This is a genomic window from Glutamicibacter sp. AGC46 (assembly GCF_053543715.1).
Genome location: NZ_JBLVOJ010000024.1, coordinates 495,210 through 552,880 on the forward strand (window position 1 = coordinate 495,210; position 57,671 = coordinate 552,880).

Annotated in this window: 48 protein-coding genes, 1 pseudogene and 2 riboswitches (1 of these 51 only partly in view); of the genes and pseudogenes, 21 read left to right on the forward strand and 28 right to left on the reverse strand. The window is 59.0% G+C overall.

The window, feature by feature from the left end; genetic code table 11:
* Window positions 1-35 precede the first annotated feature (35 nt).
* From ACNPM8_RS14285 to ACNPM8_RS14305, 5 genes are all read right to left on the reverse strand, one after another.
* Window positions 36-548, reverse strand: a complete 513-nt coding sequence (locus ACNPM8_RS14285) for a 2'-5' RNA ligase family protein (RefSeq protein WP_448940048.1) — start codon at window positions 546-548, stop codon at window positions 36-38.
* On the reverse strand, window positions 548-1,564 hold the full coding sequence (gene trpS / locus ACNPM8_RS14290; RefSeq protein WP_448940049.1) for a tryptophan--tRNA ligase: 1,017 nt from the start codon (window positions 1,562-1,564) through the stop codon (window positions 548-550). Before trpS ends, ACNPM8_RS14285 begins: the two co-directional genes overlap by 1 nt.
* Before the next feature lie 8 nt (window positions 1,565-1,572).
* Complete coding sequence (locus tag ACNPM8_RS14295; RefSeq protein ID WP_448940050.1) at window positions 1,573-2,412, reverse strand: exodeoxyribonuclease III; 840 nt, start codon at window positions 2,410-2,412, stop codon at window positions 1,573-1,575.
* A gap of 102 nt (window positions 2,413-2,514) precedes the next feature.
* On the reverse strand, window positions 2,515-3,012 hold the full coding sequence (locus ACNPM8_RS14300; RefSeq protein ID WP_105657417.1) for a hypothetical protein: 498 nt from the start codon (window positions 3,010-3,012) through the stop codon (window positions 2,515-2,517).
* Window positions 3,013-3,081: 69 nt separating this feature from the next.
* Window positions 3,082-3,864: a GAP family protein gene (locus tag ACNPM8_RS14305; protein WP_400291290.1), complete on the reverse strand. Its 783-nt coding sequence runs from the start codon at window positions 3,862-3,864 to the stop codon at window positions 3,082-3,084.
* Window positions 3,865-3,973: 109 nt separating this feature from the next.
* Between ACNPM8_RS14305 and ACNPM8_RS14310 the strand changes: the two genes are divergently transcribed.
* On the forward strand, window positions 3,974-5,137 hold the full coding sequence (locus ACNPM8_RS14310) for a sensor histidine kinase (RefSeq protein WP_448940051.1): 1,164 nt from the start codon (window positions 3,974-3,976) through the stop codon (window positions 5,135-5,137).
* Window positions 5,134-5,796, forward strand: coding sequence for a response regulator (locus ACNPM8_RS14315; RefSeq protein WP_448940052.1), 663 nt, complete (start codon window positions 5,134-5,136; stop codon window positions 5,794-5,796). The genes ACNPM8_RS14310 and ACNPM8_RS14315 overlap by 4 nt, the downstream gene beginning before the upstream one ends.
* Here ACNPM8_RS14315 and ACNPM8_RS14320 read toward each other — a convergent pair.
* Together ACNPM8_RS14320 and ACNPM8_RS14325 are read right to left on the reverse strand one after the other, a co-directional pair.
* Window positions 5,744-6,100 carry a VOC family protein gene (locus ACNPM8_RS14320; protein WP_105657413.1) on the reverse strand — a complete coding sequence of 119 codons (357 nt, stop codon included), beginning with the start codon at window positions 6,098-6,100 and terminating at the stop codon, window positions 5,744-5,746. The genes ACNPM8_RS14315 and ACNPM8_RS14320 overlap by 53 nt on opposite strands.
* A gap of 32 nt (window positions 6,101-6,132) precedes the next feature.
* On the reverse strand, window positions 6,133-7,032 hold the full coding sequence (locus tag ACNPM8_RS14325) for a LysR family transcriptional regulator (RefSeq protein WP_105657412.1): 900 nt from the start codon (window positions 7,030-7,032) through the stop codon (window positions 6,133-6,135).
* A 127-nt stretch (window positions 7,033-7,159) separates the two neighbouring features.
* On the opposite strand from ACNPM8_RS14325, the gene ACNPM8_RS14330 reads away from it, so the two are divergent.
* On the forward strand, window positions 7,160-8,545 hold the full coding sequence (locus ACNPM8_RS14330; protein ID WP_105657411.1) for an MFS transporter: 1,386 nt from the start codon (window positions 7,160-7,162) through the stop codon (window positions 8,543-8,545).
* Between the two features lie 446 nt (window positions 8,546-8,991).
* Here the strand turns inward: ACNPM8_RS14330 and ACNPM8_RS14335 are convergent, their stop codons facing one another.
* Window positions 8,992-9,903 carry a LysR substrate-binding domain-containing protein gene (locus tag ACNPM8_RS14335; RefSeq protein WP_181149028.1) on the reverse strand — a complete coding sequence of 304 codons (912 nt, stop codon included), beginning with the start codon at window positions 9,901-9,903 and terminating at the stop codon, window positions 8,992-8,994.
* Between the two features lie 105 nt (window positions 9,904-10,008).
* On the opposite strand from ACNPM8_RS14335, the gene ACNPM8_RS14340 reads away from it, so the two are divergent.
* From ACNPM8_RS14340 to ACNPM8_RS14355, 4 genes are read left to right on the forward strand one after another with little or no spacing between them, the layout of a single operon-like run.
* On the forward strand, window positions 10,009-11,274 hold the full coding sequence (locus tag ACNPM8_RS14340; protein ID WP_105657409.1) for a cytochrome P450: 1,266 nt from the start codon (window positions 10,009-10,011) through the stop codon (window positions 11,272-11,274).
* Between the two features lie 15 nt (window positions 11,275-11,289).
* Complete coding sequence (locus ACNPM8_RS14345; RefSeq protein ID WP_332728565.1) at window positions 11,290-11,613, forward strand: 2Fe-2S iron-sulfur cluster-binding protein; 324 nt, start codon at window positions 11,290-11,292, stop codon at window positions 11,611-11,613.
* 1 nt (window position 11,614) lies between these two features.
* A complete protein-coding gene (locus tag ACNPM8_RS14350; RefSeq protein WP_448940053.1) occupies window positions 11,615-12,835 on the forward strand; it encodes an NAD(P)/FAD-dependent oxidoreductase in 1,221 nt (406 codons plus the stop codon).
* A gap of 32 nt (window positions 12,836-12,867) precedes the next feature.
* Window positions 12,868-14,259 (forward strand): MFS transporter, encoded by a 1,392-nt coding sequence (locus tag ACNPM8_RS14355; RefSeq protein WP_448940054.1) that lies wholly within the window; start codon window positions 12,868-12,870, stop codon window positions 14,257-14,259.
* A 204-nt stretch (window positions 14,260-14,463) separates the two neighbouring features.
* Here ACNPM8_RS14355 and ACNPM8_RS14360 read toward each other — a convergent pair whose 3' ends face one another.
* Complete coding sequence (locus ACNPM8_RS14360; RefSeq protein WP_448940055.1) at window positions 14,464-16,086, reverse strand: AAA family ATPase; 1,623 nt, start codon at window positions 16,084-16,086, stop codon at window positions 14,464-14,466.
* Between the two features lie 266 nt (window positions 16,087-16,352).
* Window positions 16,353-17,219 (reverse strand): bifunctional methylenetetrahydrofolate dehydrogenase/methenyltetrahydrofolate cyclohydrolase, encoded by an 867-nt coding sequence (locus ACNPM8_RS14365; protein ID WP_448940056.1) that lies wholly within the window; start codon window positions 17,217-17,219, stop codon window positions 16,353-16,355.
* A 40-nt stretch (window positions 17,220-17,259) separates the two neighbouring features.
* Window positions 17,260-17,336, reverse strand: a riboswitch (ZMP/ZTP riboswitch).
* Window positions 17,337-17,389: 53 nt separating this feature from the next.
* Here ACNPM8_RS14365 and ACNPM8_RS14370 point away from each other — a divergent pair.
* The 3 genes from ACNPM8_RS14370 to ACNPM8_RS14380 are packed head-to-tail and all read left to right on the forward strand — an operon-like array spanning window position 17,390 to window position 19,879.
* Window positions 17,390-18,433, forward strand: coding sequence for a flavin-containing monooxygenase (locus ACNPM8_RS14370; protein WP_448940057.1), 1,044 nt, complete (start codon window positions 17,390-17,392; stop codon window positions 18,431-18,433).
* A gap of 47 nt (window positions 18,434-18,480) precedes the next feature.
* Window positions 18,481-19,323, forward strand: a complete 843-nt coding sequence (gene purU / locus ACNPM8_RS14375; RefSeq protein ID WP_448940058.1) for a formyltetrahydrofolate deformylase — start codon at window positions 18,481-18,483, stop codon at window positions 19,321-19,323.
* Between the two features lie 37 nt (window positions 19,324-19,360).
* A complete protein-coding gene (locus tag ACNPM8_RS14380; RefSeq protein ID WP_448940059.1) occupies window positions 19,361-19,879 on the forward strand; it encodes a gamma carbonic anhydrase family protein in 519 nt (172 codons plus the stop codon).
* 64 nt (window positions 19,880-19,943) lie between these two features.
* Here the strand turns inward: ACNPM8_RS14380 and ACNPM8_RS14385 are convergent, their stop codons facing one another.
* The 5 genes from ACNPM8_RS14385 to ACNPM8_RS14405 all read right to left on the reverse strand — a co-directional run bounded on the left by ACNPM8_RS14385 (window position 19,944) and on the right by ACNPM8_RS14405 (window position 26,499).
* Window positions 19,944-21,653 (reverse strand): DUF222 domain-containing protein, encoded by a 1,710-nt coding sequence (locus tag ACNPM8_RS14385; protein ID WP_448940060.1) that lies wholly within the window; start codon window positions 21,651-21,653, stop codon window positions 19,944-19,946.
* A 62-nt stretch (window positions 21,654-21,715) separates the two neighbouring features.
* Window positions 21,716-22,585: a GyrI-like domain-containing protein gene (locus tag ACNPM8_RS14390; protein ID WP_434692044.1), complete on the reverse strand. Its 870-nt coding sequence runs from the start codon at window positions 22,583-22,585 to the stop codon at window positions 21,716-21,718.
* A gap of 71 nt (window positions 22,586-22,656) precedes the next feature.
* On the reverse strand, window positions 22,657-23,877 hold the full coding sequence (locus tag ACNPM8_RS14395; protein WP_448940061.1) for a cystathionine gamma-synthase: 1,221 nt from the start codon (window positions 23,875-23,877) through the stop codon (window positions 22,657-22,659).
* Window positions 23,874-25,187 (reverse strand): aminotransferase class I/II-fold pyridoxal phosphate-dependent enzyme, encoded by a 1,314-nt coding sequence (locus ACNPM8_RS14400; protein ID WP_448940062.1) that lies wholly within the window; start codon window positions 25,185-25,187, stop codon window positions 23,874-23,876. The genes ACNPM8_RS14395 and ACNPM8_RS14400 overlap by 4 nt, the downstream gene beginning before the upstream one ends.
* Before the next feature lie 60 nt (window positions 25,188-25,247).
* Window positions 25,248-25,338, reverse strand: a riboswitch (SAM riboswitch).
* 219 nt (window positions 25,339-25,557) lie between these two features.
* Window positions 25,558-26,499, reverse strand: coding sequence for a LysR family transcriptional regulator (locus ACNPM8_RS14405; RefSeq protein WP_448940063.1), 942 nt, complete (start codon window positions 26,497-26,499; stop codon window positions 25,558-25,560).
* Between the two features lie 121 nt (window positions 26,500-26,620).
* Between ACNPM8_RS14405 and ACNPM8_RS14410 the strand changes: the two genes are divergently transcribed.
* The 3 genes and pseudogenes from ACNPM8_RS14410 (at window position 26,621) to ACNPM8_RS14420 (ending at window position 29,212) form a co-directional block, all read left to right on the forward strand.
* Window positions 26,621-27,613 (forward strand): putative oxygenase MesX, encoded by a 993-nt coding sequence (locus ACNPM8_RS14410; protein WP_448940064.1) that lies wholly within the window; start codon window positions 26,621-26,623, stop codon window positions 27,611-27,613.
* A gap of 31 nt (window positions 27,614-27,644) precedes the next feature.
* Window positions 27,645-28,685, forward strand: a complete 1,041-nt coding sequence (locus ACNPM8_RS14415) for a methionine synthase (protein WP_448940065.1) — start codon at window positions 27,645-27,647, stop codon at window positions 28,683-28,685.
* Window positions 28,666-29,212, forward strand: a pseudogene (locus ACNPM8_RS14420) (flavin reductase family protein). The gene ACNPM8_RS14415 and the pseudogene ACNPM8_RS14420 overlap by 20 nt, the downstream one beginning before the upstream one ends.
* An 89-nt stretch (window positions 29,213-29,301) precedes the next feature.
* Here the strand turns inward: ACNPM8_RS14420 and ACNPM8_RS14425 are convergent.
* A complete protein-coding gene (locus ACNPM8_RS14425; RefSeq protein ID WP_448940066.1) occupies window positions 29,302-30,570 on the reverse strand; it encodes a hypothetical protein in 1,269 nt (422 codons plus the stop codon).
* Between the two features lie 1,161 nt (window positions 30,571-31,731).
* Here ACNPM8_RS14425 and ACNPM8_RS14430 point away from each other — a divergent pair.
* Window positions 31,732-32,481: a hypothetical protein gene (locus ACNPM8_RS14430; protein WP_448940067.1), complete on the forward strand. Its 750-nt coding sequence runs from the start codon at window positions 31,732-31,734 to the stop codon at window positions 32,479-32,481.
* 257 nt (window positions 32,482-32,738) lie between these two features.
* On the opposite strand, the gene ACNPM8_RS14435 is transcribed toward ACNPM8_RS14430, so the two are convergent.
* Both ACNPM8_RS14435 and ACNPM8_RS14440 read right to left on the reverse strand, forming a co-directional pair.
* Window positions 32,739-33,773: an IS3 family transposase gene (locus ACNPM8_RS14435; protein ID WP_448940112.1), complete on the reverse strand. Its 1,035-nt coding sequence runs from the start codon at window positions 33,771-33,773 to the stop codon at window positions 32,739-32,741.
* Window positions 33,728-34,039, reverse strand: coding sequence for a transposase (locus tag ACNPM8_RS14440; protein ID WP_170947696.1), 312 nt, complete (start codon window positions 34,037-34,039; stop codon window positions 33,728-33,730). The genes ACNPM8_RS14435 and ACNPM8_RS14440 overlap by 46 nt, the downstream gene beginning before the upstream one ends.
* 99 nt (window positions 34,040-34,138) lie before the next feature.
* Here ACNPM8_RS14440 and ACNPM8_RS14445 point away from each other — a divergent pair, with 99 nt between their 5' ends.
* The 4 genes from ACNPM8_RS14445 (at window position 34,139) to ACNPM8_RS14460 (ending at window position 38,548) form a co-directional block, all read left to right on the forward strand.
* Window positions 34,139-34,285: a hypothetical protein gene (locus ACNPM8_RS14445; RefSeq protein ID WP_448940068.1), complete on the forward strand. Its 147-nt coding sequence runs from the start codon at window positions 34,139-34,141 to the stop codon at window positions 34,283-34,285.
* Between the two features lie 1,291 nt (window positions 34,286-35,576).
* Window positions 35,577-36,077: a hypothetical protein gene (locus ACNPM8_RS14450; protein WP_448940069.1), complete on the forward strand. Its 501-nt coding sequence runs from the start codon at window positions 35,577-35,579 to the stop codon at window positions 36,075-36,077.
* A 373-nt stretch (window positions 36,078-36,450) separates the two neighbouring features.
* Window positions 36,451-37,896 (forward strand): integrase core domain-containing protein, encoded by a 1,446-nt coding sequence (locus tag ACNPM8_RS14455; protein ID WP_448940070.1) that lies wholly within the window; start codon window positions 36,451-36,453, stop codon window positions 37,894-37,896.
* Between the two features lie 79 nt (window positions 37,897-37,975).
* Entirely contained in the window at window positions 37,976-38,548 is a 573-nt protein-coding gene (locus tag ACNPM8_RS14460) for a recombinase family protein (protein ID WP_448940113.1), read from the forward strand.
* A 570-nt stretch (window positions 38,549-39,118) separates the two neighbouring features.
* On the opposite strand, the gene ACNPM8_RS14465 is transcribed toward ACNPM8_RS14460, so the two are convergent.
* Both ACNPM8_RS14465 and ACNPM8_RS14470 read right to left on the reverse strand, forming a co-directional pair.
* On the reverse strand, window positions 39,119-40,786 hold the full coding sequence (locus ACNPM8_RS14465) for a UvrD-helicase domain-containing protein (protein ID WP_448940071.1): 1,668 nt from the start codon (window positions 40,784-40,786) through the stop codon (window positions 39,119-39,121).
* Window positions 40,783-42,423, reverse strand: coding sequence for an ATP-dependent nuclease (locus ACNPM8_RS14470; RefSeq protein WP_448940072.1), 1,641 nt, complete (start codon window positions 42,421-42,423; stop codon window positions 40,783-40,785). Before ACNPM8_RS14470 ends, ACNPM8_RS14465 begins: the two co-directional genes overlap by 4 nt.
* Before the next feature lie 321 nt (window positions 42,424-42,744).
* Here ACNPM8_RS14470 and ACNPM8_RS14475 point away from each other — a divergent pair, with 321 nt between their 5' ends.
* Window positions 42,745-43,329, forward strand: coding sequence for a recombinase family protein (locus ACNPM8_RS14475; protein WP_448940073.1), 585 nt, complete (start codon window positions 42,745-42,747; stop codon window positions 43,327-43,329).
* A gap of 104 nt (window positions 43,330-43,433) precedes the next feature.
* Here the strand turns inward: ACNPM8_RS14475 and ACNPM8_RS14480 are convergent, their stop codons facing one another.
* From ACNPM8_RS14480 to ACNPM8_RS14505, 6 genes are all read right to left on the reverse strand, one after another.
* The gene (locus ACNPM8_RS14480; protein ID WP_448940074.1) at window positions 43,434-44,363 is read right to left on the reverse strand and encodes a DUF5655 domain-containing protein; all 930 of its coding nucleotides are present in this window, start codon (window positions 44,361-44,363) and stop codon (window positions 43,434-43,436) included.
* Between the two features lie 79 nt (window positions 44,364-44,442).
* Window positions 44,443-47,280 (reverse strand): class I SAM-dependent DNA methyltransferase, encoded by a 2,838-nt coding sequence (locus tag ACNPM8_RS14485; protein WP_448940075.1) that lies wholly within the window; start codon window positions 47,278-47,280, stop codon window positions 44,443-44,445.
* A 2-nt stretch (window positions 47,281-47,282) separates the two neighbouring features.
* Window positions 47,283-50,582: a helicase-related protein gene (locus tag ACNPM8_RS14490; RefSeq protein ID WP_448940076.1), complete on the reverse strand. Its 3,300-nt coding sequence runs from the start codon at window positions 50,580-50,582 to the stop codon at window positions 47,283-47,285.
* Window positions 50,583-50,668: 86 nt separating this feature from the next.
* Window positions 50,669-51,403 (reverse strand): hypothetical protein, encoded by a 735-nt coding sequence (locus tag ACNPM8_RS14495; protein WP_448940077.1) that lies wholly within the window; start codon window positions 51,401-51,403, stop codon window positions 50,669-50,671.
* A 121-nt stretch (window positions 51,404-51,524) separates the two neighbouring features.
* Window positions 51,525-52,607 carry a DUF3320 domain-containing protein gene (locus ACNPM8_RS14500; RefSeq protein ID WP_448940078.1) on the reverse strand — a complete coding sequence of 361 codons (1,083 nt, stop codon included), beginning with the start codon at window positions 52,605-52,607 and terminating at the stop codon, window positions 51,525-51,527.
* Window positions 52,608-52,857: 250 nt separating this feature from the next.
* Window positions 52,858-53,844: a hypothetical protein gene (locus ACNPM8_RS14505; RefSeq protein ID WP_448940079.1), complete on the reverse strand. Its 987-nt coding sequence runs from the start codon at window positions 53,842-53,844 to the stop codon at window positions 52,858-52,860.
* 687 nt (window positions 53,845-54,531) lie between these two features.
* Between ACNPM8_RS14505 and ACNPM8_RS14510 the strand changes: the two genes are divergently transcribed.
* Both ACNPM8_RS14510 and ACNPM8_RS14515 read left to right on the forward strand, forming a co-directional pair.
* Complete coding sequence (locus ACNPM8_RS14510) at window positions 54,532-55,098, forward strand: YdeI/OmpD-associated family protein (protein WP_448940080.1); 567 nt, start codon at window positions 54,532-54,534, stop codon at window positions 55,096-55,098.
* Window positions 55,099-55,259: 161 nt separating this feature from the next.
* Complete coding sequence (locus tag ACNPM8_RS14515) at window positions 55,260-56,003, forward strand: SDR family NAD(P)-dependent oxidoreductase (protein WP_448940081.1); 744 nt, start codon at window positions 55,260-55,262, stop codon at window positions 56,001-56,003.
* A 434-nt stretch (window positions 56,004-56,437) separates the two neighbouring features.
* Here ACNPM8_RS14515 and hxlA read toward each other — a convergent pair whose 3' ends face one another.
* Window positions 56,438-57,061 (reverse strand): 3-hexulose-6-phosphate synthase, encoded by a 624-nt coding sequence (gene hxlA / locus ACNPM8_RS14520; RefSeq protein WP_448940082.1) that lies wholly within the window; start codon window positions 57,059-57,061, stop codon window positions 56,438-56,440.
* A gap of 57 nt (window positions 57,062-57,118) precedes the next feature.
* Window positions 57,119-57,671, reverse strand: the 3' portion of a protein-coding gene (gene hxlB, locus ACNPM8_RS14525) for a 6-phospho-3-hexuloisomerase (protein WP_448940083.1). Its footprint extends 44 nt past the window's final position; only the last 553 of its 597 coding nucleotides appear in the window; its start codon lies beyond the right edge, outside the window — the gene reads right to left on this strand; it ends in the stop codon at window positions 57,119-57,121.

Here is a 57,671-nt window from a genome sequence, read left to right on the forward strand (position 1 = left end):
GAGGGGGGCGTTTTCTGCAGGGCGAACCAGGCAAGCTAGGAACCCAGCGGGATCTGCTCGCTGAAGTTCCAATCCCCGCCACGGGTATCGAACAAATGGATATGATCCGCTGCGAAGGACAGGTGCGTCTCGCCCAATGCTGCCTGCGCGGCGTCCAGTTGCCGCGCAGGCACGTTCTGCGCGATGGTCAGGTGCGGATGGTAGGCGAAAGCTGATTCGTGCCTCAGTGCGTCGCCGAGCAGCGCACGGTGCAGCTGCCAGCATTCCTGAGCGCCGCGTTCCAGCGGCAGGAAAACCACGTCACTGGCTGGCCGGAAGGTTCGAGCCGGACCCAGCTGGATGCTGAAGGGCTCCACCGTGGCTGCCACCCGGCGCACCTGGGCCGCCGCCTTCTCCCAGGAATTCAGGTACGATCCGGACACCAGGGTGATATGCGGGGCAATTGGCCCGGTGGCCTCTCCCCCGTATTCCTGGCGCCACGCGCGCAGGGTCTCCCGGTGCGGCTGCGGCACCGGGATCACTACGCCCAGGGTGTACTCGAAAGCCATCAGATTCCCAGCGGTGGCAGGAAGCCGACCTTCTGGTAGACATCGGCAACGGTCTTCGACGCGACGACGCGCGCCTTGGCCGCACCGGCAAGCAGCAGGCGATCCAGCTCCGCCGGATCATCGAGCAGCTCCAGGGTACGGGTGCGGATGGGAGCCAGCTGCTCCACCACGGCGTCGGCCACAGCCACCTTCAGGTGCCCGTACATCTTGCCTTCGAACTCGTTGACCAGTTCTGGCACATGCTTGCCGGTCACGGCGGCCAGGATATCGAGCAGGTTCGAAACGCCCGGCTTCTCGGCCTTGTCGTAGGCCACGACGGACCCGGCATCGGTCACCGCGGACTTGATGCGCTTGGCGATCAGCTTCGGCTCATCCAGGACGTTGATCAGGCCCGCAGGGGACTCGGCGGACTTGGACATCTTCGAGGTCGGGTTCTGCAGGTCGTAGATGCGTGCGCCCTCCTTCGGGATGAAGGCCTCCGGAACGGTGAAGGTCTGCCCGAAGCGGTGGTTGAAGCGCTTGGCCAGGTCGCGGGCCAGCTCCACGTGCTGGCGCTGGTCATCGCCCACTGGAACACCTTCCGGCTGGTAGAGCAGGATGTCCGCGGCCATCAGGACCGGGTAGGTGAACAGCCCGACGCTGGCGGCATCCGCGCCGCCCTTGGAGGACTTGTCCTTGAACTGGGTCATGCGGCTGGCTTCGCCGAAACCGGTGATGCAGTTCAGCACCCAGGCCAGCTGCGCATGCTCGGGGACCTGCGACTGGACGAACAGGGTGGACTTGTCCAGGTCGATGCCGCCGGCGATGAACTGCGCAGCGGTCTTTCGGGTACGCGCGCGCAGCTCCGCCGGATCCTGCGAGACGGTGATCGCGTGCATATCCGGGATGAAGAAGAATGCTTCGTGGTCATCCTGGGTCTTGACCCAATTGACCAGCGCGCCCAGGTAGTTGCCCAGGTGCAGCGAATCGCCCGATGGCTGCATTCCTGAAAGTACGCGGGGACGGGTTGTTTCCATGGTTTTCCTTAGAACTGGTAGTCGACGACCAGCGGTGCATGGTCGGAGAAGCGCAAATCGTAGGCCGAGGCACGGTCTACGTGGGACTTAATGGCCTTGGCGGCTAGCGCCGGAGTGGCCATGTGGTAGTCGATGCGCCAACCGGCGTCGTTGTCGAAGGCCTGTCCGCGGAAGGACCACCAGGTGTACGGTCCCTGCACGTCGCCGGCCAGCTCGCGCGCCACATCCTTGTAGCCGATCTGAGGGCCGAAGAAGCCGTCGAAGTAGGCGATTTCCTCGTCCATGACGCCGGCGCGCTTGTTATGGTTCGGCTTCCAGTTCTTGATGTCCTTCTGCGTGTGCACGACGTTCAAATCGCCCACCACCAGGACGTGGTCCTTCTCGTTCTTCAGCTCTACCAGGCGCACGTTCATGCGCTGCAGGAAGCGGTACTTGTCCTCCTGCTTCTGGGTGCCCAGCTCTCCGGAGTGGACGTAGGCCGAGACGACGGTGAAGACCTCGCCGTTGACTTCGAAGTCCGCTTCGACCCAGCGGCCGGATTCGGCGAAGTAGTCCTCGCCGATGTGCTCTCGCACGGCTACCGGCTCGGTCCGCGAGAGGACGGCGACGCCTGCGCGGCCCTTGTCCTTGGCTTCGGCATGCAGAATATGCCAACCCTCCCCAATCAGGTCGCGCAGGATCTTGTCCGGTGCGCGTACTTCCTGCAGGCACAGGATGTCCACGTCACGGGCGGCGATCCAGTCCGCCATATTGCGCTTGTAGGCCGCGCGAATGCCGTTGACGTTGACCGACGCGACGCGCAGTGCGCCGGCGTCCTTGTTGAGAATTTCCACACTGGTAGGTATCACTGTTCCACCTTACAAAATTATGTGTTCCATTACGCGCTGATCTGGCCTGCGCCGGAACATGCGCAACGAAAAAGGGCAACGCTTGCGCGTTGCCCGGATCGGTTAGTCGATGATTTCGCCGTCCATCGGCTTGGCCGGCTTGATCATGTCCCGCGCATTCGCCGCGGTCATCTGGATTGTCTCCAGCGCCCGGTCGATCATGCCCTCGTAATCCTCGCCCCGGCTCTGGCGCTGTTCGGCGATCACGCGCGCCTGGACCTGGACGATCTTGAACGAGTGATCGAGCTTCATGTCGCGCTGGCTGGTAGCTTCGTCAACCACCACGGTGCCTGGCTGGGCGCGCGGGGTAGCCGCCGCGGTGGCTTCGCGCAGCGAGTTGTTGATCTTGTCCGCGCCTCGCTTGAGGCCGAACATCATGAATGCGGCCAGCAGCAGCCAACCGGCGGAGATGACGACAACGAACCAGCCGACGATCTCATTGGAGTTGGCAGCGAATACCACTGCCACCAGAAGGACGATGACCATGACGGACATTGCCAAAGTTGATGCGTTCAGGGTGACTTTCCTGCCCTGCTTCGCGCTGCTGCCTAGAGGTTCCATGCCGTCAATTCTCGCATCATTACCCCGCTTCAAGCCAATTGGAACCGTGCCCTTTCGCCCACAGCGTGGCTAGCCGAGCAAGCTGTGCAGATCCTGCCCGGAAAGGCATGCGCGAATCAGCAGGTATCCGCCGATGCCCACCACCCAGCCAAGGGTTTCCTGGGCGTAGGCCGAGGCTTTGGCCCCCATCTTCTGCATCCAGGCTTCGATGCGCGGGCCGGCGACCGCACGGGCGCCAACCAGCACCAACGCCGGGACGATCATCACCAAGCAGTAGCCGATCAGCGCAAGCAGCTGCAAACCGGTGCCCCAGCCGGCGCCCTGCATGACGCCTACGGCGGCCAGGTAGGGAAGCATCGTGGGAAGTTCCAGCAGGCCGGCGAACAGGGCCAGGGCAATCAGCCCGGTGCGGGTATCCAGCGCAGTTCCCAAACGGCTGCGCAAGCGCCGCGGCACCTGGCCGGTTGCGTCCGCCGGGCTCGGTGCCGGTCCTTCAAGTGCCGCGCCGCTATGCGCGATGGCTTTCTTCCGTGCGCTGGCTTCCTTCTGCGCATCGGTGCGGTAGGTGAGCGCCCAGATGATCATCAGCGCCCCGACCGCCATTCCGGCCAGCCGGAAGAACCGGTGCTGGAAGATGCCGGGATCGATGAGCAGCAACCCGCTGCGCAGCAGCACCCCGACGATCCAGTAGAATCCGGCGATCACCAGCAGGTAGGCCAAGACCTTGGCAATGGCTTCGCGGCGCCCCCGCAGCAGCAGCCACAGCGGAATGACCAGGGTGCCGATGCTGGTCGAGTCGATTAGCGCCAGGATGAGAAGGGATAGTTCGGGATTGCTCGTCATGATGTCCATGGTTTCCACTGTTCCGCGGCCTGCCGATTCGCGGTATCGGCCAGTGGGCTGCGCTTTCTCCTCCTTAAGGGGGATACCGGCGGGCAGCCAGTTCGGGGATGCTGGAAGCATGAACTTCATTCGGCGGATGGGCAGCGGAGACAAGGAACCCGAGGTCGTCGGCACCTATCTGGTGCTCACCGCCATCTTGCATCTTTCGGGACTGGCCAATCCCCCATGGTTCGCGATCCGCGGGTACGAATGGATCGTCCTGCTGCTCATCGGCCTGGCCGCCGTGCTGGTCCGTCGGCGTTTTCTCGTAGTCAGCTCCCTGGCCATGCTGTTCGCCGGCGCCGGCTTGCTGGCCGTGGGAAGCCTAGGCGGGTACTTCCTGGTCTTCGAATGCGTCTTCGGGTTGTTCCTGCTCGGGTCGGTGCGCACGCGGACGGTGGCGCTGGCGCTGCTGTGCCTGGCGGCCATCTCGCTGGCCATCGCCACATGGCTGGTCACCGGGAATCCGCAGGAGGTGGTGCTGGCCCTGCTCATGGCCGGCTTCATCCTCTTCACCCCGATGCTCTGGGCGGAGAATGTGCGCACCGCCAAGGAGCTGGCCAAGGCCGAAGCCCAGCGGGCAGAGGCTGTGCAGGCGGCGGCCGATGCCCGCGAGGACCAGCTGGTCGCCGAGCACGACTTTTCCCGCGTCCAGGAGCGCACTGCGCTGGCCCGCGAGATGCATGACGTGCTCTCGGCCAGGTTCTCGTCAATCGCGCTGCTCTCCGGCGCCCTGCTTCCGGCCGCACCCCAGGAGGTGCGGGCTCCGTTGCAGAGCATCCGCGATGAGTCGGTGTCCGGCTTGGAGGACATGGCCGCGATGGTGCGGATGCTGCATGCCGGGGGCCCTGCGCTGCAGGCGCGGATCGAGGATCTGCCGGAGCTGGTGGCCGGATTCGGCAGCCCGGTGCGCTGGGAGTACCGGGTCGCGCATCCGCAGCGCTTCAGCCCTGCGGTGCATACCGCCGCGCACCGCACGGTCTGCGAGCTGCTGGTCAACCACGCCAAGCATGCGCCGGGCACTACCCTGGAACTGAGCGTGATCCAGGACCGTGGCTTGGCGATCACGGCGAGCAATGGCCTGCGGCCCGACGCCAGCCGCGGCCCGGGGGCGGGCACCGGGCTGGAGAATATCCGCACCCGCGTCGCCGCGCTCGATGGGCGGTTCGGGATACGCACCGGCCCGGATTTCGAGGTGCGTGTGGAATTCCCCGGACCAATTGAAGCAATGGAGAAGCCGTGAAAGTCCTGATCGTCGATGACCATGCGACCGTGCGCATGGGGATCCGGCTGGTGCTGCAGGCCGCGGAAGACCTGGAAGTCGTGGGCGAAGCGGCCGACGGGCGATCGGCCATTTCCATGGCCCGTGCCCTGTCCCCCGACGTCATCCTGATGGACCTGCGCATGCCGGTGCTCGATGGCATCGAGGCCACCAAGGCGCTGCACGGCAGCAGCCGCGTCGTGGTGCTCACGACTTTCGACGACGACCAGTACCTTTTTGGCGCACTGCAGGCCGGGGCGCACGGGTTCCTGCTCAAGAGCGCCGAACCGCAGGCGATCATCATGGGCGTGGGGGCCGCGGCCCGCGGCGAATCGGTGCTGGATCCGCAGGTGACCTCGCGGATCCTGGCCCGGGCGCTGGCGCCGGAACCCGGCACCGCGAAACTGCCCGATGGCTTGACCGGCAGGGAACGCGAGGTGCTCGACGGGTTGGCCGAAGGGCTGAGCAACCCGCAATTGGCGCAGCGGCTGGGCATCGGGCAGAGCACCGTGAAGACGCATGTCTCCCAGGTGCTGGCCAAGCTCGGGGTCTCGACCCGGCTGCAGGCGGCGAAGATCGCCTACGCGGCTACCAGCTCACCAGGCAGAACGGGTGGTCTTGCGGGTCCAGATAGACCCTGAAGGTCTTGGACCCTTCGCCGGTCGAGCGCGCACCGAGGTGCAGCACCTGTTCTTCGGCCAGGTCCAGGTCGGCGACTTTCACGTCGATATGCGCCTGCTGCGGGTGCACATGCCCGGGCCACTGCGGGGCCACGTACGGGCTGACCGCCTGGAAGGCGAGCGCAGGATGGTCCGGCGCATCGCCAATGGAAACCCAGTCGGGCTCGTTGTCGATGCGCACCATCCCGAGGAGCTGTTCATAGAATCCGGCCAGTGCATCGGGGTCCTCGCAGTCGATGACCATGGCCTGCCACGTGCCAATCATGTGGCCATTATGCGCGCCCCGGGGGTGCGCGTCTACCAGGACTCAGCCATCGCGCAGGTGCAGTGGTCGATCAGCGCCTGGACGCGGGCCGGGATCTGGACCCCCTTGGGCGTGATCGCCACGACCGCGTTCGGGTAGTTGGGGGCCTTGAGCTCGCGGAAGGCCAGCGGGCGGCCCTCGATGGAGACCTCGGCATTGTTCGGGCGGCGCATAAGCAGCCCGTAGCCCAGGCCGCGGCCCACCATCGCGGAGACCAGGATCATCTGCGGGACCGAGGCGGCGATCCTGGGCTGCAGGCCCTGGGAGGCGAAGAGCTGCTGCTGGTGCTCGGTGCTCGGGTCGGACTCGTAGATGATCAGCGATTCGTCGACCAGGTCGGCCAATTCCAGCGGCCGGGCGAGGTTGGCCAGCCGGTGCTCGGGATGCAGCACCACCTGCATCTCGGTCTGGTAGATCCTCTGCTTGTCCATGTCCGCGGGCAGCTGCAGGTCGTAGACGAAAGCAACATCGATCTCGCCCTCGCGCAGGGCCGGCAGCAAGTCCTCGTGGGTGCCTACGCGCACATCGAGCTGCACCTCGGGGTGGTCGAACCCTTCCAGCGTGGCCGGAATCAGGTGCGGAGAGAGCGAAGCGAAGCAGCCGAAGCGCACCGGCCCGCGCAGCGCTCCTTCGGTTTGCGGGAATGTTGCACGCAATTCGCCGACATCGGAAAGGATCTTCCGGGCCATGGCGGCGAAGTGCTGACCCGAAGCGGTGAGCCGGATCCCGTGGGCCTTGCGGCGCAGGCACAAGGTCTCCCCGGCATGCTTCTCGATGGCGGTAATTGCCTGCGACAAGGCCGATTCCGAGATTCTCAATTCGCTGGCCGCCGAACCGAGCGTGCTGTGGGCGGGAAGTTCAGCCATGATTTCCAGATGGCGCATCGAATACATAAGCCAGCCTTCAGAAGTTTTGCAGATATTTGAAGTTTACCTTACTTGTGCTTGGTGCCACACTGGAGTGACCCAAAACTCAGGTGCCAGTGATCGACGCCTCGGTACCACTCGCAAGGGAAGCACTATGACACAATCCAAGGCCGCCAAGGCCAACCAGCGCCGCGTAGCTTTCGCGACGGTCATCGGAACCACCGTGGAGTGGTACGACTTCTTCATCTACGCCACCGCAGCAGGCCTGGTCTTCAGCCAGCTGTTCTTCGAACCAGCAGGCCAGGAGATCGCGCTGCTGATCTCCTTCGCCTCGGTCGGCCTGTCCTTCCTCTTCCGCCCGCTGGGCGCATTCCTGGCCGGGCACTTCGGCGACAAGATCGGCCGCCGTGCGATGCTGGTCCTGACCCTGGCGCTGATGGGTGCAGCCACCACGCTGATCGGCGTGCTGCCGACCTACGAGACCGCAGGCATCTGGGCGCCGATCATGCTGCTGCTGCTGCGCATCCTGCAGGGCATCTCCGCTGGCGGCGAATGGGGCGGCGCAGTGCTGATGGCCGTCGAGCACGCCTCCGACGGCCACCGCGGCCGCGCAGGCTCCTACCCGCAGGTGGGCGTGCCGCTGGGCATGCTGCTGGCCTCGGGCACCATGGCGCTGATGACCGGGGTGATCTCCCCCGGCGATGCGTTCCTCGAATGGGGCTGGCGCGTTCCGTTCCTGGTGTCGATTATCCTGATCGCCGTCGGCTACTTCGTGCGCCGCTCGGTGGACGAGTCCCCGGTCTTCGAGGAAATCAGCGAGAACAAGGCGCAGACCGCCGTGCCGATCCTGGTGCTGTTCAAGAAGCACTGGCCACTGGTGCTCATTGCCGCGCTGGTCTTCGCCGGCAACAACGCCGCAGGTTACATGACCACCGGCGGCTTCTTCCAGGCCTACACCACCAACCCTGATGGCCCGGTCGGGCTGGAGCGCACCGACGTGCTGGTCGCCGTGGCCTTCGGCGCCGCCGTATGGCTGGTCATGACCCTGGTCGCTGGCCTGCTGGCCGACAAGATCGGGCGCAAGCGCACCTACCAGATCGGCTTCATTATTCTGGCAGCTTCGCTCTTCCCGGTCTTCGCACTGGTCAACTCCGGCTCGCTGGGCCTGCTCTACCTGGCCTTCGGCCTGTTCTCCATCGGACTGGGGCTGACCTACGGCCCGCAGGCGGCGCTCTACTCGGAGCTGTTCCCGGCCTCGGTACGCTTCTCCGGCGTCTCGATCTCCTACGCGATCGGCGCGATCGTCGGCGGCGCGTTCGCACCGACCATCGCCCAGGCGCTGGTGCAGGCGACCGGCGGCACCACCGCGGTGGCCATCTACCTGCTGATCGTCGTCGCGATCTCGTTCACCGCGGTCTCGCTGATCCGCGACCGGGCCGGAATCGACCTGTCCTTCCGCAACCAAGCGGAGCAGGAAGTGGGCGCGCTGGTCTTCGACAAGCGCCGCGCTGATGCTGTGAAGGCTACCCAGGACGCCTAGGCGCTGCAAGCATAAGCCCGATGGCCCGTTTCCGAACGGGCCATCGGGCTTTTCTATTTCAGCTTGGTGCGCACCACATCCAGTCGTTTGCGGAACTCGGTCTATTCGATCTCGCCGCGGGCATTGCGTTCGCGCCGCACCGATTCGGCGCCGGCCGCAGCGCGGGCCACATGCCGTCGGCGGGCTGCGAAGATGATTGCACCGATCAGTCAGGATCCAGAAGGTCGGGGCTACCAGCCCGGGCCGTGCCCATGAATGCCGCGGGCAAGCACCAGCCGTTCCCCTCCTCGTCGCGCTCGTGGCGTTGGCGTTCGGCCGCTGTCTTAATGCAGTCCTCCCGGCGGCTGCGCCCCAAGCCCACCAGCGGCACCGAGGATACTCCGGGCGTTGGCCTTGCGGCATTGGCCCGCGGATGCGGGTGCCTGCTCCGCCAGACAGTAGCCCGGTCAGTGAGCGGCGTTCGTCGAATGCAGTTCTAGTGCCAGGTCATGCATGGCGGTGGCCGCCTTGGACGGGGCGACGGCGCGGGGGCGGGCCAGTGCGACGCGCACCGTTCGGGCCACCGGGTGGATAGGGCGCACCACCAGGTCCAGACCCTCGTAGGAAACATCCACCGCCGGGCGCTGGACCAGCACCGCGTAGCCGAGCCCGCGGGCCACCATGGAGCGGGTCACCTCGAAGTCGGCGGTGCGGTAGCGGATCCACGGTTCGACCCCGGCGGATTCGAACAGGTTCTGCGTGTGCTCGCGGCTCGGCGGGACATCCAGCAGGATCATCGGCTCGCTGGCCAGCCGCACCAGCGGCACCTTCGGCTCTTCGGCCAGCGGATGCCCCGCGGGCAGCAGCACATAGGGTTCGGTGCGGAACAGTTGGGTGCGCTCGATGCCTTCGGGCAGGCCGAAGTCGTAGACGAAGGCCAGATCCAGCGTCCCGGCGGCCAGCATCTGGAAGATCTCCTGCTGCGTGCCGGCGAAGAAATCGACTTCCACCTGCGCGTAGCGCTGCCCGTATTCGGCGAGCAGCTCCGGAAGCACCGTGGGCGCCAGCGACGAGTAGCAGCCCACCCGAACCTTTCCGGCCAGCACTTCCCCGGCACCGCTGGCCATTTGCTCCAGGTCCCTGGAGGCCTGCAGGATTCCCTGTGCCTCGTCCAGCACGTAGCGCCCGGCCGGGGTCAGGCTCACGCCATGGGCCTTGCGCCGGATGGTCAGCTGCGTGTTCAGCACGCGTTCAAGCTCGTTGAGCCCGCCGGTCACCGCGGAGGCTGACAAATTAAGTGACTGCGCGGCGGCGGTGATGGAGCCCAGCTGCCCTACGGCGGCCAGGCATTCGAGCTGACGCAGCGTAAATTTCGGCACTATTCCTCGCTTATTCAGTGGATATTCCTCGAATATAACCATTTTACCCGTGGTTATGGCCTGCCTCACACTAGTGATTGAACAAGGAACCACTAAGGAGACAGCATGAGCACCGCCCCAGCGACCTGCCCGTTCACCGGCGCCCAGGCCACCCCCGGCACCGCACCAGTGCCGCACGCCAGCACCGAATCCGCAGTCCGCGAGGCCCCGGTCGCCGATTGGGTAAAAATCGAGGACCTGTACCGCGATCCGTTCCCGATCTACCAGCGCCTGCGCGCCGAGGCCCCGCTGCACTGGGTCCCGGCGGTGAACCGCTACATGGTGACCTCCTACGCCGCCTGCCACGAGATCGAGCAGGACGAAGCCCGCTTCTCCGCCAACGAGCGCAACTCGCTGATGAAGCGGTCCATGGGCCACTCGATGCTGCGCAAGGACAACCCGGAGCACCAGGTGGACCGCGACTCCTACGGAGCGACCCTGCGCCCGGGCACCATCAAGAAGCACTGGAACGGGATCTTCGCGCAGAACAACGAGAAGTACCTGGGCCAGCTGCTCGCCAAGGGGCCGGGTTCGGACTTCGTCTGGGACTACGCCGCACCGTACACCGCGGAGAACCTGCGGCTGATCTGCGGCTTCCACAATGCCACCCAGCAGGACATGCAGCGCTGGAGCCAGACCATGATCGACGGCACCGGCAACTACGCCGATGACCCAGAGGTCTGGGCCAAGGCAGAGGCTTCCTCGGCAGAGGTCGACGCGGCCATCGACGAGATGCTCCCCTATCTGGCGAAGAACCCGGACCACTCGCTGCTCTCCAACCTGGCCACCATGCCGATCCCGCTGGAAGCCATCCGTGCCAACCTGAAGATGACCATCGGCGGCGGGCTGAACGAGCCGCGCGACGTGCTGGCCACCACCGTTTGGGCGCTGCTGGAGAACCCCGAGCAATTGCAGGCGGTACGCCAGGACCCGGCTTTGCTCCCCAAGGCCTTCGAGGAATCGGTGCGCTGGGTCGCCCCGATCGGCATGTACCCGCGTGAAACCACCCAGGAGCTGGTGCTCGAAGGCATCAGCCTGCCAGCCGGTGCGCGCCTCGGAGTGGTGCTAGGCGCGGCCAACCGCGACCCGTTGGTCTTCGAGGATCCCGAAACGTTCAACATCTTCCGCGAGAAGAAGCCGCACCTGGCCTTCGGCGGCGGTGTGCACTTCTGCGCCGGCACCTGGATCGCCCGGGCCCAGGTGGCCCAGGTCGCCCTGCCGGCGGTCTTCGAGAAGCTGCCCAATCTGCGGTTGGATCCGGCCACCGCCAGCATCGATGCCGGCTGGGTCTTCCGCGGCATGACCAAAATGCGCGTCCTCTGGGACGCCTAATACAAGGAGCCTTCCATGCCTACCATCACCTTTGAACAGCCAAACGGCACCGCGACCGACGTCGAGGTCGCCGAAGGCGGCAACATCATGCGCGCTGCTGTCACCAACGGCATCGCCGGGATCGTCGGCGAATGCGGCGGCCAGGCCATGTGCGCCACCTGCCACGTCTACGTTAACCCCGAGGATGCAGCTGGTCTTCCAGAACTCTCGGAAGACGAAGACGAAATGCTCGACTGCACCACCGCAGAGCGCACCGCGAACAGCCGGCTGGGCTGCCAGGTTTCCCTGGGCGGCGCATTGCAGTCCATCCGCGTGGCCGTACCCTCCGGACAGGTCTGAAATGAACGAAAGCATCCTGATCATCGGTGCCGGCCACGCCGGCGTGCAGCTGACCGAAACGCTGCGCGAGCACGGCCATGCCGGCGCCATCACCTTGGTCGACCAGGGCGCGCAACAGCCCTACCAGCGCCCTCCGCTGTCCAAGGACTTCGTGGCTTCCGCCCAGGAACCCGAGGTGCTGCCGCTGCGCTCGGAGGACTTCTACGCCCAGCAGCGCATCGAACTGCTGACCGGTGCGCGCGCCACCGCCGTTGACCGCGCCGCACGCACCGTGACCCTGTCCGACGGGCAGCAACGCGGCTATGACCGGCTGGTCTTCGCCACCGGCGCACGCAACCGGGTGCTGTCCTGCCCCGGCGCCGAGGACCCGCGGGTCATCGGGCTACGCACGCTGCAGGACGCGGAAATCCTGCGCCGGCAGCTGGACGGCGCCCAGCGGGTCGTCGTGGCCGGTGCCGGCTTCATCGGTCTGGAGTTCGCGGCCTCGGCCCGGGCCCGCGGGATCGATGTCACGGTGCTGCACTCCGCTCCCCGGGTGCTGAACCGTTCGGTTTCCGCCCAGCTCTCCAACTGGTTCACCCAGGCCCATCGCGGCGACGGCATCGAGCTGCGCCTGGGCGAAGGCGTGCAGTCCATTGACGTGCAGGAGGATTTGCTAGTGCAATCCTCCGCCGGGGAAAGCTGCCGGGCGGATCTGGTGGTCTACGGCATCGGCGTGCTCCCCAACATTGAGTTGGCCGAAGCATCGGGATTGGAGTGCGAGAACGGCATCCTGGTGGATGCCGCGCTGCGCACCAGCGATGAGCGCGTCTACGCGGTGGGCGACTGCGCCAATGTCGGGCGCGACGGCACGCGGGTGCGGTTGGAGTCGGTGCAGAACGCCGCGGACCAGGCGCGCAGCCTGGCCCGCACCCTGTGCGGCGAGCCCACGGCGTACTCGGAGATTGCCTGGTTCTGGAGCATCCAGGGCCGCCACCGGCTGCAAATCGCCGGGCTGGCCGAGCCCACCGACAGCAGCGTGCTGCTGGGCGACCCGGGCAGCGAAAAATTCTCCATCGCACGGCTGCGCGACGGGCAATTGGTCGCGGTGGAATCCATTAATCGTCCCGCCGACCACGCTGCCGCACGCAAGCTGCTGGCCCGCGGCGAGCGCATCACCGAAGCGATGCTCGCTGGAGCATCCCTGAAGGACCTGGCCAACGCCGCACCGGTCGCGGCCTAGCACCCCCACTACTATCCCAATGAGGTCAGCTCATGAGCACACCCACCCAGCGGCACCCCGGCACCAGCCAGCGGCGCGTCGCCTTCGCCACCGTCATCGGCACCACCATCGAGTGGTACGACTTCTTCATCTACGCCACCGCAGCGGGGCTGATCTTCGCCCACCTGTTCTTCGAACCAGCCGGCGCGCAGATCGGCCTGCTGCTCTCCTTCGCCAGCGTCGGCATTTCCTTCCTCTTCCGCCCGCTGGGCGCGTTCTTAGCCGGGCACTACGGGGACAAAATCGGCCGGCGCGCCATGCTGGTGCTCACCCTGGCCCTCATGGGCGCCTCCACCACGCTGATCGGCGTGCTGCCCACCTATGAGACCGCGGGCGTGCTGGCCCCGATCCTGCTGCTGCTCTTGCGCATCATCCAGGGCATCTCCGCCGGTGGCGAATGGGGCGGCGCGGTGCTGATGGCCGTTGAGCACGCCCCGAAGGACCGTCGCGCCCGGGCCGGCGCCTACCCGCAGCTCGGCGTGCCGCTGGGCATGCTGCTGGCCTCGGGAATGATGGCGCTGATGACCGGCGTGATCTCCCCCGGCGAGCAGTTCATGGCCTGGGGTTGGCGCGTGCCGTTCCTGCTCAGCTTCGTGCTGATCGTGGTGGGCTACTTCATCCGCCGCTCGGTGGACGAGTCCCCGGTCTTCGAGGAGATCGCGCAGAAGAAGGCACAGACCCGCGTTCCGATCGTGGTGCTGTTCAAGAAGCACTGGCTGCTGGTGCTGGTTGCCGCGCTGATTTTCGCTGGCAACAATGCCGCCGGCTACATGACCACCGGCGGATTCCTGCAGGCCTATATGACGGACCCTGAGGGGCCTGTGGGCTTCACCCGCACGCAGGTGCTGCTGGCCGTCTCCTTCGGTGCAGTCATGTGGTTCGCCTTCACCCTGCTCTCCGGGGTCGTGGCCGACAGGATCGGGCGCAAGCGCACCTACCAGATCGGCTTCATCAGCCAGCTGCTGTGCATCTTCCCGCTATTCTGGCTGGTCGACGCCGCTAGCCTGCCGCTGCTCTACGTGGCGTTCGCGTTGTTCGCCATCGGTCTGGGCTTCTCCTACGGTCCGCAGGCCGCGTTGTACTCCGAGCTGTTCCCCGCCTCGGTGCGCTTCTCCGGGGTTTCCATTTCCTACGCTTTCGGCGCGATCCTGGGCGGGGCGTTCGCCCCGATGATCGCCACCGCGCTGGTGCAGGCCACCGGCGGGACCACGGCGGTCGGCTGGTACCTGTTCGCGCTTACCGCAATATCGCTGGCGGCGGTCAGCATGGTGCGTGATCGCAGCGGCATCGACTTGGGTATCGGCAACCAGGCCGAGCAGGAAGTCGGCGCGCTGGTCTTCGACAAGCGGACCGCGGGGCAGCCCGTGCCCCAGGACGCGCTGTAGGATCTGCAGGGATCAAAAAACCGGCAGCCCACCATTGGCGGACTGCCGGTTTTTCGCGTCTACTTCGCGGCGTTGCGCTCTGCGGCTTTAATGGACACCACAATCGGGTAATCGGGTTCTCATCCCACCGCACCGCACCAAGATTTCCTTAGGACCGGACCTCGCTGGATTTCTCTGTAAGGTTTATCCAGTGGGCTCTCGACCTCACTGCTTCTCGATGGGGATGTGCAAATCGATTTGCAACGGCGGAGAATTGCGGATGCGATGAAGGGCCGCAGTTTCATAGTCCTGGATACTCTGAAAACCGAGGTGCCTAGCAATCTCAATTCTCATGCTGGTGTTACGAATCGGGAGCGCTTTGATCAGCTCGTCATACGCACAAGCAGTAACATGATCCTTCATCTGCCTGAGAATTTGTGGAAATGGCGAGTCAAAGTTGATCTCGATTGCGTTCTCATCAACCACATCTGGCATGTACTCGACTAGTTTCCTCGCGACCACAGATTTCGAAAGCTGTCCGGTCAGTCTTTCTAACGTCCCGTCCTTTCCTAGCGCCTTCATGGCCGCGCTCTTGGCCTCCTCAACTTTGACCTGAGGATCGTAGCCAAACGTCGAAGCTTGTTGCTCTGCTACTGCCTGCAGCACTTCCGAAGTGTAGTAGAGGTTCTCAATTTCGCTCACCGGCAGAACATGAATACCAAGACTAAATAAGGATTCAATTTCCTGCTCAGATCGCCAGTCCCCATCAACCAAACCGCGTGCTCTGACCCAATGGAAACTCGCACTATTCCGCAGGCCAGACACTGACCGGATGAGCGTATCGCATCCTCCGCTAGGCACCAGTAGCCAATCTGGGAAGAGCACCTTGTATAGGCTCAGATCATGGCTCGTCGTTTCTCCTTCAATGAAGAGAATCTCCTTCCGCCCACCAAGAATGGCCTGTCGGGCGATTTCAGGCAAGGAGTCGTCCTGTGCAATCTCATGCAGATCCCACTGCATGGCTTGTTCGCCTTCCCACCGCACACCAAACACGGTTAGCACTTTCCCTCTTTGTTCAGAAAGGCTCGCGGCGAGGTCCAGGTCATGGGTCAACACGACAAAAGCACAATCATTACGTGTAGCAATAATGGTTTTTATGAGTTCATCGGAAATTGCTCGATGCAGATGTCTCTCCGGCTCATCGATAATAAACGTCACCCCGGACGGGGCAGTAATAATTTCAGCGGCGAGCAATAGCGCGCTCTTCTCACCATCGGACATCAAATGAATCGGATATGTCACGTCAGAATTGAGATGCTTCGCAAAAAAATTCTCTGTAGAATCCACGCCTATTTCAATTTCCAGGCCCGAAGTTTGAAGCACTGTATTGAACGTGTCGAGAACACGTGGACCCATCCTCCGGGTAACATCTTCAGTGCTCGACCCCGCCTCATACAGATCTACGCGTGCCCTGTTCTCCTGGTTGATCTTGGCTAGCATATCGAACAAGGCAATCCCCGAGCGCTGTGAATCACTGTGATCAAGATAGCGCGAACTAAATTCCTGATCCCAATGCGTGATTTGGGCAAATCGCGTTTTTCGGTCTGCCGGAGTAATGGAAGATCCCGACTGAGTAAACCACAGTTTTCGTTGCGCTAACACTCTCCGGATAGCCGTTGCCTGCGAATTTCTCGGCATCCACGAAGCCAGAGCAGATTTACCCGAGCCATTCGCCCCTAGGATCGTCAACACCTCTCCCGCACTCACCTGCACGCTGCAGAAACCACCCGTAAACACTGGAATATTCCACTGAGCCAAAGGTGTGGGCACCTCGCCAATTTGAGTCATGAGACCGATATTACGATACCCAACCATCATTCGTTTATTAGCCAAACGAAAAGCCAACGACACACTTACAGAAAAGGACGTCACCTATTAAATCTGATGAACCACTAACATTAATCAGGGAAACGCAAATCTAAATGCTTTCGGAACGGCCTTAAAACCAATTTGCGTCCAGAGGAATTACGTCTCCTAGTAAATACCGCTGCTGGACGTAAAAGACCAACGGCCTGCCATCATGGCAGGCCGTTGGTGTTTGAGTTCATTCGCGTCTAGTTGGCGGCGTTGCGCTCTGCGGCCTCGACCACGTTGTTCAGCAGCATCGCGCGGGTCATCGGGCCCACGCCGCCCGGGTTCGGCGAGATCCACGACGCGACCTCGGCGGCAGCCGGGTCCACGTCGCCGGTGCCCTTGCCATCCACGCGGGAAACGCCCACGTCGAGCACGATCGCACCGGGCTTGATGGCGTCGGCCTTGATGATGTGCGGCACGCCGGCAGCGGCGATGATGACATCGGCCTGGGCGAGTAGTTCAGGAAGATTGGTGGTGCCGGTGTGGGCTAGGGTCACGGTCGCGTTCACGGCGCGGCGGGTCAGCAGCAGGCCGACAGGGCGGCCGATGGTCACGCCGCGGCCCAGGACCAGCACGTGCTTGCCGTTCAGGTCGATATCGTGGCGGGCCAGCAGTTCCACGCAGCCCAGCGGGGTGCATGGCAGCGGGGAGGCCATCGGGCGGTTGACGTTGGCGACCAGGCGGCCCAGGTTCATCGGGTGCAGGCCGTCGGCATCCTTGGCCGGATCCATGGCTTCGAGGATCACGTCCGTATCGATGTGCTTGGGCAGCGGCAGCTGCACGATGTAGCCGGTGCAGTTCGGGTTCTCGTTCAGCTCGCGCACCTTGGCCAGCAGCTCGTCCTGGGTGGTTTCCTCGGGCAAATCCACGCGGATCGACTCGATGCCCACTTCGGCGCAGTCCTTGTGCTTGCCACCGACATACCAGGCCGAGCCCGGGTCGTTGCCAACCAGGATGGTGCCCAGTCCGGTGGTGTGCCCGGCAGCCTTGAGCTTGGCAACGCGTTCGGCCAGTTCCTGCTTGATGGCGGCCGCGGTGGCCTTGCCGTCGAGAATGCGTGCGCTCACGCTGTTCCTTCCGTAGGTGCCCTGTTCCCAAGGCGGGTGGTGTGCAAACCCAGGCGCGCGGCTCGCACAATTAGCTCCCTGGTGGTTACCCACCTAACGCCAGTCACGCGTTCCAGTGTAGCGAAAATGGCTTCGGGAATGACTTTGAAGTGCGCAGGGTTACCTTAAGCGTGTACTCGACAATCGTGATCGGCGCAGGGCAAGCCGGGCTTGCCGCCGCCTACCATCTGGCCAAGCGCGGCATCGACTTCCTGGTGCTCGATGCGAACCCTGCACCCGGCGGGGCCTGGCAGCACCGCTGGGATACCCTCACGCTGGGCGACGCGCATCATATCCATCCCTTGCCCGATTTCCCGCTTGAGGTGCAGGATTCCACCCGGCCGGCCTCGCAAGTGGTGTCCGAATACTATGCGGAATACGAGCGGCGCTTCGCGTTGCCGGTACGCCACGGCGCCCCGGTGACCTCGGTCGAAAAAGACGGAGAAATCTTCGTGGTGCACGCCGATGCGGATTACCGGGCGCGCACCATCATCAACGCCACCGGCACCTGGAGCAATCCGTTCTGGCCGGCCTACCCCGGGCACTTCGATGGTCCGCAGGTGCACACGAATGGCTTCGTCTCCCCGCAGCAATTCGCCGGGCAGCGCGTTTTGGTGGGCGGTGCGGGCGCCAGTGCCACCCAGTTCATCGTGCAATTGCGCGCTGCCGGCGTGGATACCCTGTGGTCCACGCGCAGCGCCCCGGACTGGCGCAATGTCCCCACCGGTGCCGAATGGGGCCAGGAAGTGGAGCGCCAGGTCAACGAGCGCACCAGTGCGGGGCTGCCGCCGAAGTCGGTGGTGGGCACCACCGGGTTGCTGCTCACCGAGAAGATGCGTGCCGGGATCGCCTCCGGGGTCCTGATCTCGCGGGGGAAGATCGACCGGCTGGAATCCGACGCCGTCGTCTTCTCCGACGGGTCACGCGAAAAGATCGATGCGATCTTGTGGGCAACCGGCTTCCGGCATGCCCACCGGCATTTGCGAGATCTGAAACTGCACACCGCGCAAGGCGGCATCCTGATGGAGGACGGGGTGGCCGCCGTGGCGGTGCCGGGGTTGTTCTTCGTCGGCTATGGCGCGTCGGCTTCGACTTTGGGTGCTACCCGGGCCGGGAGGAAGGCCGCGCTGGCGGCCGCGCAATACGTTCAACGGCTCGCGGTCAGCGCAACGTAGCTCACGGAATTGGCAGAACATCGCTGGCGGGCGCTACCTTAGAATCCATGAACCAGTACATCGTCACCCTATCTTGCATCGACCGCCCCGGCATCGTCCACGCCATTTCCGGAGGTCTGCTGGGTGCCGGTTGCAATATCACCGAGTCCCAGCAGTTCCTCTCGCCTGAAACCGGCACCTTCTTCATGCGCATCGAGGTAGCCACCGAACAGGGGCTGGAGCAGATCCGCGCGGGGCTCGCGCCCATCCGCGACGATTTCCACATGTCCCTCCGTGTGGACGATGGCGCCAAGCGCACCCGCACCATGATCATGTGCTCCAAGGCCGGGCATGCGCTCAACGACCTGCTGTTTGCCCAGCGTGCCGGCACCTTGCCCATCGATGTGCCGGTGATCGTCTCCAACCACCTGGATTTGAAGCCGATGGCCGACTTCTACGGGGTGGACTTCGTGCACCTGCCGGTGACCAAGGAGAACAAGTCCCAGGCCGAGGCTGAGCTGCTCAAGCTCGCCGAGGACTACGGCATCGAACTGGTGGTGCTTGCCCGCTACATGCAGATCCTTTCTGATTCGCTCTGCGAGCGCATGGAAGGCCGGGTCATCAACATCCACCACTCCTTCCTGCCCTCCTTCAAGGGCGCCAAGCCGTACCACCAGGCCTACGCCCGCGGCGTGAAGCTGATCGGTGCCACCGCGCACTACGTCACCGCGGACCTCGATGAAGGTCCGATCATCGACCAGGAAGTCACCCACGTCTCGCACACGCGCACCGCCGAGCAGCTCGTTGAGCTGGGCCGCAGCGTGGAAGGCCGGACACTGACCCGCGCGGTGCAGTGGCATGCCGAGCACCGGGTGATGCTCGACGGCCAGCGCACCATCGTGTTCTCGTAACTCGCACCGTTCCCCCGCGACAATTAGAGTGGGTGGCATGAGCCACATTATTACTATTGCAGGGTCGACCCCACAGGTCGGCGAGAACGTTTTTGTCGCACCCACCGCAGTGTTGAGCGGGGACGTGGCCTTGGCCGATCGTTCCAGCGCTTTCTACGGGGTATCGGTGCGCGGGGACTCTGCACCGATTCGCGTGGGTGAAGGCACCAACTTGCAGGACAACGTCGTGCTTCACGCCGATGAAGGTTTTCCTTGCACCCTTGGTGCGGGCATCTCAGTGGGCCACTCGGCTGTGGTGCACGGCGCCACCGTAGGTGACGGCTGCCTTGTGGGCATGAGCGCGACCATCATGAATGGCGCGGTGATTGGCGAGCAGTCGCTGGTTGCTGCAGGTGCACTGGTGTTGGAAGGCACCCAGGTTCCGCCGCGTTCACTGGTTGCCGGAGTTCCTGCCAAGGTCCGCCGCGAACTGAGCGATGAAGAAGTCGCCGGGTTGAAGACCAACGCTGATCACTATCTCGTGCTGGCAGCCAAGCATCTGGAAGCCAACGCCTAGAGTTTGCAAGCTCCTGGAAGCACACGCTTCCAGGAGCTTTTGCTTTAAGCATTGTGCGCGCTGCTCATGGCTCGGCAAGTTCTACTTCCAGCAATCCCGCACGCCACCTCACTGTGGTCTCCTCCGCCAACGCTTCGGCGTCCAAGGCTTCGGCCGGCGTCATGAAATAGGTGTTGATCCGCAATTTCTGTTCCGGATCCAACACCGGCGGCAACAGCACCATCGGCCGGCTCCCAGGGATCTTCACCGCCTGGAACAATCCGCAATGCCTGGCCGTATGGTGAATCAAGCAATTCAACACCGCAGACTTGATATCAGTGCGCCCGCCCTTCTCCCACGGATCCAGATGATCCGCTTCGCACCTCTGCGCCGGCATGCTGCACCCGGGATAGGAACAACCTCGATAGGCTGCCCGCAGGGCTCGGACTTGGGCCTTGGTGAATAGCCGCTGCGTTCGTCCGAGATCCAAGGGCAGGCTCTTGCCGTTCAGCACCACCGGGAGAATCCCGGCATTGCACAGTGCGGTCCTGGTTTCCCCCGGGGATAACAGAATCCCCGAGGAAGTCACAGCGAAATCCTCGGTTCGCTGCTGCAATTTATCCCAATCCAAGATGACGCTCACCTGCGCACTGGCAAGTCCTGATTGCTGTTCCGGCGGGCCTCCGCTGGGTTTCCGTTCGCTCATCAGCAAGGCCATGAAACCAACGAGCCGTCTTCGCTCGGGTTTCAGGTCTTCCCATTCAGCGTTGGCCTGCTTCGCTTCGGCGGAAGCAACTTCTGGCTGGAGATCATCATTTTCGCCCTGGAGATCCTCGTCTTCCGAGTCGAGATCTCCAATGTCCTCCGTCGCTTCGTCACCCGGTCCGTCTTTTGCCCAGTCGGGTTTGCTTTCTTCATCGTCCCAGCCGCTGGTTTCCTCACCGGTGAACTGGGCATCGACGTCTTTCAAGCCCGCGCGGTTGCCGGCAACGGTGGAAGGATTATCCAGATTGGCGAAGTAGGCCTCGATGTATGCGGCATGCGATGGGAGAACACGAATGATGTATTCAACCAGCCCTTTGCGCATACCGCGCTTGAAGATTCCGATTCCGTCGAGCAGAGCCTTGAGCGGGCGCTGGCCCGCTTTGATCTGCGAGACCATATCGTTGATGTGCTTGCGCGCTGACTTGGGCTCTGAACGCAGGAAGGCTGCGGATTCTGCCTGGAGCTGCTGCTTCTTCGCCTCTGCGGCTTTGCCTTCGCCCAGATCCTTGCGGAGCGAATGCAGCTTCATTGCCGCCGAGGCCACCAGCCGCGGATCAATGCTCGGGTCGTCGAACTGCGTAGCAAGCTCCGGCAGCCACGGATCAGTCGGTTGTCCTGCCTCGTCCGTGCCGCCAAGCAGGCAGTCGGCCTGCACCAGGCGGGCGGCGGCGGTGCTGCGCGGGATATCCAGCCAGCCGGTCATCAGTCCTTTGGCATCCTTGAAATGCGTGCGCGCTGTCGTGGTGCGCCCCTTCGCGGCTTCGATTTGCTCGACGGTGGGGTGGGCCCCGAGATCGGAGATGGCCTGGAAGGATTCCTGGTCGAGCTTGTGGGCGCCGGTACGCCGCAGGGCAGCTGCCGCGTGGACCTGGGTCCGGGCGAGAGATTGGGACGTGTCTTCAGCGAGCATCGAAAAATAGGCGGCCTGGCCGGCGGTGAGGCCGCCTTGGGCCAGGACATGGGTCGCTGAAGCGGCCAACGCGTTGGCGTCGGCCAGGTCCTTCAGCGCTTGCGCGATTTCTCTGCTCATGGGTACACCATGCCCCGCAGAAATGGATCTGCAGGGCATGCGTGTACGGGCTGTGGACAAGTCTAGTTGCCGGCTTCAACCGGCAGCCAGAGCTCGCAGGTCGCGGTGCTGAAGTCCGGGGCCCGATCGAGCACGGCGACAATGGACGGCCCCACGCGCAAACGCCACGGATTGGACGGGAACCACGCGGTAGCGGTGGCGGCGTAGAGGTCCTGCAACGCTGACGGGTAGGGGCCCGAAACGCTGAAGACCGCCCACTGGCCAGCAGGAACCTGGATCATGTCCAGGTCCTTGGGCACCTGGATGCCACCGGGTACGGCGACACCGTGCAGGTAGGTCAGCTCGCTGCCTTCGCGGTAATCGGGGTCTACCTGGTCGCTGACCTGCAGCAAACCGGCAGGTTGCGCGGAAGACAGCTCCTTGAGCCGAGCGTGCTCGGCTATCGGGATGGAGGCGATGTGGGCCTGGATGTGCGGGTTGGCACCGTTGTGAATCAGCGGTACCTGCGTGGCGTATCCAATGAGCTGGAATTCTTCTCGATCAACTATTCGTGCATCCATGGGACGATTCCCTTCGACGGTCAGGCTGAACCTGATGATTGGTTGGCTTCGAAGGGGGCCACCATTCTCGCGGACATCGGCCACGGACGCGCCATGCACCGCTCGGAAGGCCCGGCCGAATGCTTCGGCCGAACCATAGCCGTAACGGATCGCGATGCTCAGCAGGTCCTGACCGGCAAGCAGATCCGCGGCGGCCTGGGTCATGCGGCGCCGGCGGATGTACTCGGAGACCGGCATGCCGGACAGCGAGGAGAACATCCGCCGCGCATGGTATTCGGTGCTGCCTTCGGTGCGCAGCAGGTCAGCGAGGTTGATCTCGGCGCGTAGCTGAGCCTCGATTTGCTCGATGAGCCGATTGAGAATTCCGATCATGATTCCACCCTTCCCCAACTACTATTCTTCAGGGTAGGGGCACGCCGCCCGATAATCGCGGTTCGATGCGATCAGGCGTTTTCCAGAGTCTTTTCACATACCCGGGCGACGACCGGTTTGGACGCCGCGCGGGCCGCGGCCAGGCCGCGTTCCAGATCGGCAATCAGGTCGTCGGCTTCCTCGATGCCCACCGAGAGGCGGACCAGATTGGCCGGGATTTCCAGCGGGGTGCCGATCAGCGAAGCATGGGTCATTTCGCGCGGATAGCAGACCAGGGATTCCACCCCGCCCAGGGACACCGAGAGCTGGAAGTACTCCATGGATTGGGCGAAGGCGCGGGCAGCTGCTTCATCGGAGAGCTGCAACGAGAGGATCCCGCCAAAGCCGCGGCCGGCCGCGGACTGGGACTTGGCCAGTTCGTGGCCCGGATGGCGTTCCAGCCCCGGGTAGTAGACGCGGGTGACTTCGGGCTGGTCATCGAGCCAGCGGGCCAGGGTGGAGGCGGTAGCCCCGTGGCGTTCCATGCGCAGGCCCAGGGTTTTCAGCCCGCGGGCGGCCAGGTAGGAATCCTGCGGTCCGGAGACCGCTCCCCCGGCAAACTGCTGGTAGCCCACGGCCTCGGCTAGGCTCTGCCCGCGGTGCAGGTGATCGGCCACGATGACAGCGCCACCGAGCACGTCGGAGTGCCCGCCGATGTACTTGGTGGTGGAATGGACCACCGCGTGAGCACCGAAATCCAGCGGCCGCTGCAGGTAAGGAGTGGCGAAGGTGTTGTCCACCACCAGCAGGGAGCCGTGCTCGCGGGCGATGGCCGCCCAGCCGGCCAGGTCGGCGATGCCCAGCAGCGGGTTGGACGGGGTCTCCACCCAGAGCAGCGCGGTGTTCGGGCGCAGCGCGGCGCGCACCGCATCCAGGTTGGTGATGTCCACCGCGGAAGAGCTGATCCCCCATTTGCCGTGCAGCTTCGAGATCAGCCGGTTGGTGCCGCCGTAGCCGTCGGCGCCCAGCACGATGTGATCGCCTGGCTCAAGCACCGCGCGCAGCAACGCATCTTCGGCCGCGATCCCCGAGGCGAAGGAGAAGCCGGCGGTGCCGCCTTCCAGCGCGGTGAGCTGGGATTCGAACCCGTTGCGGGTCGGGTTGGAGCCGCGCGAGTATTCGTGCCCGGCGCGCAGCACGTTGATGCCGTCCTGGATGAAGGTGCTGGTCTGGTAGATCGGCGGGATCACCGCACCGGTGAGCGGATCCTTGTGCTGGCCGGCGTGCACGGCGAGGGTGTTGAAGCCGCTCATGCGAAACTCACTTCCTTGGTGCCGGCGCTGGCCTGGGTTGCGGCCAGTGCGTGATCCAGCGATTGGGTGATATCCGCGAGCAGGTCGGCGGGGTCTTCCAATCCCACCGACAGACGCAGGGTGGAGGTGTTCAGGCCCGCGGCGGCCAGCTGCTGCTCCGAGAGCCGGCAGTGCGTCATGGTGGCCGGGTGGGCCACCATGGTGCGGGTATCGCCCACATTCGCGGCCAGGCTGATCAGCTTGAGCCCATCGATGACTGGGGAAACCAGGGATGGGTGGGCCAGCTCGATGGCCAGCACGCAGCCGGTGCCCTTCGGCGCCAGCGCCCGGGCCAACTCGTGGCTGGGGTGCTCGGGCAGCGCGGGGTGGTGGATGGCGGCAATGCCCGGATACTCGGCCAGCGCGTCGATGAGCCGGGCGACACTGCGCTGCACGTGGGCCGCGCGCACCGGCAAGGTCTCGATGCCTGCAAGGATGCCCTGGGCGCTGGCCGGGGCGAGGGCCGGGCCCAGATCGTGCAGGAACTTGGAACGAACCAGCATCGCGTAGGCCGCCGGCCCGTGGCGTTCAAGGAGCGAAGCGCCATTCAGCCGCCCACGCGGTGCGGCAATCTGCGGCCAGCGGGAGGAATCGGAGAAGTCGAAGGTTCCCGAATCCACCACTATCCCGCCGAGCACCGAGCCGTGCCCGGCCAGAGCCTTGGTGGCCGAGTGCACCACGATGTCCGCGCCGAGTTCCAGCGGGCGCACGTTCAGCGGGGTGGCCAGGGTGTTGTCCACCACCACCGGGATGTTGCGCTCGTGCGCGATCGCCGCAATGGCCGGGATATCGGCCACGGTGCACAGCGGGTTGGACACGGACTCGAAGAAGAACGCCCGGGTGTCCTCCTCGATGGCCGCGGCCCAGGCGGCCGGATCGGCCTGGTCGACAAAGCTGACGCGGATCCCGAAGTCGGCGAAGGTGTCGGTGAACAGGTCCACGGTGCCGCCGTAGAGCGAGGAGGAGGCCACAATGTGCTTGGGTCCCTGCACCAGCGCCAGCAGGGACAGGGCCACTGCAGCCTGACCGGGGGCGGTGGCCACCGCGTGGGCTCCGCCTTCCAAAGCGGCGACGCGCTGCTCGAGGATGGACACGGTCGGGTTGCCGGTACGGGAGTAGGTGAAGCCCGCCTGGCGAAGGGCGAACTTCTCCACCGCTTCGGCGTGTGATGCGAATTGGTAGGCCGCGGAATTGTGCAGCGGCGGCAGCATCGGGCGGAAGTCTCCGCTCGGGCGGTACCCTGCGTGCACCGCGTCGGTTTCCTGGCTCATTGCTCCTCCTCGTTGTCTGCGAGGGAGTGCGCCGGACACCGAAGCCACGGGTCCGGAACTGCTCCATCGTTTCTGGCGGTAGCACCTTTCGGTTTCCCGGTGGTTGCTGCGGCGTCGTCGAGCCAGATCTCTCGGCCGCTCTTGATGGGTTGTTCCTCCATGGTTGGGCATCGGCCGCGAACCGGGCAAGCGGCCCGAACCCCTGCGCTTCACAGAAGGCCGCCACGCTTCATATGTCGCCAAATTGTCATGATGACGCGAGGGCCAAAACCGTTGTGTGACGCGCCAAGGAAGCAAGAATCCTTGAAATCCCAAGGCTTGTGGACTCGCACATGACGAAGCACCAAATTTCAATGACCGGAGATGACGTTCAGCCCAGGACTTCGACTCCGAATCCGGCCACCACCGCGCGCACCTCGTCCAGGTAGCGCCGGGCCTGCTCGGTCAGCGGGATCGCCGCGTGGTCGATCCAGCCGACATCAATGCGTTCCTCGACATCCAGCGGGATGGAGACGATGGACGGATCCAGCTCGTCGCTGATGATGCCGGTGGAGATGGTGTACCCGCCTAAACCGATCATCAGGTTGAAGATCGTGGCACGGTCCGAAACCTGGATTTCACGTTGGCTGGAGCGGGTGGAGAGGATCTCCTCGGCGAAGTAGAAGGAGTTGTTCGCCCCCTGGTCGAAGGTCAGCCGCGGCAGGTCTTCGAGGTCATCGAGGGACACCATGGAGCGGGAGGCCAGCGGGTTGCCGCGGGAAACGAAGATGTGCGGCTGGGAGCGGAAGAGCGGGTGGAATACCAGCCGGGATTCGCGCAGCAGCTTCTCGATGACCTTGCGGTTGAAGTCGTTGAGGTAGAGGATCCCGATTTCACTGCGCAGCGTGCGCACGTCCTCGATGATCTGCTCGGTGCGAGTCTCGCGCAGCGAGAACTCGTACTCGTCGGCGCCGCTGGCCTGGACCATCCGCACGAAGGCATCCACCGCGAAGGAGTAGTGCTGGGTGGAGACGCCCAGCAGGCGACGGACCGAGGGACGGCCGAGATAGCGATGCTCCAGCAGCTCCACCTGCTCAAGGACCTGCCGGGCGTAGCCGAGGAATTCGGCGCCGTCGCTGGTGAGCGTGATGCCCCGGGCGGAGCGGATGAGCAGCGTGCGCCCGACCCGTGCTTCGAGCTCCTTCATCGCCGCGGACATGCTCGGCTGGGCGACGTACAAAAGGTCGGCGGCAGCCGAGATGGATCCTTCGGCCGCGACCGCGGTGAAGTAGCGCAATTGCTGCAGTGTCAGACCGCTCGTTCCCTGAACCATAGTTTGAGTCTATATTAATCCATAGTTAGACAGAGTTACCTGATATCAAAAATGCCATGCATGATTGACGCATCGACCTTCTTCCGGCCGCTTCCGGCCGCTGACCAACAGATTGGCCGCCATGGCAGACGCATTGACCTTCAGCATTTCGAGCACAGAATTCAACGAGAACTACACCCCTTCGGCGGACTCGCGACTCACCACGAACTTCGCCAATCTGGCCCGAGGAGAGCACTGCCAGCAGAATTTGCGCAATGCCCTGACGATGATCAATCGGCGCTTCAATTCTCTGGCTCACTGGGACAATCCCGACGGCGAGCGCTATGCGCTGAACCTTGAAATCATCTCGGCAAACGTGCACCTTAACTCGGTGCAAGGGGCACAGGACTTCCCACTGCTGGAGATGCTGGACACCAGCATCCTGGATCGAAAGACCGGTGTGCGCAGCCCGGGCATCATCGGCAACAATTTCTCTTCCTACGTGCGCGACTACGACTTCAGCGTGGTGTTGCCCGAAGCCATAGACGCCGCCGGCAAGCCGGTGCCGCCAAAGGATTTCGGCGACCTGCACGGCAGGCTTTTCGAGCACTTCCTGCATTCCGCTGCCTATCGTGAGCGCTTCGAGCAGCTGCCGGTAATATGCATCAGCGTCTCAACCTCCAAGATCTATCGCCGCAACGGCAACCGGCACCCGGTGCTGGGCTGGGAGTACCGCCAGGACGAGGACTCGCTGACCGACGCCTACTTCGCGAAGATGGGGCTGCGCGTGCGCTACTTCATGCCTGAAGGTTCCGTCGCTCCGCTGGCTTTCTACTTCCGCGGCGACCTGCTGGGCGACTACACCGACTTGCAGTTGATCAGCCTCATCAGCACCATGGAAACCTTCCAGAAGATCTACCGCCCAGAGATCTACAACGCAAATTCACCGGCCCCTGCGATCTACCGGCCAAGCCTTGGCGCACAGGACTTCTCCCCAACCCGCATAACGTATGACCGCGAGGAACGCACCCAGCTGGGCAAGATCCAGGGCAGGTTCACCGAGGAGCATTTCATCACCCCTCACCGCGAGCTGCTCGAATCCTGGGCCGCCAGCTGCGCAGTCCCCGCCGCCTAATCATTTACCTTCAGAATCCAAAGGATCAGTTATGACCAATTCCCTGCTTCCTACCTCTATCGTCGGTTCCCTGCCCAAGCCTTCCTGGCTTTCCGAGACCGAGACCCTGTGGTCTCCGTGGAAATTGGAAGGGTCAGCACTAGCCGAGGGCAAGCAGGACGCGATGCGCTCCGCAGTGCTAGAGCAGACCCGCCGCGGCATCGACATCATTTCCGATGGTGAGCAGACCCGTCAGCACTTCGTCACCACCTTCATCGAGCACCTGTCCGGTGTGGACTTCGAGAACAAGCAGACTGTGCTGATCCGTGACCGCTATGAGGCCAGCGTCCCCAGCGTTGTCGGCGCAGTGGAGCGCAAGGCGCCGGTGTTCGAACAGGATGCGAAGTTCCTGCGCACCCTGACCGACCGGCAGATCAAGTGGACCCTTCCTGGCCCAATGACCATGGTGGATACCCTGCATGACGCTTACTACGGCAGCCGCGAAAAGCTAGCCTGGGAATTCGCAGCCATCCTGAACCGGGAGGCCAAGGAGCTTGAAGCAGCAGGCGTAGATGTCATCCAGTTCGATGAGCCTGCCTTCAATGTCTTCTTCGACGAGGTGGCGGACTGGGGCATGGCTGCCCTGGAGCGCGCCTGCGAGGGACTGAAGGCGGAGACCGTGGCGCATATTTGCTTCGGCTACGGCATCAAGGCGAACAACGACTGGAAGGCGACCCTGGGCACCCAGTGGCGCCACTATGAAAGGTCGTTCCCGCTGTTGCAGCGCTCCTCCATCGACACCATTTCACTGGAATCCCATCACTCGAATGTCCCACTGGAGGTCGTGGAACTGGTGCGCGGCAAGCGGGTCATGCTTGGCGCCATCGACGTGGCTGACCGGCAGGTAGAATCCCCGGAAGAGGTGGCAGAAACCTTGCGCAAGGCGCTGGAGTACGTGGATGCGGACAAGCTGATCCCGAGCACCAACTGCGGCATGGCACCATTCCCCCGCGATGTGGCTCTTGCCAAGCTCAGCGCTCTGAGCGCCGGGTCTGCGGTGCTGCGCGAGGAGCTTGTCGGCGCCAGCGTCTAAAGTAACGATTGACGCAACCGACTCACTGCCCGCAGAAGACTTCAAGGCTGTCTTCCGTGGCCACCCGGGCGGCGTCAGTGTCATTACTGCCGATGCTGAAGAGGGCCCAGTTGCCCTCACCGCAACTTCGGTTGCCTCAATCAGCGTAGATCCACCATTACTGGTCTTCTCAATTTCGGCACTTTCTTCTGCCTCTGACGTACTCTCTCGCGCCGAAACTGTAGTCGTTCACAGCTTGGATGTGCATGACATTGAGCTGGCCAAGTTGGGCGCTTCCAGCGGTGTCGATCGCTTTGCCCAAGATCAGACGTGGACTCGATTGAGCACCGGCAACGGTCTTAGATGGAGTCCGCGCTTGGGTGCGCTGCGAAGTGGTGGAACGTATCCAAACAGGGACCTCAACGGTCATCGTGGCCCGCGGACTGCAGCCACACATTGCACGAGACGCCCAGCCAGGCGAGCTTGGTGACGCCTTGGTTTACCACAACCGCTCGTGGCATCATTTGAGAATGCCGATTCGCATTTAGGCCACTGACACACAAATTGCTGACGCTGGGGGCCAGCAACAGGTGGTCCCCAGCGTCATCTGCATTACGGGACTGCATGTCGGCTTAAGCTACTTCGCAGACGCCTTGCGTAAGCGCACAATAATTACCACGCCGCCAATGGCTAGCAGTATCCCAACCCCAGCAGCCCAGAAACCACCAAAACCTGTGTCGGCCAGCGCAGGCGCTGAGGCCTCAACAACCGCTACGGATTCAGTGGGCTTGCTTGCCTTTTGCGCCTTGGTAACGATTGCCTTGCTGATTGAACCTACGGGCTTGATTTCAGCGTCAGCAACGGGCTGTTCGCTTTCTGAAACGTTAGGTTCCTCCACAGTTTCGGAGCCACCATTGGAACCGCCCGTCGTTTCCGGTGTAATCCCCAAGTACATTTCGAGGTAGTGCGCACGTAGCTCAGGATCATTGGCAAAGATTTCCTCGAGGAAAGCTTGTAGATCAGCTGCATCTTCATCGGTTTCTATGCTGTCAGCGATGATTGGGAACAGTTGCACGATGAATTCAAGGCCAACGTCACTGCGGAAGTACTCTTCCCACTGGATTTCATCCCATTCAAGACTGTCCTGTGGGAGGGTATCGAGGATTGAGTCCGAGAAGGCTTGTTCCTCCTCAGAAAATTCAAAGCCATCCTCGACGGGGTCCTCTTCCTCTAGGAGTTCATTGAGCCGTCGAACGTACTCTTCCCCAACTTCGGTCTCGGCAAATACTTCCCATTGCTCGTCGCTCCAATCGTCGCTACCTTCAGGCAAGAGGGCGTTGATTTCGTCCCAGCGGTCATCGCTGGAAACTGGACCAAAACTGGTTGATGATTCTTTTGATGGCTCGGGTGAGACAGGAGCCGTGCTCTTAGCCGCGGGGACGACTGGTTCCGATGCTTTCTGAACTGGTGCTGGCGTCGGTTCGGTTACTTCCGAGACTGGCTCGGACGCTGGGGCTTCATTTGAGTCCTCTACCTGAACCTCATTGGTGTCGTCGGTGGCCTTGACCGACTCACTAACTTCAGCAGTGAGCTCGGATGTAGCGTCAGGTTCTGCCGAGGCAGCTGATTCCGTCACCGTGGGTTCTGATTCTTCGTCCGCATCGGAATCATCAGTTGGAGCAGCCGAAGACTCAGCTGGAAGGACGCTTTCCTCGGATTCAACAACGTTCACTACAGGAGACTGAGACACAACCGGTTCCGTCTGCGCGCCCGCTGACGTTGACGATTCCGTTGGGGTAGAGACGACCTGCTCCGAAATCACTTCTGCATTTGCTGCCGGGCCACTAATCACCAATCCCGTGATCAGTGCCGTCGACATTGCCACCGCGTTTAATTTGGTTTTCAATTATCGTGCTTCAAAGAGTGCGAATCGGCACAAGAACCTCACAACAGAATAAATTAGCGATTATTGCTAAAACCGTTCTGTCCCGCGCCGAAGAATTGATGATTAGGGTAAATGTAGCTCATTTGCCAAAGATTCAGCAAGAAATTTTTTCGCAACAACTCATGTCCTGCGATCCTAGTCAACCAGGGAATATTCGAGATCACCCTTACCTCCTACTATGGCCAAGCGCCCCCAACAAGTCGTCACCATCGACTAAGAAACTGCTGGAATCCAAGGCTCAATAGAATCCTTTCAACGCAGGAATATCGATTTGTTCCGAAGTTCCGGGTCGGTCGCCCTGAACGACAGTTCAACTTGCCACTGGTCGTGATGAGAACTGTTTGTCGGGACTTGGTTATTGCGTTGGAAGTTGGAAGGCACGGCGTTGACCGAGGGCAAGTAAGTCGCCATACGTGCAGCAATGCTGGAGCAGTCCCGCCAGCACTTTGTCACCACGTTCACCGGGCCTCATGCGCACGCCAATAATGGTCGTTTTGGAAACACCGTTCCACGCGTTTCACAGACAATCTCCAGCAGTTGGAAATCAACAGATTCTCAAACGCGTTTCGTCGCAAAACTCAGTGTCACAAACTATGAGTCGAAATGGTGACCATTGCTCGAGCATTGATACTTTTGAACGCATGGCGCCTCTTCTCGAATACCCGTGAGTCTCCACCGGCGACCAAGACGTACTACTCCAACTCGACGCTTTGACGAAAGTCGGTTGCTTCCCCATCTTTACCGATCCGCCTCCGGCGCACTCGACTCGCGGCCACAGCTCGATAAGCTCCCAGACCGGATCCGGCCACAAGAGTCTTGCAACCCACAGGTTGCAAGACGTCTCGCCGCGCACCGTTCCCCGCAATGGAAATCCGAGGAAATCCGAGGAAATCCAATGGTCCAAGATTCTCGCAACTATGTGAGCATGAATGAATATCGGGGGTTGTCAGGGACTAAACATGCACGCACACGACGGGGCTACAGCACATGGTGCGCATACCATGGATTTCCAGAAAAATTTGAAGTATTTCCAACTCTGAGTGAGCAAAAAAGTTTAAGAAAAGTCCGAAAACGTCGCTTATGGTGATGGAACTACAGCATCTCCGAACAAAGGACGTACTGATGAACCTATCGAATTCGGATCAGAACAACACCCGCAGGGAAGAATATCGAGCCATGTTGAAAGGGTGCTACGAGCCTTACGTTCGAGGCTGGTCGCATAAAATGAACCGAGCTGTTGGAGCGGCGGTTATGGATGGGGCCGGCCTGACTGAGCCACAGCTGACCAGCCTATATGCAGCCCTGGACTACGATTCTACTCTTCCCATGACTTCACTGATTGAGAAAAGGGTTGGACAGGCTCCTGGGAAACGGATTCCAGATAAGCCGAAGGTTAAGCTGGCAAGGATCAATGGCAGCCGGAAGATGATTGACGGAGCTCTCGTCGGGCATTTCAAGGGCAACATCGTTCCACCCATCTTCCTAGAGTTCAAACTGGACGGTGCAGTCAATGGCGGACTCGACGGTTACTATTGCCAGGAATACCACGGCTATGGCAACCAAGTTATTTGTTATCCGGCTGGGTGCTTCTGGGCGTTTCCAGAGGAAGGCCGCTTCATGGTGTGGATCGGGTTGCGTAAACACGTCGAGTCGGACCTCGGCTATTGGGGAACCAAGGGGATCAACGAGACGGACGTGATGTACAGCCGGTTCGGTGTTGACACAGCTGAGCACTTCAGGCGCCAAAGCGAAGCGAAGTGGGATGCCGGTATCGCGCTGGAAGATCTTGCCTGCGTAGCAAAAACTGGAAATCTGGCCAGCCAGACATTCGGGCCTATCATCGACCAGACCGTGCAGAAATTCGGCGGCTAGTCGGTGCTCTCGCCAAGGTTCTCAGCGCGAACGAGCGAAGTGATAGCACTTGCATAGTTGTCGCCCGCATGCTGAATGCGGTTAGTCTGTACCGCATGTCCGGCCTCCTGGTGTGAAATCTCGACACTTCGTGGACGCTAAATCTCACGACTTCGTGCACAGTGGATCTCAAGACACCAATTCGCCAGAATGTGAGTACCAAATCGCCCTATTCGGAACACAACTCGAATGTTCCGCTTGGTGAACCGTCCCGGAAATTACGCCGCCAGTTTACTGGCGGCTTCATCGGGTAACGAGCCGCTCATTTCATCATAATAGAGTTCTTCAAATTCAACCGGAGCCCGATATCCGAGGGTCGAGTGCAACCGGTCGTTGTTGTACCAGTGCACCCATTCCACGACCACGTCATCCACGTCCGCCTTGGTAGCCAAGACTCCAGTGCGGAACGGTGAATCCTTAGCAACCGCCTCGTTCTTGAACAACCCCATCACCGTTTCGGCGGCCGCGTTGTCGAACGCGTCCCCAATCGTTCCGATCGACGGCACCAGCCCCTCCATCGCCAGCGTCTGCGTGTATCTCTGAGAGGTATATTCACTACCCGCATCTGAATGGTGGATGGTGCCAAAGGCCGATCTCACATGCGCTTTTTGCTCAATCCGGCGTTGCCATAGGGCCAGTTGGAGAGCTTCCTCCACAAACTCGGTGTCATGCGAGGTCGACGAAGCCCAGGACAAGATCCGGCGTGAGAACAAATCGATCACGATGGACACATAGGCGAACCCGCCACGAATCGGAACATAAGTGAAATCAGTGACCCACACCTTGTTAGGTGCATCAGTATAGAAGTTCCGATTCAATAGATCTTTCGCCCGGATTTTATCTTTAGCGCGGATCGTTGTGGTCGTTCTCCGACCCCGCACCAGCCCATTCATCCCAGCCACACGCATCAGCCGATCCACGGTGTGTTTTGAGATGTCAGGGAAGCCGTTGCGCTGCAACCAGACCAGCATTTTCCTCCGCCCATGAAGAACCTCGGGCTTCGGTCTCCCCGTCTTTTCATCAGGTTTCTGCAGGTCATGAAGAACGTTCAAAATGAGTGCGTCCGTGACGACCCGTGGTGCTGGTTCAGCTGCTTTCCAACTGCGATACGTGCGGGCAGAAACCTTCAGGCCCTGAGTATTCAGGGCATCACAGATCTGCTGGACTGCGTAGCCGTGTTCGCGTTGCTGGTCGATGAACTCGGTGATTAGTGCCGGCGAGGGTCCAGCTCCCTCGCGAAGAAAATCGCTGATGCCTTCAAGATGTCGTTGGCTTCTTCAAGGTCCCGGACCTTGGCTTTCAACGCTTTGATCTCGGCGAGTTCTTCGCTGGTCGGTCCGGTTCGTTCACCGGAATCAACCTGGGCTTGGAGCACCCAGCGGCGCAGGGTTTCTTTACCGACGTTCAGCTTTGGAGCCATGTCATTGCAGGCTGCGTAGACCGACTTATAGCGGTCAAGTCGTTCCATGATGTAGTCCACTGCGCGGGCTTTGACTTCGGGGGTGTACTGCTTGGGCATGCTTTCCATTCTCTCAATAGAAAGCGGCATAAAACCCGGGACGATTCATGGGGTCGTCGAAATGGTTCGCGGCAAGCGTTGGTGCTTGGCGCAATTGACGTGGCCAATTACGCTGTGTGGACTGCCGCAGAAGTGGCGCAGACCCTGCGCAACGCGCTCGAATACGTAGATGCTGACAACCTGATCGCCAGCACCAACTGCGGCATGGCGCCATTCTGCCGCGACATTGTGGTTGGGTCCCTTTAAGCAGTCCAGCAGCTATGCGATAGCTAACTGATTCTCTCTAACCCATTCATCCCAAACCCGGAGCTTGACAGGCTGCCTAATCCGGAATTCGCACGCCCGATTTTGGTAATTATCGCAAGCGCCTGATTTCTCGATTAGGCTCAAGCGCTGGGCTTGATTTCATTCGCAGCAAAAACTGTTATATGTTCTATTTTGTGAAGAGTCGTTGCGCGCCCGACGGGGTCGGCCAGTCAGCATCGGGCGGAGTTCAACTCTCCGGCGCGTCACCTTCGCGACCGCGGACTTTTGACCTCGAAGTCGTATTGCTTGCCCCATACATCTTAACGGGTTCAGAGCAGAAAATGATTAGCACTTCGCGCTATTTCAACCCGGTAAATCTCAGACAATTCGTGACAGAGTTCGACCTAGCACCAAGGCATGCCGTTTCGCCAATACGACATTTACCAAAGCCCTACGTATTCGAGAACCTAGCTATGCTGGACCCTTCACGAATTCGCCTCGTAAGCAGGACCCTAAAACATCAACTGCTTGATGATCTCTCATTTGACATCAACCTTGCCACTGATGAATTTTCACCTGGAAATTTCATATTACGCCTCTCCCTTAAATCAAAAGTACCCTACTCAAATCTAATAGATATCCCTAGGGTTTCAGGGAAGATTTTGAATGAGCTGAATTCCCGATCATTTAGAATTATAATTAGACGAGCCGTAGCGCTTAGTTTTGGGTTGAGGGCTGAACCACTTGGCCATTCTGGCCGAATCACCCGCCACACAAAGATCAGCGTTCCCGTGTCTGCGGAAGTGGGAGCGGAATACCTGACCACGCATCGACCGGAACTAGTCGCACTTCACATATCTCGAAACCCCGATTTGGTTCCCGACCCACGTCTTAGCGCTTCAGTAATTCGGGCCGCGGAAGAGCTCAACCTAAAGTCTGAGACTCAGATGCTACTTATCAACGCTCAAGGATCTACCCTATTTGCGACGAGTCGCTCTGACAGCGCCGCGCCGTTCTATAATAATCGATTTAATCGCGTCATAGATCTCTCCGAAATCGCGTTATCCATGCAACAAGAGTTACTACACAGAGACATAACACTACTGAAAAGCGAAGAGGGTCACGGTAGCAAAAACGTGCCATTCGAACGGTGGATACGATACCCCCAGAACGTTTTCCACATGAGCGTAAGTAACCAAAGAGTCTGGACAGTTCTAAGCGATGCTCTCCGGCTTAGTTCGCTTATCGATGAACTCACGAAGATTGACAAGATTACACACTTATGACTTACATGAACATTGAGCTAGACGTTCTAGGCGAAGTTTCTGCTAGAGAACACGGCTTTCTAGAACCTATCACCCAAGGGGCCGATGCTATAGGTTCATTGGGAATATTGGGTGCGCTCATTACAATTGCAGTGACGTACATCCGAGATAAAAATAATGCGGCTCGTAATCTCAGATCAGCGCTGTCAGCAGAAATCATAGAGGCAGTGGCGGAAAAACTAACTTCGCGGTCCAACCCGAGCGAGGAAAATGGTGGCTCTATGGTGGATGCCGCCCGATTATTCGTCCCATTAACCAAACTGAATTTTGAGATGTCAAGACCCAGGGACCTGGAAATTAGACAATACGTCGAAATTGTTATTCAAAAGGTCAATTACGGGCAACCAGTACCGCGTATGGACGAAATAATCTCTGATCTGACGCAAAAGCTATCCACGTGGTCACGATCTCCTCGTAAAATACGTAGAGAGTTATCTCGACTGACACATGCTCCCTCTGAGGATTGAACCAACCTGGAGAATCATGCGACAGCATGATGGGCCAGTATAATCGGGTGGAGATTATTGAATCGGCCGTCGGCAAGCGGGCATTTCGCCTTCTGTCGTGTTGCACGATGCTCAGAACGGTCAAAATCACACCCTATGTAATATTCTCTCCACGTGTTTAGCAGAGATATTTGGTAGCACCTGTGTACCGAAACGGTGTGAAATCTCGCTTCTTCGTGGACACAGGATCTCATTGCTTCGTTGACAGTCAATCTCAATACTTTGTATGTCCTGTCTCAAAACTTTGTGGACACACGATCTCATAAGATCGTGGACACGAGGTCGCAGATCTTCGTGGACAATCGAGAGACGGTTTTCTGTCACGCTCATTCACATGGCTAATGCACTATCCCCACGCGTCCGCGCGATGATTATCAACTTTGACCCGACACAGCCCGACGCGCTGACGATCAGCGAATTCTGCAAGACGCAGAAAATCTCGAGAAGCATCTTCTATCGTCTCCGTGAGCGTGCCACCCAAGAGTCAGCCGGTGCACTCCATCCGCGTTCCAGAGCCCCGAAAATGCCCTCCAGGCGCTATGGTCCCGATGTGATCAACGAGCTGGTCAGGATCCGTAAAGAACTCAAAAAGGTTGGGTGGGACTACGGGCCGAAAACCATTCACTACGAAGCGACCATCCTGGACGAGTTTCCTGGTGGCCAGATCCCGTCCGTGGCGACCATTGCGCGGCTGCTGGCCAGTGTCGGACATGTTGAACGCAGCCCACGCAAACGCCCCAAATCCTCCTACGTTCCCTTCGTACGCTCAACTGCCATGGCGCTATGGCAACTTGACGCGTTCGAATTCAGAACCGGCTCCGATCAGGTGGTAACCGTCTACCAGCTCATCGACGACGCGACCCGATTCGATGTGGGCTCCAGCGCGTACGCACGCCATGAGAACAGCGGCGACGCGCAACAAGTCCTTGCAACCGCCATCAATGAATACGGGCCGCTCAAGGAAGTGCTCAGCGATAATTCCAAGGCGTTCAATCAGCTTCGTGGCGGTACCGTGGGAATCGTGGAGGCCTATTTGGCGTCTCAAGGCAGCATGCCGATCACAGGGCTACCGGGCAGGCCGACGACCCAGGGTAAGAACGAGCGTTCGCACCGGACCCTTCAGCGGTTCCTCAAGGCCAACAGAGCGCAGGACCTTGCAGACGTGCAGAAGTTGCTGCGCCGCTACCGCGAGCATTACAACCAGCGCCGCCCACATCAGTCGTTGAATCAAGCAACCCCGCAGATGCCCTGGGAGCTGCTGGAGCACACCCCGGCCACCGAACCACTACCCGTGGTGGTGTTGGAAGCCAAGGCGGCTAAATACCTGATGAAACGTCGGATCGGCAACTCGTCCGTGCATCGCGCGGATGTTGTCGTTTCGAAAACTGGCGACATCCTGAAGGAACTCGCGGATGACCAGCAGCCAGCTATGGAAAGGGACCGTGATCAACTGCTGATACGGGTCAGCAAGGATAATTGCCAAGCCTATTATCGTGGCAAGCAGATCTCCCTGCCGCAGACCTATGCTGGACGCCAGTTCCTGAGGACCATCACCGAGAACGAATTCATCTTGTCGGATCCTGACACCGCCGAGGTGGTGTTGAGTTTTCCGCTGCCCATAGTGGCATTGCGTGTTCATGGGCGGTTTGTGGCTTCGTATTCGATCAGAGGGGTTCATTTGGCGAATCCAACAAAGCAGTGGAGCCGGAAGGCTGCCGAATATCAGGCAGAGTACGAAGCTCGGGAAGGGGACATGCCAGAGGTGTTTGACTATCGGTAGATAGCTGGTCCCGGCGGCTTGCGGAGAGCCACCGCCGGTACCTGTATACAAAGTATTGAGATTGACTGTCAACGAAGCAATGAGATCCTGTGTCCACGAAGAAGCGAGATTTCACATCCGATGCGCGCACAGGTGCTACCGAATACCTCTGCTAAACACTAAAGCCGGGTGCTATCGCATCTTCACCGACACGGCCTCTGGCGCTGTCGAATCACGCCCCGAACTCGATAAGTTGCTCGATCAGATTCGTCCAGGAGATACGCTCGTGGTTTGGCGCTTGGACCGCCTCGGCCGGTCCATACGTCATCTGATTAACCACATGGACGCGCTGCAACAACGAGGTATCGAGTTCAAATCCCTGCAGGAGAACATTGACACCAGTTCCTCGGGCGGCCGGCTCGTGTTCAAGATCTTCGCGTCTCTCGCCGAATTCGAACGAGACCTCATCCGCGAACGCACTAACGCCGGTTTGGCAGCCGCCAGAGCTCGCGGCCGCACTGGCGGGAGACCAGCATCCCTCTCCCCCGACAAGCTGCGCACTGCAAAAAGACTCTATGAACAGAGGGATATGACCGTAGCTCAGATCGGCGAGGTGCTCGGAGTCAGCCGCAGCACCGTATACCGCGCGCTGAACAAGGAAGCCAAAGAATAAAGAAACAACTCGTGTACGCGTAGCAGTCGGACGACTCCGGTCAAGATTGCCCAGACTCAACACCGAGCTCAGTGGTTAGACCGCTCAACCGTAGATTTATAATGATCGACTCTTCCATACGGGTTGAGCTGAAAATATGCCTTAGATGCCTCACCTGCAGCAATTGGCAAAAATGAAAACGCGCTAGATTTATCGCTGATTCAACGTGCGGTGAACCAAGAAATTGAAGACTAATTGAAATCCCGACTGAAAATCCTCACCACCTCGTAGAGGCAGAAACACTGCCGGTCATCAAGCACAAGGATTCGAACTCTTCAACGAAAATTCAGCAATGGCCAATTCAGGTGGTGATGATCGTTTATCTGGTACAAACTATGGGAGAGAACGACTTCTAGAAAGCGAAACTAGAATCACCAGGGACATAGTGACGCGATTAGGTCCTAGGATCACGTCATCTCAGCCTCGCTAGAAAATGGAATTAGAATTAATTAACATTACCGATTGAGGGCCGACGTACATTGAAATCTCCATGAGCTCAAAACACTTAGGTTATGAGACGAAAAAATATTTTCAACTTGATTGTTCCGGCATCCTGGCTATATGTTCAAACAATCCGGTTTGATCAGTGATTAGCCCGCTTCTTAGCTCGTTAGCCCAAGTGCTTACTCTCGTCGAATATGGCCGGCCCTTTTTCGAGATCAGTGAATCCGATCGGCTGAGTATCACGCCGTGTCTAGCTCTGGAGAGCATCACCAGAAGCACCCGGTGTTCTTCTTCAATCTCGGATTGCTTTTTCGCCAAGAAGCTAGGCACATGACCTTGTTCGAAACCCGGGATGAAAACCCAGTCAAATTGTTGCCCTTTACCAGTGTGGGCATTGAGCAGATGAACGCCAGGTCGGATAGCAACGTACCCTTCATCGAGGATGCGAAATTGCAGAAGAGCAGCCTGAATCGATCCAGCCTCAGTGGCCAGATATTCGAGATGGTCTAAAGCGTCCACCACTTCAGCAGCGGTGTCCACGTCAGTGACACCTAACCGGGCAAGAACCTCAGTCTTAAGAACAGTGAGGTCTGGGTTTCCGCCGAGCCTTGTCGCAGCTTCATTGATGAGTTCGATAATTCGCGCATCGTCGACCGCAAGGTCCCACCGCGTACTGGGCAGCGCGGACCTCGCAAATGCTGTGTCGATAGGCTTGCGTCGCCAGGCTGCTCGACAGATGATGCCAATCGTCGCGCTTGGTTGCTTGTCGAGAATGCAACCCGACGCCCGTTCAATAAACGCGGCTTCTTCTACCCCTGTAGAGAACCTGGCACCAACTGTAATGCCCTCTTCAAACCAGACGCTGGGATCGTGCGGCTGAAGAGCCTGACCTCCGAGGCCTACAGAGACCAAATTCAGCAGACCGAGAACTCTGGGTGAAGATCGATGGGAGACACCGAGGTCGACAGGGTCGCCGCAAATCTTACGCAGTCGTCGCTCGACCTCGATTGGTCGAGCACCTGTCCAGCTATAAATGCCTTGGAGCGGATCACCAACAAATGTGCGGCTTTGTTCGCAACTGCGAATTGCCAGATCGAGTTGCTGTGGAGAAAGATCTTGAAATTCATCCACCAACATGGCGCCGTAATGCTTGCGATAAAGCGACGCAATTTCCGGCACACGGATCAGTCTCTGGGCGTGCCTGAGTAGATCATCATAGTACATCGTCCCTGATTCTTGCCGTGCCGACTCTATCTCGATTGACTGAGTAATTCCGTGGGCGGTGAGTGCTTCAATTACTTGGAAGTCGCTGTTAGGACGCTGCTTTGCAACACGGAGATCTTCTTCTATTCGTCTGTTCAAATCGCCAGCATCGCTCTCAGACAACCCGTCGAGCATGGAGGCGATCGCATCGGATTGTGTTCGCTTATCAGGCATATCAAATTGCGTATCGATGCCCAGCGTCCGTCCATGTGCCCTGACGATCTCTGCTGCGTGGCCATGGAAATTATGAATGGTGACATACTTTCGAGTGCGTTGCATTCCAAGAACGTTTACAAGGCGACTAGTGAGGTTGGCTTTGGCTTTGTTCGAGAATGTGAGGGCAAGAATTTTCTGGTTCGGGCCAAGTCTGCTGATCAATAGCGCTGCCCGTCGAGCAAGTAACTCTGTCTTACCGCAACCGGGTGAGGCGATGACCAGAAGGTTCTGAGCCTTATGTGCCACGGCTTCGTCATAGTTGGGATTTTCCATCATGATTCGCTCGCGACGATTTCGAGTCGGGTAAGAAGTGCTGCTACGCTCTCGATCTTCAAGGCTTCATCGGCAGTGAGCAACTTTGAAACGGCCAGAGCAGAAGGAACTTTCCGGTTTCCTGATTTCGAACTCGATCGACAAAACTTGGCCAGAGCTGATACATCTACATCGGGAATACTGACCGCTGCGCATGAAGAGAGAATTGCTGATTTGTCCGCGACGTGTGCGCCAGTGAGCATTTCAGAGACCCGTTCTGCTCCCAGTGAGCGACAATATTCGTCTTCGAGATCAGCTTTGGATATGAACACGGTGGTGCCGACCACGTTCTTGGGTCTACCCCCGACCGCCCCGACCCAGCGGGGACTTTCCGCCTCATCGACCAAGCCGAGGACGTGAACGTTGAAGCCCTGCGGACCGAGTAGCTTGTAGACCGTAGGAAAGTTCTCCGCTCCCCCAAGTTCAAAGACCATCGCGCCGATCCGATCTAATGATATTCCGCGTGCTCGTGCGGCTGCCTCTACGATCAGGCGATCTGCTATGCCCTCTACAACAATTGCAAAACGGGCCGTGAGAGCTTCCAGCATGCGTGGCGACCACCAGTGAGCTTGAGTACGCTCTTCAACGGAAAACGTCGTCGGATCGATTTGATGGCACGCGCCGTCCGGACTGACGGCAACCACTTGCGTGGGGTCAAACTTCTGCACGATATAAGGAGAGTGGGTAACTAAGATTTTTTGGTTCACCCGTTGGGTAAGCAGCTCAGCTACAGTACGTTGGCTTGACGGATGCAGATGTAGTTCAGGCTCGTCAATCGCGATTACATTCGCGGCACCCTGAGCAAGATCAAATAGTGTCATTGATATTAACTGACGGATACCATCGGATTGTTCCGATAGAGGCGCAAATTCATCTTCTTTTTTGAGATACATAGAGACATTCTCGAGAACCGATTTAGTTGGGTCCGCTGAGGTACGGATCGATAGTTGATCGGTACCGATGTCTTTCGGCATCGAACTAGAGAGATGTTGAGCCATGCCCTTCCTCAATTCGGTGAGGGCAGAGTTTTCACGAAGCTTGTCGTTGAATGACTCAAGTAATTTACTGAAACTGGTTTTTTCATCACCGAGCTCGGACTCGACTGCGCGTAGAAGTATTTGGACGGCACCTTCACGGCCATCGAGATTATTGACTGACGAGGAACGCACGGCGGGAAGGTAGCGCCATCCGAACGCGACGATTTGTTCTCGGGTAGGAGATCTCACCTCACCGCGCCCCGGACACCATCTTGAGATGAGGACAGACTCGGTGTCTTCCGGATCGACCTGGACTTCTAGACGAACATCGAGCGACTCTGATTGATCGTCTGGATCGATATCAATCTCCCGGTAAAAAAGAATACGCTCAGCGTCCGTGAATGAGCTGAATGAGACCGAGACAATGAGTGGCTTATCCGGTTGTTGCAGATCGTCGACAGAAAGATTCTGGTAAAGCTGCGCGGTACTTCCCAAAAGGAGGTTGAGGAGCCGCAGGAGAGAAGTTTTTCCGACGTCATTGGCGCCGACGATGACAAGGTGGCCCCGAACGGAGAGCTCTAAATCGCTTAATCGTGCATAGTTCTCGATGTTGATGTTAGTCAAACGCAAAGCGGCTCTCTTCCGCGGTGCCTGGTGCGACAACGCTGTTGAATGAATGACGAAACCAATAGATTCGGTCCCATACCCATGATGGCAGCGAGCCAACACCGAAAGTATCAACTGTTTACGTGTCTCTGAATTTCTTCTACTCGTCCTAAGAACGCGTCGCAAAAATCATAGGTTGCAAGACGTCTCATCGCGCGCCACTCCCCGATAAAAAATCGGCGGAAACTCAACGATCGAAAATTCTCGCAACTATGTGTCGCAACCAATGACATAGAATCATGTCTACACCATTAGTTGCGAGACACATTTGAAGGACCGATGACCAAACTGATCGGGTACGCCCGCGTATCCACTAAGGCCCAAGACGCCGACCGGCAAATCCAAGACCTCCTGGCCGCCGGCATCCGCCACGATGACCTCTACATCGACCACGGCCAATCCGGAGCACTGGCCAAACGCCCCGGACTAGACAAAGCACTCCACGCTCTACACCCGGACGACACTCTCGTGATCACCACCCTGGACCGGCTCGGGCGCTACACCCAGAAAATGCTCGACCTCGCCCACGAGCTACGTGAGCGCAATATCGGGCTACGGGTACTCAACCTCGGCGGCGGCGACGTCGATACGAGAACGCCCATGGGCGCCATGGTCTTTACCGTCATGGCCGCCCTGGCCCAAATGGAGTTGGAGATCAAACGCGAACGCATCACCGACTCCGTGACCAAACGCCGGAGCACTGGCGGCGACCTCGGCGGCCGACGCCCCACCTTCACCGAATCCCAGATCCGCACCGCAGCCAAACTCATCCAGGCCGGTGAGCCGGCGACCCAAGTCGCCATAGACATGGGCATGTCTAGGGCAACCCTATACCGAAGAATCAGGAACATTCAGAGCATGTAAGAGTGCAAAGCTGTATACGGACAAATTGGACCGCCGCAATCCGGCGACACTCACAATTGCGGGATATAACTGGTACGCACCAAAATCCTCAGTCGATTCTCTCGTCAGTTCTCTTCATACGCGCGACGGGTAAGCTCCTCCAGCAGATCCCAGGAACTACGATCCTTAATTCGAACTTCTACATCGCCCGTCCCAAAATGACCAATATTCGACACATCCCGAATTAATCCGTCAACCGGCTCAATCGTTTGGGGATCAAGCTTCAGATACACCAGTAAGTTTTTGGAGTTCGGATGAACCTCCACACATGCAAAGTTCTTCAACCGCCGATACGCAAAGTAATCTTGCCGTTCATTCTTCACGACATCATCACCAAGCGTCATAGCGAACGCATCGAAGTCCTCGTATAGACTCGTCAGCTCTTCATCGGAGCGTTCCAAGAGATCGCTCACGCGCGTTCGCTTGGAAACTACTTTCGGTACTACTTCATTGATGGACGGACTCTTCGGCGGAGCAGTTGAGGTGGATGTGGCAGTGGATGTCACCAGCTCGATGGCCAACAAACCTGTACCGTAAACGCGGTACCGAACCAGTTCCACATTGCGATCGATTTGCCGCACCGCATACTCGTCATACCGCGTGAAATCTCCGGCGACACAAATCAGCCGAGGAGCCGACCAATCAATTTTCAAGGCAATATCACGGCCCAACCGTTCCTCAACAAGAAGACGGAACTCTGCCTGATGGTCCAAGAGCCAATCCAGGTAGAACAAGCCTTGGTTAATGACATTCTCGTTGGTCGAGCGCTTGTACTCCAAGATCACTGGCGAACCAGTCTCATCTAGACCAAGTGAATCTATGCGGCCTCTATGAACCTTCCCCGTAGAGTATTCGCTCGCCAAATATCGAACCCCGAAGATGTTCTCTAAGTTCTTCTCCAGCAATATCTGAAGCTCACGCTCTAAAGAAACTCCAGTGGACGGCAACTCGACGGCAGCATCGTCAGTCACTGAAAAGATTTTCAAATCAGACATTCAATTCCCGCTCCTACTTAAGTACGTCTACTATTCCCTAGAAATCTTGAAGTGGCCAACAACCGAGATACGACCGCGGTCATAGATGACTAGCAGCGGAGAAGGCCTTCATCCTCTCGTACGCTGCAAATAGAGCTCTCTGCCGATCCTCATCTGAATCCAGGGTATTGGTTGCCCCAAAAGCTCGATCCACAACATCGTCAAGGGCTGTATGTGCTTCCAAAAGTTCAGGTGACATAGCCAGAGGGTTGTAATGCTCAGCTAGTGAACGTTCGGAATGCAGCGCACGGGCTTCAAGCACTTGCTGTCCAGCGGCGATAATTTCCTCGCGTTGTTTGTCGTTCAAGGCGGGGAATGGGAAGGTATACCAGGTCAGGGTCGAGGCAAACCGCAGGTCAGATTTGATTCTTCCTCCGATTGCCTTCTGCCAGGCTATGAACATGCCCGAGGACATGACCGCAAACTGCAACCCGTCCGGGTCTTGGATCGTGAAATTCGCATCCCCTGCAATCACGTCCTCGCTGTACCGTGCCACGGTGAAGTAACTCCGGGTTTCGGAGACATGACGTGGCACACAGACGTAAGATGTATCTTGTTTGGCCAGTTGTCGGAATAGGTGGTGATAAGGGTACTCACGGGTGCTGGCCGCTTTGGAGGCCTGGCGGAAGTCACGCACAGCGGCAACACGCTTTTTCAGTATCGGGCTACGCTCCAAGTCCCGGGGTTCCATCCCTTCGAGCCACAGACACCACCGGTCAAGGTTGTGCAGCAGTTCTTTGGCGCCGATGTAGCGATGCACATACTTGGCTGCTACGGAATCTGCCATGACTTCGGCATAGTCTTCCGGCTCAACAATCAGATTTCCGTCATCAGTGGGCTTCGAACCATAAGCCGTGGGCAGCAATTCCGGGCTAAGAACAGTGCTGCGTTTCTCCACCAAAACATTTTCAGCGTCCAGCAGGTACGCATTGATGTTCTTGGCCGGTGCTTCGATGGGTTGCGCTTTAGGTGTTTGGTAGGTGAAAAGTCGGGCTGGGATCTTTTTATCTTGGGTGAATCCGACGATGACGCAGTGCACGGCGGCGGCGCCTGGAGCTTCACTGCTCCATGCAAAGGTGCGGTGAGCGAATTTGATCCGCCACCCATCAGCAAAGATCTGTCCAAAGAGGCGCGGCACCTGGTCGCCTTGGGTGATGGAGTTCGTGGTGACGAAAGCCCAGACACCCACACTGAGTGCTGTATCGAGGAAGCGCATAGTTTTCGCGTGCCATGCAGTGACATAGTCAAGCCGAGAAAGGTCTTTGCTACCTCCCCAGGCTGCCTGTAAATCGGCTTTTTGATCTACTCCGCGTGTATTGTCACCTAAGAATGGCGGGTTTCCTGCCACGACGGTGTTCTCGTCTGGTGCGAAGATTTCATTCCAGTCAAGACGGAGAGAATTCCCACGCTGCGGGTTTTCCCTAGTGGAGGTAACGATGGTGGCTTGCTGAAGAATTGGCAATCGCTCCGGGGCGAAAGCGATTCTCTTCTGCATTTGCAGGTCACATTGTTGTTCCGTAAGGAACATAGCAGTTTCAGCGATCTTCGCTGGCCACTCGTCAATCTCGATCCCATAAAAATTATTAAGCATGACAACAGGTGTTGGGTCATCCAGACTGTCATAGTTGTCTTCCGTGATCTCCAGCCTGGTCCCCGGGAGGAGGAGCGTTGTTTGCCCTTCGGTGAAAACTGGTTTTCCACCGCTGAGTTCCCGGAGCTTCTCTATGATCGCTATTTCGAGAAGGCGTAGTTCCCGGTAGGCAATAATGATGAAGTTGCCGCAACCACAGGCTGGATCAAGAAACTGAATCTTCGACAGACGCTGGCGCAGTGCCCGGAGTCGTTTGCGTGGATTTTTCTGATCGGCGCCCGCATCGAGGAACTCTTGCCGAAGTTCGTCCAAGAAGAGCGGGTTAAGGGTGCGGAGGATATCGCGTTCAGAGGTGTAATGTTCTCCAAACTCGCGTCTGGTCTCCGCGTTGCGTACGGATTGGAACATGGAGCCGAAAATTGCTGGGGAAATATCTGACCAGTCAGTGCCGCAGGCATCAAGAATCGCAACACGCAACTCGGAACCCACTGTGGTGAGCTCAATAGGTTCAGCGAAGATTCCACCATTCACGTACTTGAATCCCTGCAGATGCGAAGGAATCGATCGTGAGCTAGCGGGTGGAGTATTCAAATATTCGAACAGCTCGTTGAGCCGGTCAGCTAGGTCTGACCCGTCGGGCTCCGTGTGGTTGATGATGAAGTTTTGGAATAGGTCTGCCTTCCACATGTCCGTGTCATCGCCGAACATAAGGAAGAGAATCCGTGCGAGGGTCACCGAAATATCGTGCTCTGGAATAGAGGACGTGCTCAGCGCGCTGTACATCGAAGCCATGAGCTTGGAAGCACGCTTGGACTCGTTTTCCGTTTCCACATCAAAGGCCTGCTTAACCCGATCGATCACTGCGGTGGCAGTAAGATCTTCCCGAGCGTCGAGGGTGATTCGTGATAGCCGGTCGATCAGCTTCGGATTATCTTTGCCCGTGATGTGGACGTGGGAAGTGAGTCGCGTCGTGGTGCTGGCGCCCTTCACGATTCGTGAAGGCCAACGCCAGATTTGCTTCTCGTTGTTATGGAAAATCACGATGCGATCTGTCGAAACCCTCGCAACGGCCCGGTCTACCGCCACCTGATCCGAAGAGCTCGGCAGCTCAGCACACACCCAAACCCGCAGTCCCTTGAAGCTTGAAACGTTCGCAGCAGTAATTGTCCTACTCTCATCGAGCACTACTTTGAGGGGTTGCTGATCGGGACGGGACCACCGAAGCTGTTCGAGGAAGAGCCGTTGGTAGTCGTGCGTTTCGACGAGATTGAGCAAACTGGCAGGCATGATTAATCGTTGATTCCTAGCGAGCAGACGATCCGGATAGGGTCCGTATCGATGGTTTTGATGACGAGTTTTTCTTCTTCATGCAGCTGGTGCAGGATGAGTTTGAGGTCTTCGTCAGAGACTCGGTTCCGCATCGCGGCACGAAGTTTGAGCTCTGCAAATTTCTGCAGCGGCCGCTCATGCAATGCGTCCAGAGCGTCTTCGATTCCGCTCATATACAGTGTTCCAGCGAATCGTTCCCAAATGCGTTTACGGACACCCTTGAGGTTCCCCACCGCGACGCTTTCACTTGATAGCGGTCCTCGGACCAGGTGTTCGAGACGTTCAAAGTGATCCTCACGGATCTGCGCGGTCGGTGTTTCGGGCTCCGCTTGGAATAGCTTGAATGCCTCGTAAGGAGTGATCAGGCGTTCCCGTTCGCGTAGCCCGTCTCCGCCGCCTCTTGAGACTGCAAAGGCGTCAATGCCCGAGGTGGTATTGACGTAGCAAATCACTGACCCTTCAGTCTCATGAACATACTGGTCGCGAGTAGAATGGAGCATGTCTGGCATGGCCATCACCCGACGAGTAACCTCCGGGTATTTCTCCACGGCCTGCGACCATACGAGCCATGCTTCACTCACAGCATCAGCTTCGTCGTCTTCAGCTCCTTCATCCAGAAGATTCCCGTTATAGAGGTTGTCCAGAACACTGATTTCCTTGGCAGTCCCGAAGAACTGCTCATCCGAACCGAAGGCTTGAGCCGAGTTCTCCAGGCGTTGCTTGATGCGGTGCCGCAAGCTGATCTGGTCTTCGACTTTCTCGTGCGAAATCATATACACATAAACGGTATCGGACTGTTGACCTACACGGTCCACACGACCGGCGCGCTGGATCAGCCGAATGATCGCCCACGGGAGATCGTAATTGACCACGATGTGCGCGTCTTGCAGGTTCTGGCCTTCAGAAAGAACATCCGTAGCCACTAGAACATCGATCGGATTCTCGATCTCATGAATCGTGTCGGTGCCCGGAAGCTTATTGGATCCTGGGGAAAATCGTCGGGCAACCGCTCCCGGGTTCTCAGTATCGCCGGTGGCAACACCGACTCGTTCAATGCCAGCTTCGGCCAGAGCCCGGGCAATATACTCTGCGGTGTCCTTGTACTCGGTGAAGATCAGGACCTTTTCACCCTCATGTTCCTGCCGCAGCAAATCAACCAGGGCATTGATCTTGGAGTCCTTAGACGAATCCCACGTTCCGTAGCGTTTCAACAGTGAGGTCAAGGTGGTATTGTCCCGCAGCAGATCGGCACGCAGCGCATCGGTAAAGATGGTGGTATTCAGCCACCGGGTAGAAGCCGGAAGATGCTCTTTCAGGTGCTGGTATCGGGATTCTTCGGTGCCATGCATCCCGTCGGCATCCTCAATGTCCTCGTCGGTAGACCCGAGCTGTTTCTCGGTGAAGGTTCCCAGAGGGATCGGCAGTTGCTGCTCGATGGCATACAAGAACAAGCTGTTACGAGCGCGTTGGCGTTGCAGGGACTCGATGAACGAATATCCCGAGGAGGAAAGACGCTTGAACAATCCGGTCCTCACGAACCCTGCGACATTACCGCGTCCAGCCTTGATATCTTCCAGGATGCTCTTGTCTTCGGGGGTGTGGCGTTTCTTCGGTGAATCGTAGGCTGCCAAAGTGTATCGGGGCAGGCACAATGATTTGATCGCATCGAGGGTTTCATCGTCCTCCATCAGCTTGGCCGGGTCATCCCCGTCGAAGTCATGGCTGATCGGCTTGGAAATTCGTTGTGGGAAAAAGAACGGTTTTCCGTCGGAAAATTGGAGGAACTCCCGTTCAATGATGGTTCCATCGTCTTGCCGGACGGATTGCTTTTGCGCGGTGCGTTTGATGAAAGATCGAGTGCGGCGCACCAAATGTTCGCTCATCAACCGTTTCCAGTCTTCGGCATGTTCTGAATGGCGGAACGCTTCAAGAGTATTTGTCTTGCCATCCACCTTGTCCGCCAGGCCTGGATCTAACGCCAGGGCGTGGGTGGGAGTGATGCCGAGGTCATCGTCATCATCCAAATACAGGCTAATTTGGTTTGCTACGTCTTCAAAGGCAAGGTTGTATGGGGTTGCTGTCAGCAACAGCACCTTGGAGTCGTTGTCCCGCACGTAAGTGTGGATCGCATCGTAGTCTTTGCGGGTATTCTTGCGCAGGTTATGCGACTCATCGCAAATGATTAGGTTGAAACGCTTAAGTTCTGGAAGGATCTTCGCTGCCATCGAGTACGGGACCACGCGTCCATTGATATCGTAAGCGTCCAGGTGCTCCTGCCACATCTTCTCCAGATTTTTAGGACAAAGAACCAAAGTCGAGTAATCCTCGGCATTTTGCAACATCATCGCGGTCGCAACAGCCGTAAGCGTCTTGCCCAGACCAACAACATCACCAAGCATCGTTCCCCCACGCCGCACAATACGCCGCGCCAAAACTCGCACCGCGCTTTCCTGATATCCCAGCAATAGTTTCTGCATCGAGGGAGGCAACACATACCCGTAACCGTCCCGGACATCCTGGGAAATCGAGTGGCACACTTTCAAGAACACTTCAAAGGGGGTGGGCTGTTCCTCATTAGCCCATGACTCTTCGATCAGCTCAATGATGTCCTCGGTGATCGACAAAGACAGATGGTCATCCCAGTGGGTGCTGAACCAATCGGCAAGCTTGAGTGCGGCATCCTGCTCCAACACGTCCACATTCAATTCAAGATTGCGATAGAGACCCGCCGAGGTAAGGTTCGAGGATCCCAAATATCCCATGACCGGCAAGGCGTAATGCCCAGGATTCCGGAGAATATAGGTCTTGCCATGCAAAGGCGCACGCGTAAAGACTTTCATCTGCACCTGCCCAGCTTGCAACTGCCGCTTTAGAGCCCTCAGCGCCTCTTGCCCTTGCTTCGTGGACAAGCCGCGCATGAGCTGTTCACGCAGGTGATGCACCAGCTGGTGCTGTTTTTTCCGGGCTGATTCAAAATCAGCGATGCCAGCGTTAGGATCTGGAGCCATCACTTGCTGTTGCAGATCTTCCAACATTCCCTCGGCGGCCGAGGGCATCACCATTCCAACTAGAATACGAGCAACCGGCAAGCTATTCGATGCCGCAGGGATGGGCTTTGCATCGACTAAGTCAGAAAAGGCTCCCCACCCGCGCAGATCGATATATCCCGTGGCAATATCAATACTTTGATGTTCAGGAAATACTGTGCTAAGGCTTCCACCGAGAGTATTTCCGTCGGTGTTATCAAAAATTGTTGGCATGTATTCCCCATTATCTTGGTTTTATTCCTCATACATATCACCACGGAGCATAAATCCAAAGTCAATAAATGAATTAGTCGACCATGTCAGACCATGCGGCGATCGAGCATCCGCCATCCCACTCCCAGGACAGTTCGCTCAACGGCGGTAGCAATATCTTGGATTGGGCTTCCCGCCTCAAAATAGCTGACAATTATCGCGAGTTCATCGTCGGTATAGGATTTCCCGTTCCGCGGGGCGTTTTCAAGATCGTTGAGTTCACCCTGAAAACCGAAAAGCTCCCTGACTAAGTGCATGGCAACCTGTTTCTGATCAATCCGCATCGTTCGGGCAATCTGGAAGATCGGTTTCCCCGTACGATAAAGCTCTACAGCCCGGGTCGATTCAGAGATGGACCATACTCGTTCGGATGCTTCAAACGGAAAGCTGAGCTTCTTGCTGGATAGGTTTTGCGTGGTTCGCATGTGAACCACCGGCTCAGAAGCTGGATGGGTACGCCGAGAAGTATCCGATCCGTTTCGAGTCATCGCCGCAGAACTTGCCGAAGTTTCAGCCAATGGTTCGTCTTCTAGCGAACTCTGCCTTGCGGACAGAGGTTCCCCCGTGGTGTCATTAGGTTCTGGTGGGGCGGGACTTTGTGCATCCGGCAGGTAGGATTCTCTGGGACTGCCCACCAGTGGGGTATCAGTACATGAATTCGACATAGGCGGTTTGTCGTTTTCTTGTCCTGTCGTATCCGCACCAAGTTCTTCCGTACTGAGCGGGTTCTTGGCATCACGCCTGAACATTTGTAACCCAATGCCAGCGAACAGCAGGAGCACGCATAAGAGCAAGACCCAGGCTCGGGGGTCTCGAAAAAACTCAATGACATGTGAGAACAATTCCGGAAGAACCTTTCAGATAAGGCAGGAGGCAGCCCGTCGATTTCGAGAATGTTTTTGCTCAGGAACCTGCCGGGATCATACCTTGGCTAATCGCGTAAGAAATGCCTAGATCCATTTGGAACTCCGAGCCCTTGCTCTTTATCTTCCGTCCGAATTGCTCAAGCACTTTTTGCCGGAGCTGCTCTGCGCTCATTTGTCCCTGGCTTTGAATCACAGCAGCCGCCGCGTTCGCGATCTCAACCGGACAAATGTCCTCAAATCGACGTTGCGCCTCGGTGCTCGTGCGGTGAATCAGCCATTTGGTAACATCGATTCCCTCAGACCAGACGAATCCGTGTTGATCGACCGCCACGGCTGCATGGGTTACCTGGTTGAGGATGCGTTTCTTGCGTGCTGCGGAGACACGAGTGAACCCAAAACCATACCCAACCAGTTTCGCCAACCGGTCTTTGTGGATTGGACCTTCGCTTTCCACCACATCTTCAATTAAGCTGCGAACCATCTCTTTCACCCGCGCCGGGCGCAACGAATCCAGATCCTCTTGCTCACCAACCACAGCGACGTTCCAAGGCTCCCAAGGCACGGCCCCCGTCAAGGTAGCGTTCCCCGCCGGTTGAGTCTCCGACGTTCCACGCCCGCCGGCGTCCTTTTTAGAGACAACCGAATTCTCAGAAGTTTCTTCAGCGGATGAACGATCAGTCGGGCTTTCAACCAACTCAGAGACCAAGGAATTCCTCAAAACCGTCGCTTGGTCCGCACGATCTTGATTGCCGATATGCGCTAACACAGTCCGCACCGTATCTACGGCATTCAAGGCATCAAAGGTTCCGAACTCGTCGTTGTGGGCCCATCGTCTGCGTACGATCCGTAATACCGAGCCGTAAGAACTCAACGTCCTGTTCTTATCTCCCGCATCAAAGGGATAGCCCAGATTCCCCAGCCGTTCCGTCAACATGCGTAGTTGAAGCGCCACATCGGTACGACTATAGGTCCACCCCTCTTTGCCCTTCAAGCTATCCAGCTCACTGAGCACCGACGGCCATTCCAACGGACCCAATATCGGCTGCAATTTTGCGGTAATAAACTCATTCAAGCCTGAGCTCAATAGATTCATCGCCTGCTGCACATGGACGTTAGACATGTTCCCCCAATTCACTCGTATCTTCAATGAATCAATCTACCCTGAGCACACCCCCAGATATACGCATCAGCTGATGGATTTGACCTTTAGAGCTGATTATCCGTGATGCAACTGGCTATCTGCACGGGAATCGGCGCAACCCCGGAGCTGAGGGTCGAGGAGCAATCCTGAAAGGAAGAAGAAACTGACTGTAATGACAATTGCGCAGCATCCCTGCACGGTCGCACTCCCCACCAACTTTGAGACCCGGTCACTCGGCTTCGAGAGCAGTAACGAAGAAGTCTGGGATCACTGCTTCGATCTTGCTCTCAAGAGTCCTCAATGTCGTTTCTGACCAACCGTTGTAGCTAGTGACGTAGCACATGGCGTTGTAGAAGGCTGCTAACCCTACACGAACGTCCTTCTCAACCGACTCGATGGTTACGCGAACGTTCGCAACATTGTAACCAGTCGTCTCATCCTTGGTCCACGCTCGCATGTCCCGCGTCGTATAGAGCGTCGGGTGGGTCAGATTCGAAAGAATCCCATAAAGACCCGAAGCCCCAGTTTTATCAATCGTGCCTCCGAAGCTGGCAGTGAGCTCATACATCAACTTCACGGACTCTTCAAGGCCCGGCAATACTTGACCGCGAAGTGTCTTCTTACCCGATTCCTCTAGGCAAGAGCCATCAAAACGGGTTGCAATGTCTGTCTTGACCTTCTTGTAGGCATCCACCGTGCGGGCATAGGTGTCGCCGCTCTTGCCGTGAAGCCGGCCGGCGTTCTTCTTGGCTTCCTCGGCGCTTATTAACTCCTCGAGGTAGGCGCGAGCAAGACGGTTCTCTGGAGCCTCCGCTGGGTCGTTGCCTATCAACCACACCACGTGTGCACAATTCTCGATAACAGCACGCAAGAGCAATGGCGGAGTAGAAACGACCTCTGCAGCTCGCAGCAGAGCAGCCCAACTACCCAAATGTGCGGCGGCATTAAAGAGAAAAATCTGGATGACCTCTGTGACGAGACGGTGGCCGGTTTCACCACTCGGCTTGTCGATTACCGGATCAGGCGATGGAAGGTACGTCGCGGCTTGGGCCGCTCCAGATCCTGCCGCCGGTACCCAGCAGAATTTATTAGCGGTTTCATGGAAGGCCTCTCGACAAGCCGACACAGTCTGCGCCAACTCATCAAGTCGGTTGCCGTACGTGGACGGCATTGTCTGCCAGTAGTTCATAATTGAGCCTTTCAAATGAATCGACATTGGTCTAAAGCAAAGGTTTAAAAGCCAAGAAGGCCCGTGCGCGCCACGTTGAAAATCATGTCACGGTGGCTGCAACAACATGAAAATAGAGTGGCAAAGACCGGGCTTTCTGTCGGTGGAGAATGAGATCCAGTATTCGATTATGCTCGAGGGCAGACTCCGACTAGAAAGTTGTGGCCAGTTCGCGACTATCCCGCTGTGAAACTAGGATGCCTGATTGGTCAATGAGAATTTAATTAGGCGAATACCTGTTTGACAAGGGCCTGTTACTCGCCATTGACCAGCAAATGATCAATTGCCACGGTGATGCACCTGAAATCATCGTATTCCTCGGAAGTAGCGTTGTTAATCACTTCGCCCCCGCCAGGAACCCACCCATTAATAAGATCCAGGTCTTTCTGATGAGAGGCAACTAATTCCGTCCTTATGACGGGACCATGTCTATGCCTTACTCGACGCTCAGATCACGCACAATTGCCTACCGGCTGTTATCGGACGCCCCGATCTGGGTTTCCGAAGATCCCAGGTTCCACATTATTTTGCCCTCAAGAGCGGGTACCGGGCCAAAGAATCACTATTCCAGCAGGTTCGTACGGTCCCTAGCTCCAAAATTACCGCGATTAGCTCGACCTCCTCGCACTCAGCGCTCGTGGCCAGCACACGCTCGTGGCCAGCACAATGGTTGACATGGACTACGACAACCCGCTGATCTTCAAGGACGTCGACGCATGGCGCGCTTGGCTGGATGAAAACGAAGAAACCAGCGATGGCGTGTGGCTGCTCGTAGCCAAGAAGGGCACCACCGGGCAAACGTCATTGCCGGTTGCCGACGCGCTGCAGGAAGCATTATGCAGCGGCTGGATCGATGGCCAGCGGCGCAGCAACGACGAGAAGACGTTCCTGCAACGCTACACCTCCCGGCGCAAAGCCTCAGTCTGGTCCGAGAAGAATACCCAGTTCGTCCAGGAACTGATCGCCCAGGGCAGGATGCGCCCGCGTGGGCAGGCTGAGATCGACAAGGCCAAAGCCGATGGACGGTGGGACCGGGCCTACCAAGGGCAAGCGACATCCCAAGTCCCCGAGGACCTGCAGCGCGCGCTGGATGCTGCGCCGGCGGCCAAGGCGGCATTTGAGGCATTGAAGTCCCAGCCGCGCTATCACATCCTGCACCAACTGATGATCGCCAAGACGGAGAAAACCAGAGCTGCTCGCATTACGCGTTTCATCGCCCAGTTGAACGAGGAAGCTGGATAATCCGGTAGCTTGTGAATACCATTTCCGCTAGTCAATAACGGGAAATCTTCCACTGGGACTGCGCTCCCCCGAACATGTCGCGCTGCTGTAGACTCCGGAATGACGTCGGGTAATCGGCGCCTGGGACGTGGCGGTTCCGGTACTGCCGAAGGGAGAAATTCATGCAGCTTGAAAACAAGGTTGTCATTGTCACCGGTGGCGCATCCGGCATCGGCCGAGCGATCTCGCGAGTCCTGGCTCGCCGCGGCGCAAAGGTCGTCGCCGTGGATTTGAATGCCGAGGCTGGCGCCGCGCTGGCAGAAGAACTCGGCGACTCGGTGATCTTCATCGAAGGCGATGTCAGCAAGCAGGAAACCGCAGATGCAGCAGTCTCCGCGGCCGTGGAGAACTTCGGCGGACTGAACGGCCTCGTCAATAACGCCCATGCTTCGCGCCAGGCACCGTTCACCGATCTGGACCAGGCTGCCTGGGATCTGTCCTTCAACACCGGCTTCGTAGCAACCCGCCAGTTCATGCTCGCCGCCTACCCACATCTAAAGGACAATGGCGGCTCTATTGTGAACTTCGGCTCCGGCTCGGCCATGGTCGGCCAGCCGACCCAGGCCGCCTACGCTTCGGCCAAGGAAGCCATCCGCGGCCTGTCCCGCGTGACCGCCAACGAATGGGCCGCCGACTACATCCGCCTCAACGTGGTCTCCCCCATGGCGCTGACCGACGGCGTTAAGGCCTGGAGCGAGGCCTTCCCGGACCTGTACAACCAGTCGCTGGCCAAGGTGCCGCTGGGCCGCTTCGGCGATCCGGAAGCCGACGTCGCACCGGTGGTTGCTTTCCTGCTCTCGGATGACGCCAAGTACGTCACTGGCCAGACCCTCATGGCAGATGGCGGCGCCAACAAGCTCTACTAGTCTCCGGAGCTCTTTCCTGCACTCCAAGTCCGGGATATTGCCCCGGGCTCTGGATTGCTTTAGCGCCCTCCGACTAACGCTTTCGCGCCCGCATCCCCATGTGCACGATGTCGATTATTGACTACTCTCGGTGGGGTCGCCAATGGCTCTGACTGACAGGGTCAAAGCCTGGAGCCAGGCTTTCCCAGAACTGTACGAGCAGTCGCTGGCCAAGTTCCTGCTAACTGTAGTTCCCCGGGACATTGTGAACACTAGAGAATGAAGAAAACCTCCGGCAGGATGCGGGTTACCGCATTCACCATCGTGCACGGGGGTCTTCATGTCCCACGGAGCTACAGCGCCTAGCCTCGCCACTATGAGCATCGTCGACCCCACACTAGGATCAATGCATATACTCAGTCAGATCGGGTTCACAACCCCACGGGGAACTGCGTCTAGACCAGTGCGGCCTGCAGTTCCTTGGCTGCCTGAGCCGGGGCGGCGGCGGAGTAGATGGCACCGCCAGCCACGGCGACCTGCGCACCGGACTTCTGGACGTTGGCGATCGTGCTGATGCTGACGCCTCCAGCCACCGAGAACGGCACCTGGGATGCCGTGCCAGCGCTCAGCAGCACATCCAGGTCGTAGCCCGGCTGCGCCTGCTCATCCAGGCCAGCATGGAATTCGACGAACTGGACGCCCAGCGCAGCAACTTCGCGGGCCCGGGCTGGCTTGTCAGCGATGCCGATCAGATCCACGACGATGCCCTTGCCGCGCTCGGTGGCGGCCTTGACCGCGCCGGCGATCGTGGAATTATCGGCGGCCCCGAGGATGGAGACCAGATCCGCGCCAGCGGCGAAGGCGATATCCGCTTCCAGTTCCCCGGCGTCCATGGTCTTCATGTCCGCGAAGACGGTCTTGTCCGGGTGGGCCTGCTTGATGGCGGTGATTACCGACAGCCCCTCGGCCTTGATCAGCGGGGTGCCCAGCTCGATGATGTCCACATACGGGGCGACTTTTCCAGCCAGTTCAAGGGCTTCGGCGGTGCTGAGCAGATCGATGGCAACTTGGATTTTCATGATGTTCCCTTTCAGGGGTTATTGGTGGTGGGTTGATTTTGGCGCCAAAGCGCCGGTCTACTCCAGGTTCGCGTGGCGCTGCCACAGCTGCTGGGCGGTGGCATCATCCGCGTTCCAGAGCGTGTGGAACACGATTTCGGTGATCAGGAACAGCGCCTGCTCGAAGAGGCTGCCGGAGTATTGGCGGGTAATGGACGATCCGTGGTCCGTTTTCCCGGCGGCCGGGACTTCCACGAGAACGGGGGCGGCCGACCCGATGGGGCTGGATGGATCGGTGGTGATGGCCGCGATCCGGGCGCCGGCCCGCTGGGCGGTGCGGACGCTCTGGACCACGCCCGCGGTGGTTCCGGATCCGGAGGCCACGAGCAGCAGGTCCCCCTCGGCGATGGCCGGCGTGGTGGCATCCCCGGCGACGTGCACGGCCAGGCCCAGATGCATCAGGCGCATCGCCGCCATGCGCAAGGCCAGCCCGCTGCGCCCGGCACCGGCGACGAACACCCTCGGTGCCGCGCGCAGCTGCGCTGCGAGCTCGATGACCTGCCACGGCTTCACGCCCCGCACGGTTGCCTCGATCTCCGAATGGACCAGGTCCAAGGTGTCCAGCACGTCC

Excerpts from the sequence above, each read along its gene's own strand:
- ACNPM8_RS14305 (WP_400291290.1), bottom strand. The coding sequence starts at position 3,864 with ATGGACATCATGACGAGCAATCCCGAACTATCCCTTCTCATCCTGGCG.
- ACNPM8_RS14450 (WP_448940069.1), top strand. The coding sequence starts at position 35,577 with ATGAACATTGAGCTAGACGTTCTAGGCGAAGTTTCTGCTAGAGAACAC.
- ACNPM8_RS14500 (WP_448940078.1), bottom strand. The coding sequence starts at position 52,607 with ATGTCTAACGTCCATGTGCAGCAGGCGATGAATCTATTGAGCTCAGGC.
- ACNPM8_RS14455 (WP_448940070.1), top strand. The coding sequence starts at position 36,451 with ATGGCTAATGCACTATCCCCACGCGTCCGCGCGATGATTATCAACTTT.
- ACNPM8_RS14415 (WP_448940065.1), top strand. The coding sequence starts at position 27,645 with ATGACCAATTCCCTGCTTCCTACCTCTATCGTCGGTTCCCTGCCCAAG.
- ACNPM8_RS14325 (WP_105657412.1), bottom strand. The coding sequence starts at position 7,032 with ATGTATTCGATGCGCCATCTGGAAATCATGGCTGAACTTCCCGCCCAC.
- ACNPM8_RS14430 (WP_448940067.1), top strand. The coding sequence starts at position 31,732 with ATGAACCTATCGAATTCGGATCAGAACAACACCCGCAGGGAAGAATAT.
- purU (WP_448940058.1), top strand. The coding sequence starts at position 18,481 with ATGAACCAGTACATCGTCACCCTATCTTGCATCGACCGCCCCGGCATC.
- ACNPM8_RS14465 (WP_448940071.1), bottom strand. The coding sequence starts at position 40,786 with ATGATGGAAAATCCCAACTATGACGAAGCCGTGGCACATAAGGCTCAG.
- ACNPM8_RS14350 (WP_448940053.1), top strand. The coding sequence starts at position 11,615 with ATGAACGAAAGCATCCTGATCATCGGTGCCGGCCACGCCGGCGTGCAG.
- trpS (WP_448940049.1), bottom strand. The coding sequence starts at position 1,564 with ATGGAAACAACCCGTCCCCGCGTACTTTCAGGAATGCAGCCATCGGGC.
- ACNPM8_RS14385 (WP_448940060.1), bottom strand. The coding sequence starts at position 21,653 with ATGAGCAGAGAAATCGCGCAAGCGCTGAAGGACCTGGCCGACGCCAAC.
- ACNPM8_RS14460 (WP_448940113.1), top strand. The coding sequence starts at position 37,976 with ATGAGATCCTGTGTCCACGAAGAAGCGAGATTTCACATCCGATGCGCG.
- ACNPM8_RS14285 (WP_448940048.1), bottom strand. The coding sequence starts at position 548 with ATGGCTTTCGAGTACACCCTGGGCGTAGTGATCCCGGTGCCGCAGCCG.
- ACNPM8_RS14310 (WP_448940051.1), top strand. The coding sequence starts at position 3,974 with ATGAACTTCATTCGGCGGATGGGCAGCGGAGACAAGGAACCCGAGGTC.
- ACNPM8_RS14355 (WP_448940054.1), top strand. The coding sequence starts at position 12,868 with ATGAGCACACCCACCCAGCGGCACCCCGGCACCAGCCAGCGGCGCGTC.
- ACNPM8_RS14345 (WP_332728565.1), top strand. The coding sequence starts at position 11,290 with ATGCCTACCATCACCTTTGAACAGCCAAACGGCACCGCGACCGACGTC.
- ACNPM8_RS14400 (WP_448940062.1), bottom strand. The coding sequence starts at position 25,187 with ATGAGCCAGGAAACCGACGCGGTGCACGCAGGGTACCGCCCGAGCGGA.
- ACNPM8_RS14485 (WP_448940075.1), bottom strand. The coding sequence starts at position 47,280 with ATGCCTGCCAGTTTGCTCAATCTCGTCGAAACGCACGACTACCAACGG.
- ACNPM8_RS14440 (WP_170947696.1), bottom strand. The coding sequence starts at position 34,039 with ATGCCCAAGCAGTACACCCCCGAAGTCAAAGCCCGCGCAGTGGACTAC.
- ACNPM8_RS14510 (WP_448940080.1), top strand. The coding sequence starts at position 54,532 with ATGGACTACGACAACCCGCTGATCTTCAAGGACGTCGACGCATGGCGC.
- ACNPM8_RS14360 (WP_448940055.1), bottom strand. The coding sequence starts at position 16,086 with ATGACTCAAATTGGCGAGGTGCCCACACCTTTGGCTCAGTGGAATATT.
- ACNPM8_RS14515 (WP_448940081.1), top strand. The coding sequence starts at position 55,260 with ATGCAGCTTGAAAACAAGGTTGTCATTGTCACCGGTGGCGCATCCGGC.
- ACNPM8_RS14390 (WP_434692044.1), bottom strand. The coding sequence starts at position 22,585 with ATGATCGGAATTCTCAATCGGCTCATCGAGCAAATCGAGGCTCAGCTA.
- ACNPM8_RS14480 (WP_448940074.1), bottom strand. The coding sequence starts at position 44,363 with ATGTCTGATTTGAAAATCTTTTCAGTGACTGACGATGCTGCCGTCGAG.
- ACNPM8_RS14475 (WP_448940073.1), top strand. The coding sequence starts at position 42,745 with ATGACCAAACTGATCGGGTACGCCCGCGTATCCACTAAGGCCCAAGAC.
- ACNPM8_RS14490 (WP_448940076.1), bottom strand. The coding sequence starts at position 50,582 with ATGCCAACAATTTTTGATAACACCGACGGAAATACTCTCGGTGGAAGC.
- ACNPM8_RS14380 (WP_448940059.1), top strand. The coding sequence starts at position 19,361 with ATGAGCCACATTATTACTATTGCAGGGTCGACCCCACAGGTCGGCGAG.
- ACNPM8_RS14505 (WP_448940079.1), bottom strand. The coding sequence starts at position 53,844 with ATGTCGATTCATTTGAAAGGCTCAATTATGAACTACTGGCAGACAATG.
- ACNPM8_RS14330 (WP_105657411.1), top strand. The coding sequence starts at position 7,160 with ATGACACAATCCAAGGCCGCCAAGGCCAACCAGCGCCGCGTAGCTTTC.
- ACNPM8_RS14320 (WP_105657413.1), bottom strand. The coding sequence starts at position 6,100 with ATGATTGGCACGTGGCAGGCCATGGTCATCGACTGCGAGGACCCCGAT.
- ACNPM8_RS14340 (WP_105657409.1), top strand. The coding sequence starts at position 10,009 with ATGAGCACCGCCCCAGCGACCTGCCCGTTCACCGGCGCCCAGGCCACC.
- ACNPM8_RS14300 (WP_105657417.1), bottom strand. The coding sequence starts at position 3,012 with ATGGAACCTCTAGGCAGCAGCGCGAAGCAGGGCAGGAAAGTCACCCTG.
- ACNPM8_RS14410 (WP_448940064.1), top strand. The coding sequence starts at position 26,621 with ATGGCAGACGCATTGACCTTCAGCATTTCGAGCACAGAATTCAACGAG.
- hxlA (WP_448940082.1), bottom strand. The coding sequence starts at position 57,061 with ATGAAAATCCAAGTTGCCATCGATCTGCTCAGCACCGCCGAAGCCCTT.
- ACNPM8_RS14405 (WP_448940063.1), bottom strand. The coding sequence starts at position 26,499 with ATGGTTCAGGGAACGAGCGGTCTGACACTGCAGCAATTGCGCTACTTC.
- ACNPM8_RS14395 (WP_448940061.1), bottom strand. The coding sequence starts at position 23,877 with ATGAGCGGCTTCAACACCCTCGCCGTGCACGCCGGCCAGCACAAGGAT.